We start from the raw sequence: 54,813 nt of genomic DNA, 5'->3' as shown, positions 1-54,813 counted from the left end.
CTACCTTCCTCGAAGGGCAGGGCGTGTTCTGGGCGCTGGCCGCGCTGGCGGGGATCGTGGTCGGATCGGTCTGGAACTACGCGTTGTCGAGCCGGTTCGTGTGGGGCCGGTTCTAGGGCGGGGCCCTATTTCCAGCTGCTCAGCCACATCCATTCGAGATAGGCGTCGGGCCCCAACAGGGGGAGCGCGGCGATGATCGGGAAGAACACTGCGAACACGGCCACCGCGCCGGCAAGCACGCCGCCCGCCAGCCAATCGCCCTTGGGCAGACGGCGCAGATCGCTGCACGTCAGCGCGAGGGCTGCGAGCAGGAAGAAGCTCGGCACGAGATAGTGGTAATAGAACTGCACGGGCTTGGGCGCGATCACCCACAGGCCGAGGCTGACCGCATAGCCCAGCGCTGCTGCCAGCCGCACCCCGCTGCGCTGGAACAGTCCTGCGACAAGGCACCACACCAGCGCGGGCAGCCCCAGCCACATCGACAGCGGATTGCCGATCAGCAGCACCCCGCGCTGCGCGCCGTCGACCTCCTGATAAAGATACCAGATCCCGCGCGTGTCGAGCACCCATTGCGGCCACTGGCTCATGTAGCGGTGCGGCACCTTCAATTGGCTTTGCAGCTCGTAGATATGCTGGTGCAGCCCGATCAGCCCGCGCTCTGCCAGCGGCGAGGGGTGGAGGGGCTCGGACAGCCAGTATCCGGGGATAAAGGTCGCGGCATAGACCGCAAGCGGCAGCAGCCCGAGCCACACGAAGGCTTCGATCAGCGTGACACCCGGCACCGGCGCGCCGCGGCGGCTCAGCAGCAACCGGCGGCGCCCCGCAAAAGCGCGCGCGGCAAGGAAGATAAGCCCCGGCATCACCGCCAGCGGAATCGCGTTCCACTTCGCCGCCAGCGCGCAGCCGATCGCGATCCCCGTCAGCGCAAGGCGCAGCCGCCCCTGTTCGGGCCGCGCGATGGCGACGGCAAACTGCCATGCCGCCACCGCCAGCGCGCTTGCCATGACGATGTCGAGCATCGCGATCCGCGCATGGATGAACAGATGAAACCCCGTCGCCAGCAGCACCGCGAAGGCGAGCGTCGCATAGCGGTCATGGCTCGCATGCCACATCGCGCGCAGCATTGCGCCGTAGGCGATGACGCCCGCCAGCCAAGGCATGATGCGCCAGCCCAGTGGATTGTCGCCAAACAGCGCCATGCCAACTGCAATCAGTTCTTTCGCCAGCAGCGGATGTTCGCGGTTGAGATAGGTGCCTTGCCCCGTGCGCAGCAGCTCGAGCAGTTCGCGCGCGGCGGGGAGATAATGAATCTCGTCGAAATAGGGCTGCGAGGGGATCGCCAGCCGCCAGCCGGTGAGCAGCGCGAACAGCCCTGTCAGCAGCAGGCACCAGCCCAGCGGATCGCGCGGGCGCAGGGCAGGGACGGCGGCGGGAGCAGCGGGCGCTTCGATGTGGGCCATAGGGCCGCGCGCTTAGGCAGCCCCATGGCCAAGGGCAAGGGACGATTAGGCCGCGCGCGCGGCAGCGCGATTTTCGAGCCAGAACAACCTTGCGCACATCATCAGCAAACCGATGCTGGCAGTGGCAAGCACGAACAGCATCCAGGCAGGCAGGTTCATCCCCTGCGCCCGCGCGCGCGGCGCGATCAGGAAGAACGCGACGCCGAGCGAAAACAGCAGATCCCACCACACCTGAACGCCCCACAGATTGGCGGTGTGGTTGGCGACCACGGGCATCACCCCCTCGCGCGCGATGGTGATCGCGGTGAAAGCGGCGAAGCCCGCCGAAAGCGCCGCGGCAAGCACCACGCTGCCGCGCGCCTTGGGGCGGAGCCAGACCGAAATTATCGCGGCAACGGCGAACACAAGGCCAACTAGAACCAGCGGGAGGTGGGGATAGGCGGCATCGGGCATGGCAATTTCTCCGAGCAATGTAGCGACTGCTACACCGGCTTGTAGCGGGATGTAGCGCACGCTACAACAGCCCATGCGCCCACCACGCCCACAATTCCCGTCGAAGCCGCCGATGACGCGCGAAATCCTGTTGCCGCCGCTCGCCGCGCATGTGCTCGCCCACGGGCTGGGGCAGGCAAGCCTGCGCCCGCTGGCGAAGGCTGCGGGCACCAGCGACCGGATGCTGCTCTACCATTTCGGCAGCAAGGAGACGCTGCTCGCCGACCTGCTCGCCTATCTTGCGCGCACCTATGCCGAAACGCTCGATGCGGCGCTGGCGGGGGAGCGCGCGGCGACGCGGGGACAGGCGCTGGCACGCATCCTCAAACACGCCCGCGCGCCCGAAATGGCGCCCTTCATGCAATTGTGGTGGGAAATCGTCGCGGGCGCAGCGCGCGGGGCGCAAGGCTTTCAGCCGGCCGCGCATGCCATGATGGGCGAACTGCTCGCATGGCTCGAAGGCCAGATGCCCGAAGGCGATCCCGATCCGAAAGGCGGCGCGCGCTATCTGCTGACGCTGATCGAAGGCACGCTGATGCTCGCCGCGATCGGTCACGCCGCTGCGGCGCGTGACGGGCTGCTTGCGGGCGGGCTTTTGCCGTCCTAAGCGGAGGCCCATGAAAAAGACCACCGGCATGGACCGCGCCGCTACCGCCAACTGGCGCCCCGCAACCAAGGCACTGCGCGGCGGCACCTGGCGTTCCGAACACGGCGAGACGAGCGAGGCGCTGTTCCTCACCTCGGGCTATACTTACGACGATGCGCAGACCGTCGCCGACAGGTTTGCCGGTAGCGCGCAAGGGATGACCTATTCGCGGCTCCAGAACCCCACCGTCGCGATGCTCGAAGAACGCATCGCATTGATGGAAGGGGCGGAGGCCTGCCGCACGCAGGCATCGGGGATGGCGGCGATGACCGCGGCTCTGCTCTGCCAGCTTTCCGCAGGCGATCACGTGGTCGCCGCGCGCGCCGCTTTCGGCAGCTGCCGCTGGCTGTGCGACAATCTGCTGCCCAAGTTCGGGATCGACGTGTCGATCATCGACAGCGCGGACAACGCCGCATGGGAAGCCGCGATCCGGCCCAACACCAAGGTGTTCTTCTTCGAAAGCCCGGCGAACCCCACGCTCGACATCGTCGATCTGGCGCATGTCTGCAGCCTTGCCCGCGCGCACGGGATCACCACCGTGGTCGACAACGCCTTTGCCTCGCCCGTGTTGCAGCGTCCGATGGAGTTCGGCGCGGATGTGGTGGCCTATTCCGCCACCAAGCTGATGGACGGGCAGGGCCGCGTGCTGGCGGGCGCGATCTGCGCGTCCAAGCAATGGATCGACGAGGTGCTGATGCCGTTCCAGCGCAACACCGGCCCGACGCTGTCGGCCTTCAACGCCTGGGTGGTGCTGAAGGGGCTGGAGACGCTGCCGATGCGCGCCTTTGCGCAAAGCCGCAGCGCGGTCGAGCTGGGCGAATTTCTCGAACCGCGCGTGCTCGCTGCGGGCGGGCACCTGCGCCACCCCGGCCTGCCCAGCCACGCGCGCCACGATCTTGCGCGGGCGCAGATGGATGCGACCGGGCCGATCTTCGCCTTCGATGTCGGCACCCGCGCGCGCGCCTTTGCGGTGCTCGATGCGCTGAAGCTGATCGATATCTCGAACAATATCGGCGATGCGCGCAGCCTGATGTGCCACCCTGCCTCGACCACGCATGCCAACATGACCGAAGAGGCGCGCGCCGCGATGGGCGTGTCCGAAGGCCTGTTGCGGATCAATGTCGGGCTTGAGGATATCGCCGATCTCACCGAAGACATGGACCAGGCGCTCGCTGCGGCGGGCATGTAAGGAAGCAGCCCGATGGCCAAACGCGTTGAACTCGTCTTCGATTTTGTCAGCCCCAACGCCTATCTCATCTGGTGGCCGCTGCGCGAACTCGTCAACCGTTACGAGGCCGAGCTTGACGTGGTGCCCGTATTTCTGGGCGGGATGCACAAGCTGACCGGCAACGCCCCGCCGATGCTGCGCGATGCCGAGGTCAAGGGCAAGAACGAATATGCGATGCTCGAAATGCAGCGTTTCATCACGCGCCACGGCTTGGGCAATTTCGCGATGCACCCGCAATTCCCGTTCAATTCGATCACCTTGCAACGCATGCTTTACGCCGCCGATCAGGACGGTCGCGGGGTGCAGTTCGTCGAGGCGCTGCTGCGTCCGATCTGGGAGGACGGGCTCGACATTTCCTCGCCCGAAGCCATCGGCGCTGCGCTGGAAAAGGCGCGGTTCGACGCGGGCGATCTGCTCGCCCGCGCGCAGACCGACGCGGTCAAGCAGGGGTTGGCTGCAAACACCGACGCGGTCGTCGCGCGCGGCGCCTTCGGCATCCCGACGATGTTCGTGGGCCCGCGCGGGCAGGGCGAGATGTTCTTCGGCAAGGAGCGCCTGCCCCAGATCGAGGAACTGCTCGCCAAGGGCTGACCTTTCCCCTGCCTGATGCGCGGCGGCGTTTGCTTTCGCGCTGGCGGACCATAATCTCGCCGAATCAGAACCATACGGGGGCGCGCGGGGTTATGAGACGAATTTTCCGGCATCTGGCCGGGGCGGCGATGGTTGCCGCTCTGCCGCTGGCATCGGGCAGCGTCGTTGCTCAGAACACAGCGCCTGCCGCCGAAGCGCCGCCGGCACCGATCGCGGCGGGCAATTTTGCCAAGCGTCTCGCCTTCTGGGATACCCGGCTTTCGCCCGACGCAAAGAAGTTCTCCTATATGCGGGACGGGGGCGGCGCGACCCATCTGATCGTCCTCGATACCGCAACCGGCAAGGTTGCGCGTGCCTTTGCCGCGAGCCCGAATGACGATTTCCAGTGGTATCGCTGGGTCAGCAAGGACAAGCTCCTGTTGTCGGCCGCGACCTCGGCGAAATTTTTCGGCGAGGATGTGCGCTTTACGCGTCTGGTGCTGCTCGATGTCGCCACCGGGGCGATGACCCGGCTGTTTCCCAAAAGCGCGGTGGTGGACGGCGACGATGTGATCCACGTTGCCAAGGACGGCTCGCATGTTCTCGTCTCGATCCAGCCGTCGATCACCGAATATCCGGCGGTGATGCGCCACGAACTTGCGCCCGACGGGAAGATCACCACCATCGAGCGCCCGCGCGAGGTTCCCTACGACTGGATGGCGGACGATAGCGGCGTCGTGCGGCTGGGCATCGCCTACGTCGGCGACAAGGAGAAGGTCTATTACCGGGCCGCCGGATCGAAGGAGCTCAAGCCCATGCCCAAGGCCGCCGATGGCGAGCCGGGCTGGGAGGCCATCCACATCCCCGGCGACAGCGATATCGGCTATGTCCTGTCCGACGGCGAAAAGGGCCGCGTCGCGCTGCGCCGCTTCGACTTTGCCAAGCGGCAGATGCTCGACACGGTGTTCGAACATCCCGATTGGGACATCGAAAGCGTCAGCTTCCGCGATGGCAAGCCCTATGCCGCGTACTACACCGCCGAGCGCGACGAGGTGCACTGGTTCGACGAGGCTGCCGCCGCGCAATACAAGGCGCTGCGCAAGGCGCTTGGCAACGGCGATATCTGGATCACCAGCCGCGCCGAACAGGACAAGATGATGCTCGTCTATGCCGGCGACGAGGCCGATCCGGGCGTGCTTTACATGTTCGATCCTGCGGCCAGATATATGCGGGAACTCTCGCAATACCGGCCCGAACTCGATTTTCAGGCGCTCGCCCGGCCAAAACCGATCCGCTACACCGCGCGCGACGGGATGGCGATCACGGGCTACCTCACGCTGCCGCGCGGGCGCGCGCCCCGCAACCTGCCGCTGATCGTGATGCCGCACGGCGGCCCCTACGGCATTCGCGACAAGCTCGAATACAACGACGAGGTGCAGTTGCTCGCCAACCGCGGCTATGCGGTGCTGCAACCCAATTACCGCGGCTCGGGCGGCTATGGCGAGGCCTTGTTCGAAGCCGGCGTCGGCGAGATCGGCCGCAAGATGCAGGACGACATCGACGATGCGATGGACTGGGCGGTCAAGGAAGGCATCGCCGATCCGGCCCGCGTGTGCGTGGTGGGCGGCTCCTACGGCGGCTATGCGGCGCTGTGGTCGGTGCTGCGCAATCCCGAACGCTACCGCTGTGCGGCCAGCTGGGCGGGGGTGACCGACTGGGGCAAGCTGCTCACCTATGACCGGCGCTATCTGTCTCCGAAGGTCAACAAGTGGTGGTCGGCGCGCGTGCGCGGCAAGGGCAAGACGCAGGAACTGGGCGAAGTGTCGCCCTATCGCGCGGCCGGCCAGCTCTCGCGCCCGGTGCTGCTGGCGCACGGCACCAAGGACCAGCGCGTGCCTCTGTCGCAATACACCATCTTCGAACGCGCCGCGCGCGGCGCGCCGGTTCCGCCGCAAACGCTCGTGATCGAGGGCGAGGGGCACAGCTTCTCCAAGCCCGAAAGCGCGCAGGCCTGGTACGAGGCGCTCGACGCGTTTCTGGCCAGGCACAACCCGCCCGATCCGCTCCCCGCCGCGCCGGCCGCGACACCGTGACCCCCGCGCGGCCGCACCCAAACCGGCGCGCGGCGGGATACAGCTGGGATTAAGCGCGTTGAGCCTCTTGTGAGACAGCGATCAATCGCTAACTTCGGAGGCGACATGAAAGAGTTTTTCCAGCACGCCGCCACCACCCACGGGGTCACCGTCCGGGTCGCTGTCAATTACCTGCCCGAACAGTCGCACCCCGAGGCGGGCAAGTGGTTCTGGGTCTATCACATCCGGATCGAGAACGCCTCGCACGAGCCGTTGACCTTTCGCACCCGGCACTGGCGCATCACCGACGGGCGCGGGATGGTGAACCATGTCGACGGCGAGGGCGTGGTCGGCGAACAGCCCACGCTGCTGCCCGGGCAAAGCCACGACTATGTCTCGGGCTGCCCGCTGACCACCCCGCGCGGGTCGATGGAGGGGTTCTACACCTTCGTGCGCAGCGACGGTTCGCCCGCCGAGATCCGCATCCCCTTTTTCCCGCTCGCCGCGCCCGAGATCGCGGTGGGCCGCACCCCGCGCTGATCACAAGCCCAGGCACGCGGATGCTTGCGATGCGCGGCGAGGCCGCCTAATCGCAGGCGGGTGAAGCGCACCCATCTGCCCCTCAACGCCCTGCGCGTGTTCGATGCCGCCGCGCGGCACCTGTCCTTCACGCGCGCCGCGGACGAACTTGCCGTCACGCCCGCCGCGGTCGGCCAGCAGATCCGCGCGCTCGAGGATGTGCTCGGCGTCGTGCTGTTCCGCCGCACCTCCAAGGGCCTCGAACTCACGCCCGAGGGCGAGGCCGGTCTCGACCCCTTACGCGAAGGGTTCCTGCGCTTCGAGGAAAGCGTCGCCGCGATGCAGGCGGGCCAGGCATCGGACCGCTACACCATCGCCGCCCCGCGCGAATTCTACGCCGCATGGCTGGCCCCGCGCCTCGCCGCGTTCCAGGCCCAAACGCCCGGCGTGCAATATATCTTCGCCCCCGACGAACATGCCGACTTCACCGAGGCGAACCTCGACCTTGCGATCCGGCTGGTCGACGGGCCGAGCGATCTGCAAGGCGTCCAGCTTGCCCCCGCGATGCGCGTCACGATCGCCGCGCCCAGCCACCGCGATGCGTGGATCGAATGGCCGGGAATGCCGCTGCCCGATGGCGTGAACCCCTGCATCCGCGCCGGATCGCCGGGACAGGCGCTGGCCTCGGCGTTTGCGGGGATGGGACGCACCGTGGTCCCGCTCGCACTGGCCGAGGCGGGGATCGCACAAGGCCAGCTGATCGCGCTCGGCGACCCCGAACCCGGCACCCGCGCCTACTGGCTGCTCGCACCCGCACCGCAATGGCGCAGCAAGAAGGTGCGAAGTCTGGTCGCGTTTCTCAGTTCCTGAGAAACCCTTGTTCCGCAGCGCGTGCGCGCTGCGAAATCCTCGCTCACACGGCCTGAAGGCCGCGTCGCTGCGGGCGGCCGGTCGGCCTTGCGGCGCTATGCGCCGAACCAGCGCGTTCAGCTCGGGTCGCTGGGTGAACCATCCTCATCCTCGTCGCCCCATGCGCCGGTGATGTCGTGGCGGATGCGTTCGTAAAGCCAGTGGCCGGGATGCACCTTGCGCGCGTCGACCATGTGCTGCGAACGGTGCTGGATCACCCAGCAGATCATCGAATTGGCGCGCGGGTTGTGCGCGCCCTGATGGATCGCGCGCTCCATTGCGCAATCCTCCAGCCGCAATCGCCCCCATTCGAGCGCCGCATCCCACGCCCGCGCAAAATCCTCCGCCCCCGGCTTCTCGCGCAGTTTGTAGAGCGCCTCGATGCTCTTGCCGACGCGGATCGCCGCCTGCTTGACGATCCCGGTGGAGGCCAGCTGATAGATGAAAGCGCGCTGCACCGCGGGCAGGATCGCGTTCGAGCGCGGCTGCTTGTGGCAATAGGGGATGAACTCGAGCAGCGGGTCGTCGTCAGGGATCGCCATCTCGGCAAAAGCGACGCGCGAAGTCGCCTGACGCGGATGCTTGCGGTTGTTGAAGAGCAGCGGCTCGCGCGGGGGGGCGGGGGAGGGAGTGTGCTTGGGCATGGGGGGAGGCTGGCACACCCTTGGCGAGTAGGAAACGGGGAAGCCTCCAGCGTAGCGCGTGGCGATGCACCGGCGCGCAGCGCCGCAAGCACGACCGCGCGCCCGAGCTTATGCGAGGAAAGCCAAAGCGGACGGGGGTCCGCCACCCGGCGTCTGAGGGCGCCCACAAAAACTCCCGGAGCCTCCAAGGGTGCGCATGGCACCCCCGCTCATCCCGATCCAGACGCAAACCCCCACGTCCGACCCCGCCCAGCCGGTGGCAAAAGCGAGCGCCCGCAGAGCGTCCTCGATCGCGTGGAGCAAAGGCCAGCCCCGACGCGCCGGTCCTCGGCAGGGCCACAGAAGGTGAATCGGGGAGTTAACTCATTGGTCTTGATCCGAACCCCGGGCGAGTTGTTCACAACATGACGTCGACTAAGCTGATCTACGCCTTGATCGATATGAGGCGAATTCTTAGGTCTATGGCCGATTTCTCATTTATATGTGGGGGCGTGGTTGGACGCTACAGAATTTAGACGAATTGAGAGTGCCATTGAGCTGGCGGTTACCCGGATTCTCGAAAAGGGGGCCGACGATCTCTTTCGTCCTCCTGTTTTCTCATACCCCATCGAGACTCAGGTACTACGCGCTCACCCCGACGACTTTCGTCGCGCCGTTAAGGCGGAGACTATCAAGTTTCTCAAGCGTGCTGACCTAGAGCAAGAGCGGATCGGGCCGACCAGAAAAACACTAGTAGCGAAGGACGAGAACACCTTCCGGCAAGTTGCATGGCTTGATCCTTTCGATGCGGTGAAATATCTTTCGTTAGCAGTTCTAGCATTTGAGAAGATTGAGGCGCTTCGTCCTGCAAGAGAGAGAAAAATAATTCATTCCCACCGTCGATCGGATAGTCCTGACCAGCTGTTCGATGAAGATTTTGGATATGACAGCTTTCGAGCTGAATCGTCCAGGCTTTCCAAAGAGAAAATTGGTCATTGGAAAGTAATAACGGATATATCGAATTTTTTTGACAGGATTGGAAATCATACTCTCGAAAACCATTTGCTCGATTGCGGACTAGAGAGAAAATATTGTAAATTGATTTGCGAGATACTGTTTTTCTGGGCCGGTGATCGACGTAGTTTCGGAATTCCCGTGGGATCTGATGCGAGTAGGATACTCTCAGAGGCGGTTCTCATCGATGTTGATAGGAAGTTGATCGAAGAAGGCGTCACATTCATTAGATATGTCGATGATTACCGTATTTTTGCGGAAACTAAGGAAAAAGCCTTAAAGTGCGTCGAGAGACTGACGGCTCTATTGGCTGATGAGGGGCTTTCGTTGAACAGTCGAAAGACTGATATCGTTCAGATTGTTGATGCTGATGAAGCGGCATCGATGGCAAACAGGTTTGATTCTGGCGAGCATCAAAAACTCGACTTAGAGGAGCAAATAGAAGTCAGGAAGAGGATTAGAATTAGCGGAACGACCTCAATTTCCAAATTTTATCGTAGGCCGGGACAGGAATTTCTTAAGAAATTACAGCTCCTCGATAAGGCTGAGATTTTGGCCTTGATCGCGAGTTGTGAAGATTATCAATTCGAAGATAATTTAAAAACCGCTGTTAAATTTTTCGTGCATGTTGATCAGGACACAAAGATATTGAAGACATGCATAGAAAGAAGAATAACATCAATAATATATATCGCTGATGCACTTATTAAAGAGAAGGAAAATTTACCCGAAGGATTATCTTCTGAATTATGTGAATTGATATTCAATGGATTCGATTGGCTTTCTGGACCTTATCCGCTTCTGGTTCCAATCTTGCGACTGTCATCCCAGTCAACGTTTGCGGACTCAAGGTACGTCGACGATATCGTGGCCCATCATTCACAGCTCGACTCGCTTATTTTTTTTCGGGAGGCCATTTCGATTGGCTATCCATGCCTTGATCGTTCGAGGATAAGGGCGCTTGCGATTGACGTATCAAACAATGTGCCTGATTTTGTGCGGCGCTCAATTTATTTTGCGGTCGCTAGCCACTCCGGATTGTCTCCAGATGAGAAGCGTCCGCTGCTGAAGACAATGAAGCAGCATTCTCCTGATTGGTTTATCGAGAGGATCGATGCGATTATAGGTGTGTGAACGGGACCCGACGTCTAGGTTCTTGACCCCCCGCCCAATCCCGCCTAAGGGCCCCCATCCTCCGTGGGCATGCCCTGCGGAAGCGAGCTGAACATTGGCGGTGCGCTCTCTCCAACGGGGGTAGCCGTCAAAGTAACCCGGTGGCCCAACGGCCGGCATGTGGGTGGAGCGTTTCGGCTTGTGCGACTGGCAGGTGTGTCCGCGGATGCGGGCATTCCGGCTTCCCGCCTATCCGGGTTTCGACCGGGGCGGGGCGATCGCGCAAGGCTTGGCCAACTCCTTTTCCAACATCGTCGGTTTTCGGTGTCACCCTCATCTGGTGAAGTGAGAACTTAATGCCGACGATCAACCAGCTGGTCCGCAAGGGCCGCGTTCCGCAGAAGGCCAAGTCCAAGGTCCCTGCGATGGAACAGAACCCGCAGAAGCGCGGTGTCTGCACCCGCGTTTACACGACGACCCCGAAGAAGCCGAACTCGGCACTGCGCAAGGTGGCCAAGGTTCGCCTGACCAACCAGCGCGAAGTCATCAGCTACATTCCGGGCGAAGGCCACAACCTGCAGGAACACAGCGTCGTGCTGATCCGCGGCGGCCGTGTGCGCGACCTTCCCGGCGTGCGTTACCACGTCCTTCGCGGCGTGCTCGACACGCAGGGCGTCAAGGATCGCAAGCAGAGCCGTTCGAAGTACGGCGCCAAGCGTCCGAAGTGACCCGGTAGCCTTCGGCACCGGGTCATCCTGAACTCGTTTCAGGTTTCATGGAGCCGCCGGCACAGGTCTATCCGATTACAGGGCTGAGCCCGCCTCCCGATGGATGCTGAAACAAGTTCAGCATGACGGAAGGGGGGTGGGGCCCGCACTCCGAAGGAGTTAAAAAACATGTCACGTCGTCGTCGTCCCGAAAAGCGGGTCATCCTGCCCGATCCCCAGTACGGGGATCAGATCCTGTCGAAGTTCATGAACAACCTCATGTACGACGGGAAGAAGGCCGTTGCCGAAGGTATCGTCTATTCTGCGCTGCAGACGGTCGAAGCCAAGTCGAAGGCCGATCCCATCCAGCTGTTCCACGATGCGCTGAACAACGTGAAGCCGCAGGTCGAAGTGCGCAGCCGCCGTGTTGGCGGTGCGACCTACCAGGTGCCGGTCGAGGTTCGCCCCGAGCGTGCCCAGGCGCTCGCGATCCGCTGGCTGATCAGCGCCGCGCGCGGTCGTCCCGAAACCACCATGGCAGCGCGTCTGTCGGGTGAGCTTCTGGATGCGGCGAACAACCGCGGCAACGCGGTCAAGAAGCGCGAAGACACGCACCGCATGGCGGATGCGAACCGCGCCTTCTCGCACTACCGCTGGTAAGGTTCCGGCTTGGGGTAAGCGGCCGTCCGGGCCTGTTCCGGACGGCCGGTCTTACCACTGCCACAAAAGCAACTATATGGAACACGGCTCCGGCATGCCGGACGGCCCAGCTCCACCAAACCTAGGAAATTGACCATGGCACGCAGCCATCCCATCGACCGCTACCGCAATATCGGGATCATGGCGCACATCGACGCCGGCAAGACCACCACGACCGAGCGGATTCTCTACTACACCGGCAAGTCCTACAAGATCGGCGAAGTGCACGATGGCGCAGCGACGATGGATTGGATGGAGCAGGAGCAGGAGCGCGGGATCACGATCACCTCGGCCGCCACGACCTGCTTCTGGTCGGTCGCCGGCGGTCCGGAGCACCGGATCAACATCATCGACACCCCCGGACACGTGGACTTCACCATCGAAGTCGAACGTTCCTTGCGCGTCCTCGACGGCGCGGTCGCCTGCTTCGACGGCGTGGCGGGTGTTGAACCCCAGTCCGAAACCGTATGGCGCCAAGCCGACAAGTACGGCGTCCCCCGCATGTGCTTCATCAATAAGTTGGACCGCACCGGTGCCAACTTCAAATATTGCGTCCAGTCGATCATCGATCGTCTGGGTGCGAAGCCTGCCGTGCTTTACATTCCCATCGGTCTCGAAGCCGATCTGAAGGGTCTGGTCGATCTGGTGCACAACCGCGCGATCATTTGGAAGGACGAATCGCTCGGTGCAGAATTCGTCTATGAAGAGATCCCCGCTGACCTGGCCGACGAAGCCGCGCAGTACCGCAGCGATCTGATCGAGCTCGCCGTCGAACAGGACGACGAGGCGATGGAAGCCTATCTCGAAGGCACCGAGCCCGATGTCGACACGCTGAAGGCGCTGATCCGCAAGGGCACGCTCAACCAGTCGTTCGTGCCCGTGTGCTGCGGTTCGGCGTTCAAGAACAAGGGCGTCCAGCCTCTGCTCGACGCCGTCGTCGACTATCTGCCTTCGCCGCTCGACATCGACGACGTCCAGGGCGTCAAGATGGACAGCGACGAAACCGACAGCCGTCCGGCAACCGACGATGCGCCCTTCAGCGCGCTGGCGTTCAAGGTCATGAACGATCCCTTCGTCGGCTCGCTCACCTTCATCCGCATCTACTCGGGCGTGCTCAACAAGGGCACCTACCTGAACTCGGTGAAGGACAAAAAGGAGAAGGTCGGTCGCATGCTCGAAATGCATGCGAACGAGCGCAAGGACGTCGATGAAGCCTTCGCAGGCGACATCATCGCGCTGGCCGGGATGAAGGAAACCACCACGGGCGACACGCTCTGCGCAGCCAACGCTCCGATCGTGCTCGAACGGATGGAATTCCCTGAGCCCGTGATCGAACTGTCGGTGGAGCCCAAGACCAAGGCCGACCAGGAAAAGATGGGCATCGCGCTCAACCGCCTGTCGGCTGAAGATCCCTCGTTCCGCGTTTCGACCGATCACGAATCGGGCCAGACGATCATCAAGGGCATGGGCGAACTGCACCTCGACATCATCGTCGATCGTATGCGCCGCGAATTCAAGGTCGAAGCCAACGTGGGCGCGCCGCAGGTGGCCTACCGCGAATATCTCGGCCGCGAAGTCGAAGTCGATTACACCCACAAGAAACAGTCGGGTGGTTCGGGCCAGTTCGGCCGCGTCAAGGTCACCGTCACCCCGGGTGAACGCGGCCAGGGCGTGACGTTCGAGGATGCGATCAAGGGCGGCAATATTCCGCGCGAATACATCCCGGCGATCGAAAAGGGCTTCCGCGAGCAGGCCGCCAGCGGCCACCTCGTCGGCTTCCCGATCATCGACTTCTCGATCAAGCTGACCGATGGTGCCTACCACGACGTCGACTCGAGCGCGATCGCGTTCGAAATCGCCGCCCGCGGTGCCATGCGCGAAGTGGCGCAGAAGGCCGGCATCAAGCTGCTCGAACCGATCATGAAGGTTGAAGTCATCACTCCGGATGAATATCTGGGCGACGTGATCGGCGATCTCAACTCGCGGCGCGGTCAGATTCAGGGCACCGACACCCGGGGCAACGCCCAGGCGGTCGAGGCCAACGTGCCGCTCGCCAACATGTTCGGTTACGTCAACGAACTCCGCTCGTTCACCCAAGGGCGTGCGAACTACTCGATGCAGTTCTCGCACTACGACGAAGTTCCCGCCAACGTCGCAGCCGAGGTCAAGGAGAAACTTGCCTAAGCTGCTTAGGCAGTCTAGGGGCGGCGCCTGATTCTGCGGGTGCCGCCACTCTCCCGCGAACACACGTTTTCATTCAAGAAGGTACAGAGAAATGGCCAAGGAAAAGTTCCAGCGGAATAAGCCGCACTGCAACATCGGCACCATCGGTCACGTTGACCATGGCAAGACCACGCTGACCGCTGCAATCACCAAGGTGATGTCGGAAACCTACGGCGGTGCCGCCGTGGACTTCGCCAACATCGACAAGGCTCCCGAAGAGCGCGAGCGCGGCATCACCATCTCGACCGCACACGTCGAGTACGAATCGGCTGAGCGTCACTACGCGCACGTCGACTGCCCGGGCCACGCCGACTACGTGAAGAACATGATCACCGGTGCTGCCCAGATGGACGGCGCGATCCTCGTGGTGAACGCTGCTGACGGCCCGATGCCCCAGACCCGTGAGCACATCCTGCTCGCCCGTCAGGTCGGCGTGCCGGCTCTGGTCGTTTACATGAACAAGGTCGACCAGGTTGACGACGAGGAAATCCTCGAGCTCGTCGAACTCGAAGTTCGCGAACTGCTGTCGTCGTACGACTTCGACGGTGACAATATTCCGATCGTCAAGGGTTCGGCTCTGGCCGCTCTCGAAGGCCGCGACGACAACATCGGCAAGGACTCGGTCATTGCTCTGATTCAAGCCGTCGATAGCTACATCCCGCAGCCCGACCGTCCGGTCGACAAGCCCTTCCTGATGCCGATCGAAGACGTGTTCTCGATCTCGGGTCGCGGCACCGTGGTGACCGGCCGTATCGAAACCGGCATCGTGAACGTTGGCGACGAAGTTGAAATCGTCGGCATCAAGGACACCCGCAAGACCACCGTCACCGGCGTGGAAATGTTCCGCAAGCTGCTCGATCGCGGTGAAGCTGGCGACAACGTCGGCGCTCTGATCCGCGGCGTGGCTCGTGAAGAAGTCGAGCGTGGCCAGGTTCTCTGCAAGCCCGGCACCGTGAAGCCGCACACCGAGTTCGAAGCCGAAGTCTACGTGCTGTCGAAGGACGAAGGTGGCCGTCACACGCCGTTCTTCGCCAACTACCGCCCGCAGTTCTACTTCCGCACCACCGACGTGACCGGCGAAGTGATCCTTCCCGAAGGCACCGAAATGGTGATGCCGGGCGACAACGTTTCGATCGGCGTGAAGCTGATCGCACCGATCGCCATGGACGAAGGTCTGCGCTTCGCAATCCGTGAAGGCGGCCGCACCGTGGGTTCGGGCGTCGTTGCCAAGATCACCAAGTAAGGTTCTGCTCCCCTAGGGAGCGTTACTGAACGCAAACAGGCCCGGCCGCTCTTGATGAGCTGCCGGGCCTTTTTGTGTGAGGTCTTGTGATGGCCAGGCGGAGAAGCGTTTCGTTCATCATCACTCGGCCACACGGGGCAGGGCAGGGCGCCTTTCGGATGCAGGATATTGGTCGTTTCACGGTCATGTAATTTCCTGTCGGTCAGGCCTTGCCAGAATCCAACGCGCCCCGTATAGGCGCGCTTCCCCGAGCGAGATTCGTCTCGTGAAGGCAGCAAGTTTTGAGGGAAGCCGCCCTCTCCGGGAAACCGAGCATAGCCGGGCGGTCTTTGTTTTTGGGAAATGCCGGCCCCGTCGGCAAATCCTTGGCTCTTTCGCATCGGTAGTAGGACATGGAAGCTCAGAATATCCGCATTCGCCTCAAGGCGTTTGACCACCGCGTGCTCGACCAGGCAACTGGCGAGATCGCTGACACGGCCCGCCGCACCGGCGCGCTTATTCGTGGCCCCATTCCGCTGCCCACGCGCATCGAGAAGTTCACCGTGAACCGCGGTCCGCACGTCGACAAGAAGTCGCGCGAGCAATTCGAAGTGCGTACCTACAAGCGGCTGCTCGACATCGTGCAGCCCAACGCCCAGACCGTCGATGCTCTGATGAAGCTCGATCTGGCTGCCGGCGTGAACGTCGAGATCAAGCTGGCCTGAGGCTAGCCGAAATGCCCCCTGCTTCGGCAAGGGGCCTCTATCGTGGGAGCGCAAGTCGCTCCGCCTGACGATAGGGTGGATACCGCCGGAGAGTCTCTCCGGGCTGCGTCCCCCGTCTCGCTTCCAGCGGCCACCCGGCCTTGGCAAGCACTCAGCCCGGACGGGGCGATGCATCAAAATATGGGCTGAACGGGGCCGCGATGCCATTTTGGTGTCGCGGTCTCACACGCACCTTGTGGATGGTCTGCAGGGTGCCTCTGTTGAGGAGTGAGCTTACGATGCGCACAGGCGTTATCGCAAAGAAAGTCGGGATGACCCGCCTCTTCCAAGAGGACGGACGGCACGTTCCCGTGACCGTTCTCTCGCTGGAAGATTGCCAGGTGGTCTCGCACCGTACTGCCGATCGCGATGGTTATTTCGCGGTCCAGCTCGGTGCGGGCGAAGCCAAGCAGAAGAACGTTGCCAAGCCGCAGCGTGAACATTTCGCCAAGGCCGACGTCGGCCTCAAGAAGCGCGTCGCTGAATTCCGCGTCGAAAACGAAGACGGCCTCGTGCCCGTCGGTTCGACCATCAGCGCCGAGCATTTCATTGCTGGTCAGATGGTCGACATCACCGGCCACACCCAGGGTAAGGGCTTTGCCGGCGCCATGAAGCGTTGGGGCTTCGGTGGTATGCGCGCCACCCACGGTGTGTCGATCTCGCACCGTGCCCACGGTTCGACGGGTAACCGTCAGGATCCGGGCCGCGTGTTCAAGGGCAAGAAGATGGCCGGCCACATGGGCGACCGTCAGCGCACCCAGCAGAACCTCGAAATCGTCCGCACCGACGCCGAGCGCGGTCTTCTCTTCGTCAAGGGTTCGGTCCCGGGCGCGAAGAATGGCTGGCTGCTCGTTCGCGACTCGGTGAAGCTGTCGGCCCCTGAAGGCCTGCCGTTCCCGGGCGCTGTCCTCGACAAGAAGGCTCCCAAGGCTGACACGACCCCTTCGGTGGCCGATGCTGCAGCTGACGAAGCCGTTGTGACCGAAGGCGCCGAAAACGACGCCGTGGCCACTGAAGAAAACAAGGAAGGCTGAGCCATGAAGATCAAGGTTCAGAACATCGACGGCACCGCGGTCAAGGGCGGCGACATCGAGCTTTCGGACGACGTGTTCGGCATCGAGCCGCGCGCTGACATCCTGCACCGCGTGGTGACCTGGCAGCTCGAAAACCGCCGCGGCACTGCCCGCCCGACGCGTGAGCGTTCGGACGTTGCTCGCACCGGCAAGAAGTTCGGCAAGCAGAAGGGTGGTGGTACCGCCCGTCACGGTGACCGTGCTGCCCCGATCTTCATCGGTGGTGGTAAGGCTCACGGTGCGCGCAAGCGTGACTTCGAGCAGTCGCTCAACAAGAAGGTCCGTGCCCTCGGCCTGAAGATGGCGCTTTCGACCAAGGCCAAGAACGGTCTCGTGATCGTCGACAGCCTCGAACTGGCGGATGCCAAGACCAAGGCGCTCAAGGGTCAGCTCACCAAGGCCGGTCTGACCGGCAAGGTGCTGGTGATCGACGGCGAGCAGGTCGATGCAGGCTTCAAGAAGGCTGCCGGCAACCTGCGCGGGATCAACGTGCTCCCCGCAATCGGTGCCAATGTCTACGACATCCTCAACCACGACACGCTGGTGCTGACCAAGGCCGCTGTCGAAAAGCTGGAGGCGCGCTTCAATGGCTAAGAAGCAGACTGTCGATGCGCGTCACTACGACGTGATCATCGCGCCGCACATCACGGAAAAGTCGACGCTCGCGTCGGAATTCAATGCCGTGGTCTTCAAGGTCGCGGGTTCCGCGACAAAGCCCCAGATCAAGGAAGCGATCGAGGCGATCTACGACAAGAAGGTCCTCGCCGTGAACACCCTGGTCCAGAAGGGCAAGACCAAGCGCTGGAAGGGCAAGGCCTATCAGCGCTCCGACGTGAAGAAGGCCATTGTCACCCTCGCCGAGGGTGAAATGATCGACATCACCAGCGGTATCTGAGGCCAGGGACGGAGAAACGAACAATGGCACTCAAGAACTACAAGCCGACCAGTCCCGCGCGCCGCGGTCTGATCCTGGTCGACAAGTCGGCCCTCTACAAGGGCAAGCCGGTCAAGGCGCTTACCGAAGGCAAGCACAAGACCGGTGGCCGCAACAACAAGGGTCACGTCACCTCGCGCGGGATCGCCGGTGGTCACAAGCAGAAGTACCGCTACATCGACTTCAAGCGTCGCAAGTGGGACACCCCGGCCACGGTCGAGCGTCTGGAATACGACCCCAACCGCACCGCCTTCATCGCGCTGGTGAAGTACGAAGACGGTGAGCAAACCTACATCATCGCTCCGCAGCGTCTTGCTGTCGGCGACGTGGTGGTGGCTGGCGAAAAGACCGACACCAAGCCGGGCAATGCGATGTTGCTGGGTCAGATGCCGGTCGGCACGATCTGCCACAACGTCGAGATGAAGCCGGGCAAGGGCGGTCAGATCGCCCGTTCGGCAGGCACCTATGTGCAGGTCGTCGGTCGTGACCGCGCCATGGTCATCGTGCGTCTGAACTCGGGCGAACAGCGTTACCTGCGTGCCGATTGCATGGGCACGGTGGGCGCGGTGTCGAACCCCGACAACGCCAACCAGAATTTCGCCAAGGCTGGCCGCAAGCGTTGGATGGGCGTCCGCCCGCTGACCCGCGGTGTTGCGAAGAACCCGGTCGACCACCCGCACGGTGGTGGTGAAGGCCGGACCTCCGGTGGTCGCCATCCGGTGACGCCGTGGGGCAAGCCGACCAAGGGTGCTCGCACTCGCCACAACAAGCAGACGGACAAGATGATCATCCGTTCGCGTCACGCGAAGAAGAAGAGGTAAAAGACGATGGCACGTTCCGTCTGGAAAGGTCCGTTTGTCGAGCTGAGCCTGCTCAAGAAGGCAGAGGGCGCGCAGGAAGCGAGCAACACCAAGCCGATCAAGACCTGGTCGCGTCGCTCCACGATTCTGCCGCAGTTCGTCGGGTTGACCTTCAATGTCTACAATGGACACAAGTTCATTCCCGTTTCGGTTTCGGAAGAAATGGTCGGTCACAAGCTTGGTGAATTTGCGCCCACGCGCACCTTCCCGGGCCACGCTGCCGACAAGAAGGGCAAGCGCTAATGGGCAAGGCAAAAGCACCCCGCCGCGTTGGCGATAACGAGGCGCTGGCCGTCGGCACCACGATCCGTGGTTCGGCGCAGAAGCTCAACCTCGTCGCCGCTCTGATCCGTGGCAAGAAGGCCGAAGATGCGCTGAACATCCTCGCCTTCTCGAAGCGGGCCATGGCACGTGACGCCAGCAAGGTTCTCGCTTCGGCGATCGCCAATGCTGAAAACAACCACAACCTCGACGTCGATGCGCTCATCGTGGCGGAAGCCTCGGTCGGCAAGTCGGTGACGATGAAGCGGTTCCACACCCGTGGTCGCGGCAAGTCGACCCGGATCCTCAAGCCGTTTTCGCGGCTGCGGATTGTGGTTCGCGAAGCAGAAGAGGCGTAAGATGGGCCAGAAGAGCAATCCGATCGGTCTGCGCCTGCAGATCAACCGCACCTGGGACAGCCGGTGGTACGCCGAAGGGCGCGACTATGCACAGCTGCTCAAGGAAGATGTCGCGATCCGCAAGTACATCATGAAGAACCTGCCGCAGGCGGCAGTTTCCAAGGTGGTGATCGAGCGTCCGGCCAAGCTGTGCCGCGTGTCGATCTATGCGGCGCGTCCCGGTGTCATCATCGGCAAGAAGGGCGCAGACATCGAAAAGCTGCGTTCGAAGCTCGCCACGATGACCAAGAGCGACGTGAAGCTGAACATCGTCGAGATCCGCAAGCCGGAAATCGATTCCAAGCTTGTCGCTCAGGGCATCGCCGACCAGCTGGTTCGCCGCGTGGCATTCCGCCGGGCGATGAAGCGCGCCGTGCAGTCGGCTCTGCGTCTTGGCGCCGAAGGCATTAAGATCGTTTGCGGCGGCCGTTTGGGCGGGGCGGAAATCGCCCGCGTCGAATGGTACCGTGAAGGCCGCGTGCCGCTTCACACCCTGCGTGCGAACATCGATTACGCCGAAACCGAGGCGCTGACCGCCTACGGGATCATCGGGATCAAGGTGTGGATCTTCAAGGGCGAGATCCTTGCCCATGATCCGACCGCGCAAGACCGCCTGATGCTGGAAGCGCAGACTTCCGGCGTCCGCCCGGCTCGTTGAGGTAACAGACCATGTTGCAACCGAAAAAGACCAAGTTCCGCAAGCAGTTCAAGGGCCGGATCAAGGGCGAAGCCAAGGGCGGCACCGCGCTCAACTTCGGTTCCTACGGCCTCAAGGCTCTGGAACCCGAGCGGGTCACCGCGCGCCAGATCGAAGCTGCGCGTCGTGCGATCACCCGCCACATCAAGCGTCAGGGCCGTCTCTGGATCCGCGTCTTCCCCGATGTGCCCGTGTCCAAGAAGCCTGCCGAAGTCCGTCAGGGTAAGGGCAAGGGTTCGGTCGAATACTGGGCAGCCAAGGTGAAGCCGGGCCGCATCCTGTTCGAACTCGACGGCGTCGCCGGCCCGCTGGCTGCCGAAGCATTCGAGCGCGCGGCGATGAAGCTGCCGATCAAGACCAAGGTCGTTGCCCGTCTGGGCGACACCAGCCACCTGGGAGGCGAATAATGGCCGATATCACGGACCTTCGCACCAAGAGCGATGATCAGCTGACCGCCGAGCTCACCGAGCTCAAGCGCGAAGCCTACAATCTGCGCTTCCAGGCTGCGACCAACCAGCTCGAGGCTCCCTCGCGCATCCGCCAGGTGCGCCGGACCATCGCGCAGATCAAGACGCTGCAAAGCGAGCGTGCGGCGAAGGCCGCCGCTGCCAAGGCGTAAGGAGTTACACGATGCCCAAGCGTATCCTCGTCGGGACTGTGAGCTCCGACAAGACCGACAAGACCGTGACCGTGCTGGTCGAACGCAAGGTGAAGCACCCGCTTTACGGGAAGATCATCCGTCGTTCGAAGAAGTATCACGCTCACGACGAGCAGAACGAATACACCGTGGGTGACGTGGTGCGGATCGAAGAGACCCGCCCCATTTCCAAGACCAAGACCTGGATCGTCAAGGACCGGGTCGTGGCAGGTGGCGTGCAGGCGGTGGAAGCCGACCTTGACGTCGCAGCCGCGGGTAACTGAATTAGGCGTAATCGGAACTGTCAGGCCCCGGTCGGATCGGGCGTCCTGGTAAGCCATTGAGAAGGAAGACGGATCAATGATCCAGATGCAATCCAATCTCGACGTCGCGGACAACAGCGGCGCCAAGCGCGTCCAGTGCATCAAGGTGCTGGGCGGGTCGAAGCGTCGTACCGCGGGCGTCGGCGATGTGATCGTCGTCTCCATCAAGGAGGCGCAGCCGCGCACCAAGGTCAAGAAGGGCGACGTTCACCGTGCGGTGATCGTGCGTACCCGCAAGGACGTTCGTCGTCCGGATGGCACTGTCATCCGCTTCGACAGCAACGCGGCCGTGCTCGTGAACAAGAACGAGGAGCCGATCGGCACCCGTATTTTTGGCCCCGTGGTGCGCGAACTGCGCGGCAAGGGCTTCATGAAGATCATCTCGCTCGCTCCGGAGGTGCTGTAATGGCCGCCGCTAAGATCAAGAAGGGTGACAACGTCGTCGTCCTGTCGGGCAAGGACAAGGGCCGCACCGGTACGGTCGCCCAGGTCATGCCCAAGGACAGCAAGGTCGTTGTCGAAGGCGTGAACGTCGTCGCCCGTCACCGCAAGCCCAGCCAGACCAACCCCCAGGGTGGCATCGACCGTTTCGCGGCTCCGATGGCAATCTCGAAGGTTGCTCTTGCTGATCCCAAGACCGGCAAGCCCACCCGCGTCCGCTTCGAAACGAAGGACGGCAAGAAGGTGCGCGTTGCTGTCAAGAGTGGGGAAACGATCGATGGCTGATTACACCGCACGTCTGAAGGCCAAGTATGACGACGAGATCGTCAAGGCCATGACCGAGAAGTTCGGTTACAAGAACCGGATGGAAGTCCCCAAGCTCGACAAGATCACGCTCAACATGGGCGTGGGCGAGGCGAGCCAGGACAAGAAGAAGGTTCAGACCGCCGCCGAGGAAATGGCACTGATCGCTGGCCAGAAGCCGGTTATCACGATCGCCAAGAAGTCGATCGCGCAGTTCAAGCTGCGTGAAGGCATGCCGATTGGTTGCAAGGTCACCTTGCGCCGTGAGCGGATGTACGAATTCCTTGACCGTCTCGTCACCGTGGCAATGCCGCGCATCCGAGATTTCCGCGGGCTGAACGCCAAGTCGTTCGATGGCCGTGGCAATTACGCGATGGGGCTGAAGGAACAGATCGTGTTCCCTGAAATCAGCTACGACAAGATCGACAAGGTGCGTGGGATGGACATCATTGTCACGACCACGGCAAAGACCGACGAAGAGGCGCGCGAGTTGCTGCGCCTGTTCGGTTTCCCCTTCCAGGGCGAAGCCGGAAAGACCGACCAGAAGGAGGCGGCGTGAGCCGCTTCCCCGTAGAGACACGAAAGCAGAGAGCTTAAGTCCATGGCGAAACTGAGTTCCATCAACAAGAATGAGCGTCGCAAGAAGCTCGTGAAGCAGTACGCTGCGAAGTACGAGAAGCTGAAGGCGATTGCGGACGACGAAAGCCTCGACGAGACCGAGCGCCTGATGGCCCGGCTCAAGATGGCCGAGCTTCCGCGCAACGCGAACCCGACCCGGGTGCGCAACCGTTGCGCCACCACCGGCCGCCCGCGCGGCTATTACCGCAAGTTCGGCATCAACCGTATCGAACTGCGTCAACTCGGCAACAGCGGGATGATTCCCGGCCTGACCAAGTCGAGCTGGTGAGGACTGAACAATGGCAATGACCGATCCTCTGGGTGACATGCTCACCCGTATCCGCAACGGCCAGCGCGCCAAGAAGGACTCTGTCCTGACCCCGGCGAGCAACCTGCGCGCAAGCGTTCTCGAAGTGCTTCAGCGCGAAGGCTACATCCGTGGCTTTTCCGAAGACAATTCGGGCAAGCACAAGGCGCTGCGGATTGAACTGAAGTATTTCGAAGGCGAGCCTGCGATCAAGCATGTCGCCCGCGTTTCGAAGCCTGGCCGCCGCGTCTACTCGGGTTCCAAGGAACTGCCGACGATCCGCAACGGTCTTGGCATCACCATCGTCTCGACGCCGCGTGGCGTGCTTTCGGATGCCGAAGCACGCAACCACAACGTCGGTGGCGAAGTCCTGGCGGAGGTGTTCTGATGAGCCGCATCGGCAAAAAGCCGGTGGCGATCCCCGGAGGGGTGACGGCCACCATCGACAACGGCACGCTCAGCGTGAAGGGCCCCAAGGGCACCCTGTCGCTCGGTCTGTCGGATCTGATCGACTACAAGGTCGAAGACGGCGCCATTTCGGTGAAGCCGGCGAACGACACGCGCCAGGCGCGCGCCTTCTGGGGCATGCAGCGCACGCTGGTCTCGAACCTGGTCGAAGGCGTCACCGACGGCTTCACCAAGGTGCTCGTGATCAAGGGTGTCGGTTACCGTGCCAACGCCCAGGGCCGCAACCTGAAGCTGCAGCTCGGCTACAGCCACGATGTCGATCTGCCGGTTCCCGAAGGTCTTGAAGTCAAGACCCCGGACCAGACCACGATCGAGATTTCCGGTATCGACAAGCAGGCCGTGGGTCAGTTTGCCGCCGAAATCCGCCGCTGGCGCAAGCCCGAGCCTTACAAGGGCAAGGGTATCGCTTATCGCGGCGAATATATCTTCCGCAAGGAAGGGAAGAAGAGATAAGATGGCAAAGCTTTCCCTTTTCGAACGTCGCCGTCGCCGGGTTCGCACTGCGCTTCGCGCGCGTGCCGGTGGCAAGCCCCGTCTGTCGGTGCACCGCACCGGCCGCCACATCTACGCCCAGATCATCGATGACGCAGCCGGCAAGACCGTCGCTGCTGCCTCGACCCTGGGTGGTTCGGTCAGCGGCGCGAATGTCGATGCTGCTGCCGAAGTCGGCAAGCAGATCGCCGAGGCCGCCAAGAAGGCGGGCGTGACGACTGTCGTGTTCGATCGCGGCGGTTTCCTGTTCCATGGCCGCGTCAAGGCGCTGGCCGATGCCGCCCGTGAAGGCGGGCTGGAGTTCTGACAATGGCTGACGAAAACACCATCGAAACGCCCGAAGTGGCGGTCGAAGCTGGCGATGCCGGTGAGAACCAGAACCGTCGCGGCCGTGGTCGCGGCGGGAACCGCGAAGGCGGCGACCGCGGTCGTGGCCGCGGTGGCCGTGACAACAATCGCGGTGGCAAGCAGGAAGAAGATGATGGCATCATCGAAAAGCTGGTGCACATCAACCGCGTCTCGAAGACCGTAAAGGGCGGCAAGCGCTTCGGTTTCGCTGCGCTGGTCGTGGTCGGTGACGGCCAGGGCCGCGTCGGCTTCGGTCACGGCAAGGCCCGCGAAGTGCCTGAAGCGATCACCAAGGCGACCGCTTCGGCCCGCAAGAAGATGATCCGCGTTCCGCTCAAGGAAGGCCGCACGCTGCACCATGACGGCAACGGCCGCTTTGGCGCCGGCAAGGTGACGGTCCGCACCGCACCGGCAGGGACCGGCATCATCGCCGGTGGTCCGATGCGCGCCGTGTTCGAGAGCCTCGGCGTTGCCGACGTGGTGACCAAGTCGGTCGGCACCTCGAACCCCTACAACATGATCCGCGCCACTTTCGACGCGCTGACTGAGCAGACTTCGCCGAAGTCAGTGGCTCAGCGTCGCGGCAAGAAGGTTGCCGACCTCCTGGGTCGCGGCGGGGCGAGTGCAGCTGAAGCGGAAGCCGATGCTGCCGCGATTGCGGAGTAATCCCAGATGGCTACCATCAAGATCAAGCAGATCGGTTCGCCGATCCGTCGTCCGGAAAGCCAGCGCAAGATCCTTATCGGTCTTGGGTTGAACAAGATGCACAAAGTTGTAGAGCGCCAGGACACCCCCGAGGTGCGCGGTGCAATTGCAAAATTGCCGCACCTTGTTCAGGTGATCGACTAAATCCAGGCAGGCCCCGCGAAAGTGGGGCCTTCCTTTCTCTCAGCGCGACAAAAGCGAAAGCGAGTGCACGACTATGAAACTGAATGACATCCGCGACAATGCCGGCGCCCGCAAGGGTCGCATCCGTGTCGGCCGTGGTATCGGCTCGGGCAAGGGCAAGACCTCGGCACGCGGTCAGAAGGGCCAGAAGGCCCGTTCGGGCGTTGCCATCAAGGGCTTCGAAGGCGGTCAGATGCCGCTGCACATGCGTCTTCCGAAGCGCGGGTTCAACAACCCCTTTGGCAAGGACTATGCCGAAGTGAACATCGGCATGATCCAGAGGTTCATCGACGCCGGCAAACTCGATGCCAAGGGCACGATCACCGAGGAAGCCCTGCGTGAAGCCGGCCTTGTGCGCGGCGGCAAGCATGGCGTGCGTCTGCTCGGCAAGGGCGAGATCACCGCGAAGGTTGCCTTCGCTGTGACCGGCGCGACCAAGGGTGCGATCGCGGCGGTCGAAAAGGCCGGCGGCAGCGTCGAAGTGGCAGCACCTGCCACCCCCGAACACGAAAAGAAGCTTGCTCGCCGCGACGCCAACAAGGCGGCAAAGGCGAAGTAATCGACAAAAGGTGCGGCGCGGGGGTTCGACAAGAGCTCCCGCGCTCCCTATTTACGCTCTCGCGCGCCGGCCCGGCTCTCCCGATCGAGAGTCAAGGTGAGGTCATCGGTGCGTTGACGAGGTGGGCGAGGGCAGCCATTGGCGGTCGCCTTCGCACTGCGAGCTAGGATCGACATAACGACATGGCATCACGCGCCGACAATATCGCGAGCAACCTGAACCTCGGCAATTTTGCCAAGGCGACAGAGCTCAAGCAGCGGATCTGGTTCACGATCGGAGCGCTGATTGTCTTCCGGTTCCTGAGCTTCGTGCCGCTGCCCGGGATCGACCCGGTCGCGCTGGCCGCGTTCAACAGCCGTGCCTCGGGCACGATCCTCGATCTCTTCAACACATTCTCGGGCGGCGCGCTCGAGCGCATGAGCCTGATCGCGGTAGGCATCATGCCCTATATTACCGCATCGATCGTGGTGCAGATGGCTTCGGCACTGCACCCGACACTCGCCGCGCTCAAGAAGGACGGCGCAAGCGGGCGGCAGAAGCTCAACCAGTACACGCGTTACGGCGCGGTGCTGCTGTGCATCGTGCAGGGTTATGCGGTTGCGCACAATGCGGTGGCGCAGGGCTTTGCCGTCGACACCAGCTGGCTGTTCTATGCCTCGACGATCATCAACGTGACCGGCGGAACCATGTTCCTGCTGTGGCTGGGTGAGCAGATCACGAGCCGCGGGATCGGCAACGGCGTTTCGCTGATCATCATGGCGGGTATCGTCGCGCAGTTCCCGAACTTCATCGTGGCGCTGTTCGAAGGCGGGCGCACCGGCGCGATCTCGTCGATCGTCATCATTGGCTTCATCGTCATGGTGATCGCGCTGATCCTGCTGATCGCCTTCATGGAGCGTGCGCAGCGCCGCCTGACGATCCAGTATCCCAAGCGCGCAACGCAGCGCGGCATGATGCAGGCCGAGCGTTCGTATCTTCCGCTCAAGATCAACACCGCGGGCGTGATCCCGCCGATTTTCGCAAGCTCGCTGCTGCTGTTGCCGCTGACGATCACCAACCTTGTCGGCAGTTCGATCGATTCCGGTAGCAGTGCCTATTCGGTGCTCCAGACGATGAACCAGTATCTGCAGCACGGACAGCCGCTCTACATGACGCTGTATGCGATCGGGATCATCTTCTTCTGCTTCTTCTACACCGCTGTCGTGTTCAACCCTGAAGAGACTGCGGACAATCTCAAGAAGAACGGCGGATCGATCCCCGGCATCCGTCCGGGCAAGCGCACTGCGGATTACCTCGAATATGTGCTGACGCGCATCACGGTGATCGGTGCTGCCTATCTCACGCTGGTATGTGTGCTGCCCGAATACGTGATCGCGCAGACCGGAGTGCCCTTGTTCCTCGGCGGAACATCGCTGCTGATCGTCGTCAACGTTACCGTGGACACCATCAGCCAGATTCAGTCGCACCTTTTGGCGCTGCAATACGGCGATCTCATCAAGAAGGCCAAGCTCAAGGGTCGGATGCGCTGATATCCGACATGAGTCGGGTTGACGCAGCGCGAGGCTTGGTCGAACCCACTTGCAAGAACACGCGCTCCGGGCAGATCGTCCCGGACGCTATGGGGGACGGTTCGTGAACATCATTCTTCTTGGCCCTCCCGGCGCGGGCAAGGGAACGCAAAGTGCAGGTCTGGTCGAACGGCACGGCATGCGCCAGCTTTCGACCGGCGACATGCTGCGTGCCGCAGTCAAGGCGGGAACGCCGGTGGGCCTGCGCGCCAAGGAAGTCATGGAGCGCGGCGAACTTGTTTCGGACGAGATCGTCTCGGACCTGATCGATGCCGAGCTGGCCGCAATGACGCCGGAAACCGGCGCAATCTTCGACGGTTATCCGCGCACCGCGGCGCAGGCCGAAGCGCTTGACGATATTCTCGCCCGCAATGGTCGCAGCCTCGCGCATGTGATCGAGCTGGAAGTCGACGAAGATGCGCTGGTCGAGCGGATCACGGGTCGCTTTTCCTGCGGCAATTGCGGCGCGCTTTATCACGATACCGCCAATCCGCCCAGGAACCCGGGTGTGTGCGATACCTGCGGGAGCACTGAGTTCAAGCGCCGCCCTGACGATAACGAGGAGACGGTGCGCACCCGCATGGCCGAATATCGCGCCAAGACCGCGCCGATCCTGCCGGGATACGAAGCGCGCGGGATCGTGACGCGGATCGACGGGATGGGCCCGATCGACACCGTGGCGAGGCAGATCGACGCAATCCTCGCGAGCTGAGCGCCTGCTTGCGCCGGGCCGGGATTGTGCGATAGCGTCACCCGGTCGAACACAGGCAAGGATATCTGGATGAAGCGCGTATCTCCTGCTTGGCCTGCCGCGCTTATTGCCGCAGCCACGTGCATTGCCGCGCCGCTCGCAGCAGAAGTCACCCGCACCACCGAAAACAGCTTCGTTTCGCGCAACGAGGTCGTGGTCGATGCCAGCACCAAGGAGGTGTGGCTCGCGCTCATCAGCCCCGCGACGTGGTGGCAATCAGCGCACACGTGGTCTGGGGATGCCAAGAACCTGACCCTGACGCCGCAGGCGGGTGGCTGCTTTTGCGAAACGATCCCCGAGGTCGATGAGCCGGGGCGCATCACCCTTCAGGGAAGCGTTGAACATATGCGGGTCGTGCAGGCCTATCCCGAATCCGCATTGCGGATGCTCGGCAGCCTCGGTCCGCTCCAGAGCGAACCGGTCAACGGCGTGCTGACGATTGCCATCAGCAAGGTCGCGGCGGGCACGCGGATCGTCTTCGAATACAATGTCGGCGGGGCGATGCGCTACGAAGTCCCGGTGATCGCCAAGGCTGTCGATGGCGTGATGGCCGCACAGATTGCGGCTCTGGCAAAGCCGCTGGGGGTCGTCGCCGCTTCGGCCGCGGAGCCAGTTGCAGCATCTCCGTCCGGTGATGCGGCGAAGAGCGATGCTGTCCCGCCCGCGTCGCCGCGCAGCGCGGTTCCACCGCCCAAAGTGCCGGCTGCGACCCCGGCGCCCAAGCCAACAGCCAAGCCGTCGCCCAAACCCACAGCGGTTGACGATGCCTTTGGCGATCTCGGGAACACGCCCCGCGATTGAGCCGGGCAGGGACAGGGGCAGGGCGAGGGGTGTCCATGGGCTTCGCTCGCCCCTGCCATCCCACGTGCGAAGCAATGCGGCCTTGCGGTTGACGGCTCGGGCGAATCATCCTATGCGCGCCCCTCATTCGACATGTTCGAAGGGAGTTCGGCAGGCAACGCCAAAGCGCGTGCCGACCGGACTTTTGCCGTTTGTGGCAGGTGGCACGCCTTTCTGCTTCCGGCGGGCGGACATGAAGATGAATGAGCGTTGAGATAGGGGTGGCCAAAACCGGTCGTTGGCCCCTGTGGAGCATGGAGAAATAAGTGGCTCGTATTGCCGGGGTCAATATCCCCACCAACAAGCGCGTTATCATCGCGCTGACCTACATTCACGGTATCGGTCGTACCACCGCCGTCCAGATCGCTGACAAGCTCGGCATCGCGCACAGCGCGCGCATCCAAGACCTCTCGGACGAAGAGATCCTGCGCGTTCGTGAAGCCATCGACGCCGATTTCACCGTGGAAGGCGATCTTCGTCGCCAGACCGCGATGAACATCAAGCGTCTGATGGATCTGCGCGCCTATCGTGGCCTGCGTCACCGCAGCGGCCTGCCCGTTCGTGGTCAGCGCACCCACACCAACGCCCGTACCCGCAAGGGCAAGGCCAAGCCCATCGCGGGCAAGAAGAAGTAAGCATCAAGCTTCACGCTTGAACGCTTTTTCCTTCTGACGAGCTTAAAGGATTATCACAAATGGCACGCGAACCAGGCCGTATTCGGCGCCGTGACAAGAAGAATATCAGCAGCGGTGTTGCGCACATCAACGCCAGCTTCAATAACACCATGATCACCATCACCGACGCGCAGGGCAACGCCATCTCGTGGTCGTCCGCCGGCATGATGGGCTTCAAGGGCAGCCGCAAGTCGACCCCCTATGCTGCGCAGGTCGCAGCCGACGATGCGGGCAAGAAGGCCGCCGAGCACGGCGTCCGCACCCTCGAAGTCGAAGTCAAGGGCCCGGGTTCGGGCCGCGAAAGCGCGCTGCGGGGTCTTGCAGCTGTCGGTTTCAACATTACCTCGATCCGCGATGTTACGCCGATCCCGCACAACGGCGTGCGCCCTTCCAAGCGTCGCCGCGTCTGATCCGCCGGGACGGCGGGGGCGCAGCACCGCTCCCGCCGCCCGATCGGGTCTGATGCCGCGCGCTTGCCGCCCCTGCATCAGGCCTGCCCAAGTTTGAACCGCCCGCAAGGCGAATTAGGGGAAATCCATGTCCGTCAACACCAAGAACTGGCAGGAACTCAAGAAACCCAACTCCCTGGAAATCAAGGATGGCGGCGATCGTCAGCGCAAGACGACTTTCGTGGCCGAACCGCTCGAGCGTGGCTTCGGTCTGACGCTCGGCAATGCGCTGCGCCGTGTGCTGCTCTCCAGCCTTCAGGGCGCCGCGATCACTTCGATCAAGATCGAAAACGTGCTCCACGAATTCTCCAGCCTTGCTGGCGTGCGGGAAGATGTCACCGACATCGTGCTCAACGTGAAGCAGATCGCGCTCAAGATGGAAGGCGAAGGCCCCAAGCGTCTGCAGCTTTCGGCGACCGGCCCGGGCGAAGTCCGTGCCGGCGATATTGCCGTGACCGGCGACATCGAAGTGATGAACAAGGATCTTGTCATCTGCCACCTCGATGACGGCGCGACGCTGAACATGGAACTGACCGCGGACACCGGCAAGGGCTACAGCCCCGCCGTGCAGAACCGTCCGGTCGATGCGCCGATCGGGCTGATCCCGGTTGACTCGCTCTATTCGCCCGTCCGTCAGGTGAGCTACAAGGTCGAGAATGCCCGCGTCGGGCAGGAACTCGACTACGACAAGCTCTCGCTGACTGTCGAAACCGATGGCACCGTCACCCCTGAAGATGCCGTGGCCTATGCCGCGCGCATTCTGCAGGACCAGCTGACGCTGTTCGTCCACTTCGAAGACGGTATCCCGCAGCCGGTCGGCCAGATGATCGGCCATGCGGTGCAGCCGGAGGAAAGCGACGCCAACCAGCTCAACCGTTACCTCCTCAAGAAGGTCGACGAGCTGGAACTGTCGGTGCGTTCGGCCAACTGCCTCAAGAACGACAACATCATCTATATCGGCGATCTGGTCCAGAAGACCGAAGCCGAGATGCTGCGCACGCCGAACTTCGGCCGCAAGTCCTTGAACGAGATCAAGGAAGTGCTCTCGTCCATGGGTCTGCGCCTCGGCATGGACATCCCGGGCTGGCCGCCCGAGAACATCGAAGAGATGGCCAAGAAGCTCGAGCAGGAACTGCTGGGCTGATGAATTCGGAAGCCCTCGCGAGAGCGGGGGCTTCTTCCAAGGGCGAAGGTGGCGGCCCTGATGGCCACCGGGATGGAGTTACCTTGCACGGGCTCCCTACGAACGAAGGAATGATACAATGCGTCATGGTATTTCGGGCCGCAAGCTTGGCCGCAAGACCGGCCACCGCCATGCGCTGCTGCGCAACATGGCAGCCGCGCTGATCAAGCACGAGCAGATCAAGACCACGCTGCCCAAGGCCAAGGAACTGCGCCCCTACGTCGAAAAGCTGATCTCGCTGGCCAAGCGCGGCGGCCTTTCGAACCGTCGTCTCGCGATGAGCCGTCTGGGTGACGAAGCGCAGCTCAAGAAGCTGTTCGAAGTGCTGGCCGATCGTTATTCGGATCGCGAAGGCGGCTACACCCGCGTTCTGCGCGCCGGCGTGCGCGCGGGTGACGCGGTGCAGATGGCGATCATCGAGCTGGTCGACCGCGACGAAAGCGAACGCGGCAAGGACAGCGGTCCGGTGCTGACCGAAGAAGAAAACGAAGACGCATAAGGCTTCGCTTTTCGAACAGGATCAAGGGCCGTGCGGAGCAATCCGGCGGCCCTTTTCTTTTGCGCCGCGCGGGGTAGGCTGCGCGCCATGATCCGCACCCCCTTTGCTGCCGCCCCGATCATTGTTTGTGTGGCTCTGGCAACCGCTGGACTTCCTGTTGCAGCGCAAAGCGAGCAGGAGGTGTTCGGCGCCCGATACGACCGCGCGCTCGCCGCAGGATACAAGGCGCTGATGCTGTGCGGCGCGATCGCAAGCGCCGAGCGCAGCGGCGCGGGTGAACGCAGCGAAGCCAGCGTGCTCGCATATGAACTGCAAGGCATCCAGAAGCCGCTCGATGCGATTGCCGAAACGCTGCCCTATGCCATCACGCGCTGGCCCGGCGGCACGCGGCCCATCCGCCATGTTGCGGTCGAATGGGCACCGGACATGCCGCCGCGTATCGCATTCCAACGCGCACGCGGCGGATGCTCGCTTGGCCCGATCGGCATGACCGAGGATGCGATCGAAGAACCCGCGCCATCTGCACCGCGCGAGAAGATCGTCCACTGGCACACACCTCGCCCCGGCAAGGTCACAGCGGTTCTGGAAGCAGCGATGAGCGGCGCCTATGGCAAGGGCACGCGCACGACGGCGGTTTCGGTCAATTGGGGCAAGGATGGCTGGGACTGGCGCTTTGCGGATGGTTTCAGCCCCTTTACGCCGCAGCGAACCTGGTCGGTGGCCAAAAGCATTGCGGCAACACTGGTCGGCGTCACCGAACATCGCGGAGCCAACGCAATCGTGACCCGAACGCATGGTGCAATCACTGCTCCGCCGCTGCCGATCTTGGGGTGGGACCGCGGCGAGGGTGACCCGCGCCGCGCGATCGCGATGGATCACCTGTTGCGGATGGCATCGGGGCGCTACTCCGATACGCCGGGCAACCGCACCGATGCATTGTATTTCGGCGGCGCATCGGTGGAGGAGAGCGCGCTTCACTGGCCGCTGGTTCATGAACCGGGTTCGGTGTTCCGCTATGCCAACAATGACACGCTGACGGCGGTGAAAGCGATTGCCTATAGCTTCGACGAGCATCCGCCGGAGGAGTTTTTCGCCAAGGCCGGAATGAGCGACACCGTCGCCGAAACCGATTTTCATGGCGATTATGTTCTTTCGAGCCAGGTCTGGGCCAGCACGATGGATCTGATCCGCTTCGGCCAGCTTTACCTGAACGATGGTGTGCTATCCTCAGGCGAGCGCGTGCTCCCCGAAGGCTGGGTCACTTACGTCACGACCCCCAGCGGTCCGCAGCCGGGCACGGGCACTTTCGGATACGGGGCAGGGTTCTGGCTGCTCACCAAGGAGGCAGGCGTTCCGGCCGATACCTTTGCGGCGATCGGCAACCGCGGGCAATATGTGGTGATCGTGCCGAGCCGGGAGGTGGTGATCGTCCGCCGCGGCGAAGACCCCGCCGGTTCCGGTTTCGACATCGCCGCCTTCACCCGGGATGTGCTCGCACATTTGCCGAAGTGACCGCGTTGCGCGCGGACATTCACAAAAGGGTGTTATAAACTTAACGAAGCCTGTCACCGCAATTCAGCTTCGCCACAGTACGAATCGCGCAAAAGCATCCCAGACGCCGCAGACAATTTCGCCCGCGGTGCCAGACGAGGAATGCTTCGATGACCACCATGACCAACCGGCTGGCCTCCGGCAAATTGGCCCGGCTTTCGCTTGGCGCGGTCGCTGCTGTGGCGATGACTGCTGCTGCCGCCACCCCTGCACAGGCGCAATATCGCGACCGTGACGGGATCGACGCAGGCGAGATCATCGCCGGCGCCGTGGTGATCGGCGGGATTGCCGCGCTGGCAGGCGCGTTCGACAATGACCGTGGACGCGGCTGGGACGATCGCAATTATCGCGGCGACCGCTATGATCGAGGCGGCTGGGGTGTCAGCCCGCGCACCGCTGTCGATCGCTGCGTCCGCGCGGCCGAGAACCAGGCACGCCGGTTCGGCGGCTATCGTTACGCCGACGTAATCGATGTGCGCGATGTGGACCGCACCCGGAATGGCTATCGTGTGAAGGGCCGGATCGACGTTGGCGGTGGTTACAACCGCAATGATCGCGGCAATTTCACCTGCCGTCTCGATGGCCGGGGTCAGCCGCTGATCGATTACAGCGGGATCCGCGGCCTGCGCTGATAGCGCGCAATGAAATCATGCCTGCGGGCCGGTTTGCCTTTTTTGCCGGTCCGCACCCTTATCCGCCCCGCGCTCCCTTTCGAGGGGGTGGCGGGGCGGTCTTGTATGCGCCGCCGATCCGGTTCAGCCCAGCGCAAGCCTTGCACGCTTAGCCATGGCGTCATTGCGGCGTTGGTGGGCGCGGCACCCGTTTGTCTCTAGGAGATTGCAAACATGGCCTTGATTGTTCGTTCTGGCCTCTTGGCAGGCGCCTTGGCGGGAGGCGCGCTGTTCGCGGTGCCCGCTTCGGCGGCTTCATCCACCATCGCTTTTCCCGATCGGCTCGGCGCGCCTTCCGCGGCGTTCGATCTGCCGGCAGGGATGCCCGACAACGGCGTGACCAATTGGGGTTGCCGCTGGAATTGCGGCTGGGGCGGGCGCCGGGGATGGCGGCGCGACCGCGTGGATGCGGGCGATGTGTTGCTGGGTGCCGCGATCATCGGCGGGATCGCCGCGATCGCCAACGCCAACAACCGCCGTGAACGCGACCGCGAGGTTGTCGTCATCGAGCGCGACCGCAACATCCGTTATCCCGATTACCGCGGTGCGCCTTATCCCGCCGATACCACGCGATATGATCGCCGCGCCCCTGCGCGCGCGGTCGGCACCACGGGCCTCGACAATGCGGTCGGGATGTGTGTCGACCGGATCGAACGCGATGTCCGCGTCGACCAGGTTGACGATGCCCGCCGCACCGCGAGCGGTTGGGAAGTTGGTGGCACCCTTTATGACGGCACACCGTTCTCCTGCCGGATCGGCAATAATGGGCAGATCGAGACGATAGATTATGGCAATGGCTTTGCTGCCAGCGCGGTGCGGGGCGGGGATGATGCGCAGTGGGATGCGCAGGACTATGCCGATGCACGCGCGCAGGTCGGTGGATCGGTGCGACCGGATCTTGCGGTAAACGAAGCCTATCTGCGCGCCGATCAGGCCGCCGTCACTTCTTCGAGTGCTCCGGATGCGTCCGCACTCCCGGCCTATCCCGGTGGGCCTGTTCCGGGCGAGGAACTTCCCGAATACGCCGGAGACGACAATCGCGGGTGAAAGGGTGTGCGCGCGAAGGGGCCTTACGCCTCTTCGCGCGCGCGACCGTAGCTGGGCAGGCCCCATTCCCAGCGAATGGCCGCGCTGCGCAGTGCAAAACCGCTGGCAAAGGCGAGGCCCCATGCCGCCTGTTCGGGAAGACCGAGATGCGGCGCAGCAAGGATTCCGGCAACGCTTAGCGCGGCGGTCAACGCGGCGGGCGTCACATACAATTCGGGGCTCATGATGATCGAAGGGCGGCCCGCGACGACATCGCGGATGATGCCGCCGACGCAGCCCGTGATTACTCCCATCAGCGCGGCCGGGACCGGGGGAATGCCATAGGCGAGCGCCTTGGCGCTGCCGAGCAGGGCGTAGGCAGCAAGGCCTGCGCCATCGGCATAATCGAAGCCTTTGCCCTGCCACCAGCCGACCGGCGTGAACCACGCGATCAGCGCGGTGCCGAGGCACACGGCGGCAACCCAGGCATCGTTGATCCAGAACACCGGCGCCCCGATCAAAAGATCGCGCACGGTCCCGCCGCCCACACCCGTGACCAGCGCGAAAAACGCCATCGTCACGAACGTCTGCCGAAGCCGCGCGGCCAATACCGCGCCGGACAGCGCGAACAGCGCAATGCCCGCAAGGTCGAGCAGATCAAGGATCGGGGTGAGGACGGTCGGGGTCATCGCACCGGCCGAGCCTTGCGCCGGCGGAACATCAGCACGCTCCCTATCAGAGCCCCCGTCAGCGAAAGCGCGGCGAACAGGATCAGAAGCGGGTGGCTGGTATCCTCACGCTCGGACAGATCCATGATGTGAAGGCCCCATGCAAAGTCGAATGCACGCCACCAGCGCGTGCGCACGGCTTCGATTTCGCCCGTGTCACGCCCGACATAGACATTGGTGCCGTCGGCCAGGGCGACCTGCCATACCGCCAGCGGGCGGCGGAAATCGAACGGGGTGCGATCGGCAGGGAACAGCGTGACCCGCTCGGGCCGGTCGCCGCCGACGATCCGCTCTGCAACGATCGCGCGGGCGGCCGCAGCATCCAGCGGCGCGATGGCGGCGCCGGTGGCGAAGTCGACCCGCCGGGTGCTGTCGTCCAGCCGCGTCAGAATGGCAACCGGGCGACCATCCTGCATCACGACACGCATTTCCTTGAGATCGGCATCGGCGCTGGCGATTGCGCTGCCGGGGATCGCCAGCGGGGCAGCAGGCAAATCACGGCGAAGATGATTGCCGCGCACCTCCTCGATCGGGCGCGCCACCATGAACAGCCCGGTCGCGAGCCACATCACGATCGGCACCCCGACCAACCAGCCGAGCCAGATATGCCATTTGGCCAACGTGCGCATGGAGACGATTTTCATGGGGCGCGCCATGACGGCTGGCGGTCAGGAGTGCAATATCTGGCCGATTGCCTCGGCAGCGGCGATGCAATCGAGATCGCGCCAGCGCGGGCCGATCACCTGCATCCCGCACGGCAGGGCCGCTCCCAGATAGTCGCCGCTGCCGATCGGCAGCACGGTTGCGGGGAGGCCGGGGAAGGTGGCCAGTCCCGACCAGATCAATCCGCTGCTGCCCGGCTCGTCCTGCCCGTTGATTGCCAGCGTGCCGCGAAACACCGGCTTGTCCGAATGCGGCACCGCGAGCACCGGGGCCGGCGGGGCGAGCACGAAGTCGTAATCGTCGAACAGGGCATCCCACTGCGCCATGCAGGTCGCCTGCGCATTCATCAGCGCAAACCAATCCGCCGCGCTTGCCTGCCGGCCATCGGGCAGGGGGGCGCCGTTCGACATGGCGATATTCATCATCTTGAGATAGCTGCGATAATGCCCCGCCGGGTCGGGCAGCGCGGCAACATTTCTGTCGATCCGCACGCCTGCACGCGCAAGTGTTTCAAGCGCCGCCTCGGTCGGACCGGCAACGCTGCCATCCAACGCCGCTCCTGGCAGCTGCGTGACAGCCAGCATCCGGCACTCGCGGATTGGTTTGGGGCGGCGGCGCAGCGGGACATCCGCGCCCACTTCGACCAGCACCGCAAGATCGGGCGCGTTGCGCGCGAGTGGGCCGGCGATCGACAACGGGCCATCGGCGGCGGCGAGGAAGTCTGGCCTGCGCGACTGGGCAGGGTGATCGTGTCCATGCTTGGGCACCAGTCCCCACGTCGTCTTGTGGCCCCAGACCCCGCAGAAATGCGCCGGCAACCGCACTGATCCGCCGATATCTGTGCCATAGTCGCAGGGCACGATCCCGCTTGCCACTGCGGCCGCGCTGCCGCCCGACGATCCGCCGGGCGAGCGGTCGTGGTTGTGCGGGTTGAGCGTGCGGCCATAGACGGGGTTCACGCTTTGCCAGTCGGTCAGATCGACCGGCACATTGGTCTTGCCGATGATAATCGCGCCTGCCGCCTTCAGCCGCCGCACAAGCAAGGCATCGCGCGGCGCGATTTCGTTGCGATAGGCGCTGTGCCCCCAAGTTGTCGGAAGCCCCGCCACATCGAAGCTTTCCTTGATCGTCATCGGCACGCCGAACAGCGGCTGGTCGAGCCTGCGCGGCGCGGCATCCATCGCCTTGGCGGTTTCGCATGCGCGGGCAAAATCGGGCACGGCAATCGCATCGATTTCGGCATCGTGCTGGCCCGCGCGGGTGATCGCGGCATCGACCGCTTCGACCACGCTGAGCTTGCGCGTCCTGATCGCCAGCGCGGTGGCGAGCGCGCCGGCTTTGGCGGTCAATTGCGGATAGGCCATGCTGCTCCCCTCGGTCTCTCGGGCCGAGGGTGTAACGGCAGCGCTTGGCAAGCAACAGCGTGAAATTTGCGGGTTAGGCGGTCATTTTATGCGCCGCAGCCGCGCGTCGATGCGTCCGGTGATGTCGACCGGCATGTAGAGGCCAGCGCCGTACGCGGTGATCGTGCCGGTCTCCACGCTGTCGATCCTGATCGAATAGTCCGCCCCGCCGTCGCGCCGCGCGGCCAGCGCACGGTCTATCTTCGCTTTCAGCTTGTTGAAGTCGTTTTCGAAATTCTGCTCAAGCGCATCGGTGATGACCTCCTGAAAACCCGGCGCGCTGGCAAGCGCAAACAGCAGCGATTGGCCGGTGAGATCGGTATCGCCCGTCACCTCGACATCGACAAAGCGAACCTTGCGCGAACCCGGATCGTTCTGTGGCTGCGCGGTCAGCCAGATCTGTCCCTTGGCCGCGCCGATCGCGGCCAGATCGGATTTCGCATCGAACTGCGCGCCGACCGCGATCCGGCCCTTGCCCGTGCCATAGACCTTGATCTTGTCGAACCGCGCCGTCACCGACCCGTAATCCTGAATGACGAAGGGGCGCGCCGAACGTTTCGCGAGCGCTTTGGCAAGCACGGGCTCCAGCACCGCATAATCGGCCAGCACGGGGACATGCATCACCGACTTGGGTTCGGTCTTGGCGCGCGGCGCGAGATCGGGCAGATTGCCGGCCTTCCTGGGCTTGGGCTTCATGCCGATAAAGGTTTCGAACATCGCATCCATGCCGAGCCGCAGGACCAGATTGCGCCCCTCGACCGCATAGCCGCCATAGCGGAACTGCTGCGGTGTCAGACGGCCCCAGACCGCAGGATTGCGCTCGTTTAGCTCGAAGACCGCGTGTGCCTCGCGCCAGCCTTCGCGGGCGCTGACCTTGACCGGCAGCCGTGCCAATTCGCGCGCGACGATGCGTTCGACATCGCGCTTGACCGTGGCGAGCTCCTTGTCGGCCTGGCTGGTGAAGGTGATGCGCTGACCCATGAAGTCGATCCCCGGCTCGCGCGTCCAGCGGTAATCGAGTTTGGTCGAGGAACCCAGCCGCCAGTCAGGGCGCAGATCGAGCCTGAGCGCAAGCGTGACTTCGGCCGCGCCGGTCGCGGTTTCGCCCTTGAAGATGCCCGCCACATCGCGCGCCATGATCGTGCCGTTGACCGGCAGACGCACGAACAACTGCTCGCCCCGGCCACTGATCCGGATGCGCCCGCGCGTGACCTTGCCGATGATATGGCATTTGATCTTGGGCGATTTGACCTTGGCGATCCCGATGTCGATTTTCGAGGAGGAGATGCATTCGCTGCCCGGTCGATTGATCTGCCACAACTGGCGCGGGACTTCGCTTTCGAGCGCGCGTTCGAGCTGGGCAAGGTCCACGTCCAGATCGACCGCGATCCGCGAAGGCTCCTTGGGAAAGACGATCGGATCATCGCCGCGGGGCGGGGCCGAGCCGCTTGTCCGCGCCGCTTCGTTGCATGCCGCCAGCCCGAATGCCAACAGGCCGACAGCCGCGGCCAATACCTTGCGCTGTTGCCCCACGCGCATTTCCCCTGTCTCGTCGCCCTGTGACAGATGTTGCCGGGCGGTGCGGACAAAAGCGGGGAAGGGCCGGATTGTTCCCGTTCCGGCAAAGCGCATGACCCCGAACGCAAAAGCGCGCGCAAACCAAGTGGCTGCGCGCACTCTTGCTGTTCCTGCTGCGCGGAAGCGCGGCAGGGGGATCACATGTGGATCGGCTTGCCCGTTACCGCCATTGCCGCTTCCTTGAAGGCTTCGGCGTGGGTGGGGTGCGCGTGGCAGGTATAGGCGATGTCTTCCGAGGTCGCGCCGAATTCCATCGCCTGTGCGGCCTGTGCGATCATCGTTCCGGCGAGGGAGTTGATCATCCAGACGCCTACCACACGGTCGGTTTCGGCGTCCGCGATCACCTTGACGAAACCGTCCGTGTCACGGTTGGCCTTCGCGCGGCTGTTGGCCATCATCGGGAACTTGCCGACCTTGACGGCGAGGCCCTTGTCCTTGGCCTGCTCCTCGGTGATACCGACGCCGGCGATTTCGGGCGCGGTGTAGACGACGCTGGGGATCACATCGTGGTTTACGATGCCGGTGAGCCCGGCGATGTTCTCGGCCACCGCGATGCCTTCATCCTCGGCCTTGTGGGCGAGCATCGGGCCGGGGACGACATCGCCGATCGCCCAGATGTTGGGGACCGCAGTGGTGAAATCGTGGTCGATCTCGATCTGGCCGCGGTTGTTGAGCGACAAGCCAGCCTTTTCGAGGCCGAGCCCTTCGGTGTTCGGACGGCGGCCGATCGCGACAAGCACGTGGCTTGCGGTGAGCGTCTTGGCTTCGCCGCCGGCAGCCGGTTCGAGCGTCAGCGTAACGGTGCTGCCATCGACATTCGCGCCCGTAACCTTGTGGCCGAGCATCATTTCCATGCCCTGCTTCTTGAAGATCTTGGCGGCTTCCTTGCGGACTTCGCCGTCCATGCCGGGCAGCAGCTGGTCGAGATATTCGACCACGGTGACCTTCGCGCCCAGACGGCGCCAGACCGAACCGAGCTCGAGCCCGATCACGCCGCCGCCGATCACCACGAGGTGTGCGGGCACTTCCTCAAGATCGAGCGCGCCGGTTGAATCGACGATGCGCTTGCCTGCGTTGTCGACCGTGACGCCGGGGAGCGGAGTTACGCTCGATCCTGTCGCGATCACGATATCGCGCGCGGTGACCTTTTCGCCTGCAACGGTGACGGTGTGCGCGTCCTCGAAAGCGGCATGGCCCTTGAGCCACGTCACCTTGTTCTTCTTGAACAGGAATTCGACCCCGCCGGTCAGCTCGCCCACGGCCTTGGTCTTTTCGGCCATCATCTTGCCCAGATCGAGCGTCGGCGTGGCGGTGATGCCCCAGGTGGCGAAGTGGCCGCCTGCGGCTTCCTCGAACAGTTCCGAGCCGTGCAGCAGCGCCTTGGAAGGAATGCACCCGACATTGAGGCAGGTGCCTCCAAGGGTCGCGCGGCTTTCGACGCAGGCGGTTTTCAGCCCCAGCTGCGCGGCGCGGATCGCCGCGACATAGCCGCCGGGACCGGCACCGATGACAAGGACGTCGTAGTCGTAATTCTCAGCCATCAAAAACTCCGCTCATCTGCGAGCATGTCGAAGGAATGTCCTTCACTTGGGGGCCGTTGCTCTCAAAGGAAGAGCGCAGCTTCGCCTGGCGAAGCTCTAACGGCAAAAAAATCACAGGTCGATCAGCATCCGGGTGGGATCTTCGATCGCATCCTTGATGATCTTGAGCGCGGTCACTGCTTCCCGCCCGTCGATCAGGCGGTGGTCGTAGCTCAATGCGATATACATCATCGGGCGGATAACGATCTGGCCGCCCCGCACAACCGGCCGGTCTTCGATGCGGTGGAGGCCCAGCACCGCGCTCTGCGGGGGGTTGATGATCGGGGTCGACATGAGGCTGCCGAACACCCCGCCGTTCGAGATCGTGAAGGTGCCGCCGGCCATGTCTTCCATCTTGAGCGTGCCGTCCTTGGCGCGCTTGCCGAAGTCGGCGATGTCACGCTCGATCCGGGCAAAGCCCTTCTTGTCGGCATCGCGGATCACGGGGACCACAAGGCCGTTGGGCGCGCTGACCGCGACTGAGATGTCGACATAGTCGTGATAAACGATCTCGTCGCCTTCGATATAGGCGTTGGCCGCCGGCACGTCCTTCAGCGCAAGGCAGGCCGCCTTGGCGAAGAAGCCCATGAAGCCCAGCCGGATGTCGTGCTTCTTGGCGAACAGGTCCTTGTACTTGTCGCGCGCTTCCATGACTGCGGTCATGTCGACATCGTTGAAGGTGGTGAGCAGGGCTGCATTGTCCTGCGCAGCCTTCAGACGCTTGGCGATGGTCTGGCGCATGCGGGTCATCTTGACGCGTTCTTCACCGCGTGCGCCGCCGGTCTGCGCCGGGGCCGCGGTTGCGGTCTGAGCCGGCGCGGCAGCCGGAGCAGCGCCGCCCTTGGCTTTCGCCTGCGCTGCGGCGAGCACGTCTTCCTTGGTCAGGCGGCCGTCCTTGCCGGTGCCCTTGATGGTCGAGGGATCGACCCCGTGTTCGAGCACCGCACGGCGCACCGCGGGCGACATGGTCTGGGCTGCACCGGGAACATCCTCGCTCACCGCAGGCGCGGGCGCGTCGACCTTTGCCGCAGCGGGTGCAGGGGCAGGGGCAGGGGTGGGGGCAGGAGCGGGTGCCGAAGCGGGAGCCGCGCCGGCTCCAGCGGTAGCACCCTCTTCGATGATCGCGATCACCGCGCCCACTTCGACCGTGTCGCCGACGGCAACGGTGTGCTGCGACATGACGCCTGCAACCGGCGAGGGCACGTCGACCGCGACCTTGTCGGTTTCGAGACTGCAGATCGGCTCGTCCGCGGCGACCGCTTCGCCGGGCTGCTTGAACCATTCGGCAATCGTGCCTTCAGTGACGGATTCGCCGAGGACGGGGACTTTGATTTCGGTGGCCATGGGAACGGGTTCCTGAAACTTGCTGGTATCTGATGTGATGAAGGGCGCGGGCGCTTACAATCCCAGTGCGGCAGCGACGAGCGCTTCCTGCTGGGCCTTGTGGCGGCTGGCGAGCCCCGTCGCGGGCGACGCCGATGCATCGCGCCCGGCATAGGTCGGGCGCATGCCCTTATGCCCGGCAGCGGTCAGCGATTCCTCGATGCGTTCGCCCGCGAAGAACCATGCGCCGTTGTTGCGCGGTTCTTCCTGGCACCACACGACCTCCTGAAGGTTCGTCATGCGCGACATGCGCAGCGCCAGCGGATCGCCGGGGAAGGGGAAGAGCTGTTCGATCCGCACGATCGAGACATCGTCCTTGCCCGCCGCATCGCGCGCTTCCATCAGGTCATAGGCGACCTTGCCCGAACACAGCACCAGACGGCGCACCTTCTCGTCCGCGATGTCCTTCGTATCCGAAAGGATGCGGCGGAACTGCTTTTCGCCCATGAAGTCCGCCTTCGCGCTCTTGGCCAGCGGGTGGCGCAGCAGCGACTTGGGGCTCATGATGACGAGCGGCTTGCGGAAGCTGCGCAGCATCTGGCGGCGCAGCACGTGGAAGTAGTTGGCGGGCGTGGTGATGTTGCACACGCACATGTTGTCGTCCGCGCACAGCTGGAGGAAGCGCTCCAGACGGGCCGAGGAGTGCTCCGGTCCCTGACCTTCATAGCCGTGCGGCAGCAGCATCACGAGGCCATTGGCCCGCAGCCACTTCGATTCGCCGCTGGCGATGTACTGGTCGATCATGATCTGCGCGCCATTGGCGAAATCGCCGAACTGCGCTTCCCACAGCACGAGGCTCTTGGGATCGGCCATCGCAAAGCCGTATTCGAAACCGAGCACGCCATATTCCGACAGCGTGGAATCATGCACCTCGAACTTGCCGTGGGGCAGGGTGGAGAGCGGCACGTATTTGCGCTCGCTCTTCTGGTCGACCCACACCGCATGGCGCTGCGAGAAGGTGCCGCGGCCCGAATCCTGCCCTGACAGGCGCACCCCGTAACCTTCCATCACCAGGCTGCCGAAGGCGAGCGCTTCGGCGGTGGCCCAGTCGAAGCCTTCGCCGCTCGCGAACATCTCGCGCTTGGCGGTCAGCACGCGGTCGAGCGTCTTGTGGACTTCAAGATCCGCAGGCACATCGGTCAGCACGCGGCCGAGTGCATCGAAGGTCTTGGGTTCGATCGCGGTCTCGACCGAGCGGCGCGCGGTTTCGGGATCGGCCGGCTTGTTCAATCCGCTCCAGCGGCCACCGAACCAGTCGGCCTCGTTGGGCTTGTAGCTCTTGCCCGCTTCGAATTCCTCTTCGAGCAGTGCGGTGAACTCGGCGGCGATCTGTTCGCGCGTGCCGGGTTCGATCACGCCTTCCTTCACCAGCCGCGCTTCGTAAGCGACGCTGACCTTGGGGTGCGCGCGGATGCGATCATACATGACCGGCTGGGTGAACTTGGGCTCGTCGCCTTCGTTGTGGCCGAAGCGGCGGTAGCACCACATGTCGATCACGACATCGCGGTGGAAGGTCTGGCGGTATTCGACCGCGAGCTTGCACGCGAAGGTCACGGCCTCGGGATCGTCGCCGTTGACGTGCAGGATCGGCGCCATCACCCCCTTGGCGACGTCGCTGGGGTAGGGCGAAGACCGCGCAAACTTGGGCGAGGTGGTGAAACCGATCTGGTTGTTGATGATGAAGTGCACACAGCCGCCGGTGTCGTAACCCGGCACGCCCGACAGCGAGAGGCTCTCCCACACCACGCCCTGACCCGCAAAGGCGGCATCGCCGTGGATCAGCACGGGGAGCACCTGTTCCTTCTTCTTCAAGTCGTCGCGGATCGCCTGCTGCGCGCGGGTCTTGCCCAGCACCACAGGGTTCACCGTTTCGAGGTGCGAGGGGTTGGGCACAAGGCTCATGTGCACCGAAATCCCGTCGAACTCGCGGTCGGTCGAGGTGCCGAGGTGATACTTCACGTCGCCGCTGCCGCCGACATCATCAGGGTTGGCCGAGCCGCCCGAGAATTCGTGGAAGATCACGCGGTAGGGTTTCGCCATCACGTTGGCGAGCACGTTCAAGCGGCCGCGGTGGGCCATGCCGTAGATGATCTCGCGCACGCCCGCGCTGCCGCCGTGCTTGATGACGGCTTCCAGCGCCGGAATCATCGCTTCGCCGCCATCGAGGCCGAAGCGCTTGGTGCCGACATATTTCTTGGCGAGGAATTCCTCGTAGCCTTCGCCGCGCAGCACTGCGGCAAGGATCGCCTTCTTGCCTTCGGGGGTGAACTGGATGGTTTCGCCCGGCTTTTCGAACTTTTCCTGCAGGAAACGGCGTTCCTCGGTGTCGGCGATGTGCATGTATTCGAGGCCGACCTTGCCGCAATAGACTTCGCGCAGCCGCTGGTGGAGCTTGCCCACCGTGGTCCATTCCATGCCGAGCACGCCGCCGACATAGACTTCCTCGTTCTCCTTGCCCGCAAGCCCGTGCCATTCGAGCGTGAGGTCAGCCGGGCCTTCGCGGTTGCTGAGGCCCAAAGGATCGAGATCCGCCGCCATGTGCCCGCGCACACGGTAGAGACGCACCAGCGTCATTGCCGCGATCGACAGCTTGGCGGCCTTTTCGATGGCTGCCGGATCGGCCGCCTTGCCCGCATCCTTTGCCGCCTTGGCGACCGCGAGCGTCATCTCGGTCGGGTCCATGGCGGACACGAGGTCGGACGTGCTGTCGGCCAGCGTGTCGAGCCAGCCGCGCTTGGCCCAGGACGGGCCGGGTTGCGGGCCTTCCTGATCGGTGAAGGCGGGGAGAAAATTCTGCGGTTCGTTGCCCATGGCGGGGACTCCCGGGGAGGAGGAAGGATGGCCCCCCGCCCGTGGCGGGCGAGGGGCCGTTATTCGGTTACTCAGGCGTTTTCTTTCAGCATCGCGGCAAGGGTTTCCCCGAGCAGGCTGGGCGAGGGGCTGACGCGGATGCCCGCATCTTCCATCGCCGCGATCTTGTCCTCGGCGCCGCCTTGGCCGCCCGAGACGATCGCGCCCGCGTGGCCCATGCGGCGGCCCGGAGGGGCGGTGCGCCCGGCGATGAAGCCGACCATCGGCTTGCTCCGGCCCTTGGCAGCTTCGGCCTTGATGAAGGCAGCGGCTTCTTCTTCGGCCGAACCGCCGATTTCGCCGATCATGATGATGCTCTCGGTTTCCGGATCGTCGAGGAACAGGTCGAGCACGTCGATGAAGTTGGTGCCGTTGACCGGATCGCCGCCGATGCCGACCGCGGTGGTCTGGCCGAGGCCCGCCATCGTGGTCTGGTGCACGGCTTCATAGGTGAGCGTGCCCGAGCGCGAGACGATGCCGACGCTGCCCTTCTTGAAGATGTTGGCGGGCATGATGCCGATCTTGCATTCATTCGGGGTCAGCACGCCGGGGCAGTTGGGGCCGATGAGACGCGACTTGGAGCCTGCCAGCGCCCGCTTGGCGCGGACCATGTCGAGCACCGGAATGCCTTCGGTGATGCAGATGATCAGCTCGATCTCGGCATCGATCGCCTCGCAGATCGCGTCGGCGGCAAACGGCGGCGGGACGTAGATGCAGCTCGCGGTCGCGCCGGTCGCTTCCTTGGCCTCGCGCACGGTGTCGAACTGCGGCAGGCCGATATGGGTGGTGCCGCCCTTGCCCGGCGTCACGCCCGCGACCATCTGCGTCCCGTAATCGAGCGCGGCCTGGGTGTGGAAGGTGCCGGTGTTGCCGGTCATACCTTGCGTGATGACCTTGGTGTCTTTGTTTACGAGGATGCTCATTCAGTTGCTCCTAGAAGGCGGCGCCTATGAGGCGGATTTTGGGTTGATCGGACATCTTGTCCGTGAAGAATTGAAGGCCGCGGGCATTGCTGCCGCCGCCGAACATCCAGACCAGACTGTCCTTCTGTTCGATCGGCTTTTTCTTGAGCAGCGCCTCGAAGGCGGTGCGCATCTGCTTCTGCTGATTCTGCGACGGCAGTGTGGCTTCGACCACGCAAATGCGCGAGATGCCATCAGGATCAGCCGGGAAGGTGACCTTCACAGGAAGGCCTTTAGCGGCAAGATAGCTGCCATCGTCCTGCTTTTCCCATTCGGCGCTGCCGTCGAATTTCGAACGGTCCGCGCCCTTTTTGCCTGCCGCGAGGACGCAGGTGGTTGCGCCCTCCATCGCCCGCACCAACGCTGAGGGGTCTTCCTGCGCATTAGCAGAAGACCCCAGCACTGCGGCGGCGATCACGGCAGGCAGGAACAGCTTAGGCAAGGCTACTATCCAGCGCCTTGCACGCGTCGAGCAGTTCCTTGACCGCGTCGACGCTGACCTGGAGGTTGGCCTTTTCCTCGTCGGTGAGGTTGATCTCGATCACCTCTTCCGCGCCGTTCGCGCCAATCACGACGGGCACGCCGACATAGAGCCCGTCGACGCCATACTTGCCGTCAACCTGCACTGCGCAGGGGAGGATGCGCTTTTGGTCGTAGAGGTAGGCTTCGGCCATCGAAATGGCGCTGGTGGCGGGCGCATAGAAGGCCGAGCCGGTCTTGAGCAGGCCGACGATCTCGCCGCCGCCCGAGCGGGTGCGCTGGACGATTTCGCCCAAGCGGTCTTCGGAAATGCCCTTGATCTTGGCCATGTCCTTCACGGGGATGCCGTTGATCGTCGAGTAGCTCAGCACCGGCACCATCGTGTCGCCGTGGCCGCCGAGCACGAAAGCGTTCACGTCCTTGACGCTGACGCCGAATTCCCACGCGAGGAAGGTGGCGAAACGCGCCGAGTCCAAGACGCCCGCCATGCCGACGACCTTGTTGGCGGGGAGGCCCGAGAACTCGCGCAGCGCCCAGACCATCGCGTCCAATGGGTTGGTGATGCAGATCACGAAAGCGTCGGGGCAATTGTCGCGGATGCCTTCGCCGACCGCCTTCATCACCTTGAGGTTGATGCCGAGCAGGTCGTCGCGGCTCATGCCGGGCTTGCGCGCAACGCCTGCGGTAACGATCACCACGTCAGCGCCGGCAATGTCCGCATAGTCGTTCGAACCAGTGATGCTGGCGTCAAAGCCCTCGACCGGGCCGCACTGGCTGAGATCGAGTGCCTTGCCCTGCGGAATGCCTTCGGCCACGTCGAACAGGACGACATCGCCCAGGCCCTTCAAGGCTGCGAGGTGCGCGAGCGTGCCGCCGATATTGCCGGCGCCGACGAGGGCGATCTTCTTGCGGGCCATTGTTCGAAACTTCCTTCCCTGATCCAGCGGGACGAAGTTGTGGAGGTGCGCGCCAGACAGACATGGCCAAGGCGCTGGTGCCTGCCCTCGTCCCAAGCGGCTGGGCACCCGTTACAAGGTGCGCGGTAGGCCGCTCAAAATGGGAATGCAACCGCCAAAAAGGCAGCACAGCCAACTATCTTTGCAAATAGTTCGCAGTTGCATTAATCCCCGCAACTCGTCCCATCAGGGAAACAACGTATCCCGCCTTCCGCTAGGGCAGCCGCGCATTCATGCCGGTGCAAGCTCGCGGCGCGCGCGGTTTGCGAGGCGCGGATCGAACATCCGTGTGATTGCGAGCCAGTGATCCTTATCACCGCAGTCGCCGCGGCGCACCGCATCGCGCGCGCCATCGCTGGCGGCATGGGCCGCGGCAAGGCCATGCACCGCAAAGTGACGCAGCGCCTCGATCAGCAGCGGGTCGAACCGGTGGAGCGGCGCGGCGTTGTCGGCCATCGGCAGCAAGTTGTCGTTGGCGGCACGCGCGAGCGCCGGGGCGATCAGCCCGCGTCCTGCGGCGCGCCAGCCGAGCCGGCGGACGGGGTGGTTGGCGGAAGCGAAACGGACGGACATGGCGTGGGGGCGATCCTGCTTTTGGGCCAACGCCAAGGGCGCGCGGCGGGTTGGCAGGCTTGTTACCGCACCCGCTTGAAGGCTTGGTGTGACAACAAGGTTTGCAACGGGTTAACCCTGTGTGCGCGCTGTCAGTCGGCAGGCGTGGATGCTGCAGGCTGGGCCTTCCACTGGCCTGCGCGCGCATATTCGGGACGCACTGCGCCGGTTCCGGTCACCGCCTCGCTCGGCGGCGCGGCAGGCGCTGCGGCGGGCTGGCTGTCGTTGCCCCGCGGCCCCGATTTCGGCAAAGCGGCAAACGCCGGATCGTAAGCGATCACCGGACGGCCCGGCAATGTCGCAGGCACTGCGCCCGCGCCGCTCGCCGACAGATCGGCGGGCGGCGGGGTGGTGCGTCCGAAGACGACGGGTTCGAACCCGGCATAGCTGCCCGTGAAGGCGCCCGGCTGTCCGCTGGCCCCGCGCGGACGGTAGAACCGGTGCGCGCCGATCGTGCCGATATGGTCGAGCGTCGGGGCCCAGTAGGGATTGACCCAGAGCGTATGATAATGCGTGGCGAGCCCGACGGGGGCATAGACGCTGCCGGACAGCGCTTCGGCCGCGACCCGCTGCGCGCGCGCCCAGCTCAGCCCGCTTGGGCGGCGCGCCAGACTGCCATCGCAGGTGAAGGTGAACTGGCAGCCGGTCGACCGCTGCGAGCCCTGATAGACCACGCCGCACACGCTCGATGGCCAGGCGGGGTGTGCCACGCGGTTGAGGACGACCTGCGCAACCGCGCGCTGACCCGCCTCGCTTTCGCTTGCGGCCTCGTACCACACGGCCTGCGCCAGACATTCCGCAGCGCGCAGATGCGTGATCCCCGAGCCGGGCGCATAGAACGGCCGCGCCGCGGCGCCGACATCGATCAGCGCGCCAAGCTCGCGCCCGCTTTCCGCGCCCGCGGCGAGCGGGTTGTCGGTCGGTAGCGCGACCAGTGCGGTGCCCGCCGGATCAGCCATGTAGTAATAGGCCGAACCCGGAAAGCTCATCCCCGGCCGCTCGAACGGCAACGCAGCGGCCGCCGCCTGACGCGTCGCGAGCGCCGCGGTGCTTTCGATCGCGGGGCCGGGCAGCGAGCCGACGCCGCCGCTGGCTGCCATCGCGGGCACGGTAATCGCCGCGAGCAGCACGCCCAGCCGCTTGCCCCAGGGCCGCGCGAAAAATTCCGCCAAGGCGGCACGCGTCGTCCGGCGCCGCCCGGCGCGTGGCGAGGCAGTGCCGGTGGAATCGACAAAAAGGGTTGGGCGGGCGCGCATGACTGCCTGCCCGCTTACGCGCGCGCACCACCGGCTGCGAGCGCGCGGAACCCGGGCGTCCCGTTTATGGACAGCCTGCGCGCCACGCTTATCCCGTTGCGATCATTGCGCCGCCGCCCTAACGCCGTGGCGGACGGGACATGACACGCAATTGCATCACCAAAGGGCTGCGGCAGGGGGGCCGCGTTGGCGCGTTCATCCTGCTCGCGCTTGGGCTCGCCTCCTGCGCCCAAGGAGTTTCCGCGCCGCCGCCGCGCGATCCGGCGCATCCCACAATTGTCAGCCTCAATCCCTGCCTCGATGCGATCCTCACCGAAATCGCGCCGCCAGCGCAGGTGCTGGCGCTGTCGCATTACAGCCGCGATACCGGATCAAGCTCGATCCCGGCGGGCGTCGCTGCGCGCTACGGCGTGACCGGTGGCACGGCCGAGGAAATCATCGCCTTGCGGCCCGATCTGGTGCTTGCTTCGATCTACCTGCCGCAGCCGACCCGCACCGCGCTCGAACGCGCAGGATTGAAGGTCGAGACATTCGGCAGCCCGACTTCGGTTGCCGAAAGCATCGCGCAGGTGCGCGCCGTCGCTGCGGTTGCAGGCCGCAGGCGCGCGGGCGAGATGCTGGTGCGCGACATGACCGCGGCGGCCGAACCCGATCGTGGCGGGCGCCCGATCCCGGCGCTGCTGTGGCAACCGGGCGAGATCGTGCCGGGCGATGCCACGCTGGTGGCCGACATGCTGCGGCGCAAGGGTTTTGCCAATCATGCCGCGGCGATGGGGCTGGGTCAGGCCGATTTTGCCGCGCTCGAAACGATCCTTGCCTACCCGCCCGAAGTGCTGCTTGTCGCGGGCGACAGCGCAGGCCAGCGCCATCCCTTGCTCGCCGACCTCACCGATACGGCGGTCGCCCCGCTTGCCCCCGGCCTGCTCTATTGCGGCGGGCGGACGATCGTGAACCTTGGCGCGAGGCTCAATGCGATCCGTGCAGGGCTGACACCATGAACCGTGCGAGCCTTGTATTCGCCGCTCTTCTCGCGGTTATGGTGCCAATGTCGCTGCTTGCCGGGCGGGTATGGATTGCGCCGCTCGATCTTGGCGAGCCAGGCAACACATGGCTGATCCTTGCCGAGCTGCGCGCGCCGCGTGCGGTGCTGGCGGTGATGATCGGCGCAGGGCTGGGCGCGGCGGGGGCGGCGATGCAGGGCTATCTACGCAATCCCCTCGCGGACCCCGGCCTGTTCGGGATCGCTCCGCTCAGCGCGCTGGGCGCGGTGGCGAGCTTCTGGGCCGCACCGCTGCTTAGTCCGGCATGGGCGGCATGGTCGCTGCCGGTTTTCGCGCTACTTGGCGCAGGGCTGGGCATGGCGGCGCTGGCGCTGATCGCCGGGCGCACCGTGGCCGATGGCAGCGGCGGCGCGGGAGGCGGGATCGCGCTGTTCACGCTCGCCGGGTTGATGCTGGCGAGCCTTGCGGGCGCATTGACCGCGCTCGCGATCACGCTGGCGCCAAATCCTTTTGCGCTGTCCGAAATCGTGATGTGGCTCAACGGCGCGCTGACCGACCGGTCGTGGCGCGAAGTGATGATCGCTGCGCCGCTGACGATTGCAGGGATCGGCGTGCTGGCCTTCGCCGCGCGCAGTCTCGATGCGCTGACGCTGGGCGAGGAGGCGGCGCGCTCGCTCGGCGTCGATCCGCGGCGGTTGCTGTTGCTGCTGGTTGTCGGTGTCGGCCTGACGGTGGGGGCAGGGGTGGCGGTGGCCGGCATCATCGGCTTTGTCGGGCTGATCGTGCCCCATCTGGTGCGCCCGCTGACCGACCGCCTGCCATCGAGCCTGATCGTGCCGAGCGGGCTCGCGGGCGGATGCCTCGTGCTCGCTGCCGACAGCATCGTGCGGATCCTGCCGATGGTCACCGAACTGCGGCTGGGGATCGCGCTTTCGCTGGTCGGCGCGCCGTTCTTCGGCTGGTTGCTGATCGGCATGCGGCGGGGGAGGGTGTGATGCTGGCAGCGCACAACCTCACCGTGCAGCGCGGCGGGCGTGCGGTGGTGCGTGAGCTTTCCGCCGATCTGCCGCCCGCGCGGATCACCGCGATTGTCGGGCCCAATGGCGCGGGCAAATCCTCGCTGCTGCTCGCGCTCGCCGGCTTGATCGCGCCGGCCGCGGGCGCGGTGACGCTCGACGGGGAGCCGCTTTCCAGCCTGCCGCCGCGCCGCCGGGCGCAGCAGCTCGGCTATCTGCCGCAAGGCGCCGAGATTGCCTGGGATGTCGCGGCCGCAAACCTCGTTGCGCTGGGCCGGTTGCCGTGGGGCGATGCGGGCACCGCCGCGATCGAAGGTGCGATTGCCGCTCTCGATCTTCAGGCGCTGCGCGATCGCCCTGTCAGCCGGCTGTCGGGGGGCGAGCGCGCACGCGTCCTGCTTGCCCGCGTGCTTGCCGGTGAGCCGCGCTGGATCCTCGCCGACGAACCGCTCGCTGCGCTCGATCTGGCGCATCAACTCGCGCTTGTTGCGCATCTCAGGGCCTGCGCCCAGGCGGGGCAGGGGGTGGTGCTGGTGCTGCACGATCTGGCGCTGGCGATGAACCACGCCGATCACGTGCTGGTTTTGAAGGACGGCGCGCTTGTCGCGGCTGGGCCGCCCGGGCATGCCCTCACGCCCGAAATCATCGCGCAGGTGTGGGGCGTTCGCGCAAGATGGGTGCGCGATGGGGGCGTAGCTGCGCTGGTGACCGGGGTGTGAATCAAAACCGGCGGGGAAGCTTCCCCAATAAGCTCCGCCCGCCGTGCACGACCCCCCACGTACTCTTCCGCAGGGGCCAGGTTGCGACCCTCGAAGGGACCCGGCCGTTGCCTCGAAGTGGTGAAGCCAAACTGGCCCGAAATACCCCTTTTGGCGACTTCAGAATTTCTGTAGTCTTACGTAGTGCGCTGTAAACCAGCGCGAAAAAATCTGCCCTACAGGTTTGCGTCAGATACGTGGCAGGCAGCGGGCAATCGCCGGACATGGCTGCAGCGCCGCTGCAAACCGCAGGAACGGAACCCCGCACCCGCTTCGCGTGTTGCAGGCAGGCCACCGCATCCCCATCTGCCACTTTCTGCACGGCCAGCGATTGCGCGCCGCCCTTGACCCACGCGAACATTTCCGGAACAGATCATCCCCATGAGCCTTACGACCATCAGCGTGCGCGGCGCGCGCGAACACAACCTCAAGGGTATCGATATCGATCTGCCGCGCGATGCGCTGATCGTCGTCACCGGCCTGTCCGGATCGGGCAAGTCGAGCCTCGCCTTCGACACGATCTATGCCGAAGGCCAGCGCCGCTATGTCGAGAGCTTGAGCGCCTATGCGCGCCAGTTCCTCGAAATGATGCAGAAGCCCGATGTCGAGCATATCGACGGGCTTTCGCCGGCGATCTCGATCGAACAGAAGACGACGAGCCGCAATCCGCGTTCGACCGTGGCGACCGTCACCGAAATCTACGATTACATGCGCCTGCTCTGGGCGCGCGTGGGCGTGCCCTATTCGCCTGCGACCGGCCTGCCGATCAGCGCGCAGACCGTCAGCCAGATGGTCGACCGGGTGATGGAATTGCCCGAAGGCACGCGCGGCTATCTGCTCGCCCCCGTGGTGCGTGGCCGCAAGGGCGAATACCGCAAGGAAATCGCCGAATGGCAGCGCCAGGGTTTCACCCGCGTGCGGATCGACGGCGAAATCTACCCGATCGAGGACGCACCCGCGCTTGACAAGAAGTTCAAGCACGACATCGAAGTCGTGGTTGACCGCATCGCGGTGAAGGATGGTGTCCAGACCCGGCTCGCGGAAAGCTTCGAGCAGGCGCTCAAGCTGTCCGAAGGGCTGACCTATTTCGATCTCGCCGATGGCGTGGTGCCGGGGCGCGAGAATGAGGGCGCAGGCGGCGGCGCGATGAAGGGCGCAGGCCTGCCGGCCAACCGCATCGTCTTCTCCGAAAAATTCGCCTGTCCGGTCAGCGGCTTCACGATCGAAGAGATCGAACCCCGCCTGTTCTCCTTCAACGCACCGCAGGGCGCATGCCCCGCATGTGACGGGATCGGCGAGAAGATGCTGTTCGACCCGCAGTTGGTCGTCCCCAACGAAGCACTGACGCTAAAACAGGGCGCGGTCGTGCCCTGGGCCAAGTCGAACCCGCCGTCGCCCTATTACATGCAGGTTTTGGCAAGTCTCGCCAAGGCCTTCGGCTTCGATCTTACCACGCCGTGGAAGGATCTGTCGGGCGAACAGAAGCTCATCATCCTCTACGGCACGGGCGGCAAGCCCGTCCCGCTGACGTTCAAGGATGGCCGCCGCGAATACACCGTCCACAAGGCGTTCGAGGGCGTGATCGGCAACCTCAACCGCCGCCTGCTCCAGACCGAAAGCGCGTGGATGCAGGAGGAACTGGGCAAATATCAGACCGCGCAAGCCTGCGAGACCTGCGGCGGCAAGCGGCTCAATGAAAAGGCGCTGAGCGTCAAGATCGTCGGCACTGATATCGCCACCCCGGTGGCGATGAGCGTGTCGGATGCCAAGGCGTGGTTCCTTGCGCTCGACGACCAACTGACCGCGCAGCAAAGCCAGATCGCCAAGGCAATCCTCAAGGAAATCAACGAGCGGCTGGGCTTTCTTGACAATGTGGGTCTCGATTACCTCAATCTCGACCGCACCAGCGGGACGCTTTCGGGCGGGGAGAGCCAGCGCATCAGGCTCGCCTCGCAGATCGGCTCGGGCCTCTCGGGCGTGCTCTACGTGCTCGACGAGCCGAGCATCGGTCTCCACCAGCGCGACAACGACCGGCTGCTCGAAACGCTGAAGCGGCTGCGCGATCTCGGCAACACAGTGATCGTGGTCGAACATGACGAGGATGCGATCCGCACCGCCGATTATATCGTCGACCTGGGCCCCGGCGCAGGCGTCCACGGCGGGCAGATCGTCGCGCAAGGTTCACTGAAACAGATCCTCAAGGCCAAGGGCAGCCTCACCGCCGATTACCTCACCGGCAAGCGCAAGATTGACGTTCCGGCCAAGCGCCGCAAGGGCAATGGCAAGCACATCGTGGTCAAGAACGCGCGCGCCAACAACCTGAAGGGCGTCACCGCCAAGATCCCGCTCGGCACCTTCTGCTGCATCACCGGCGTATCGGGTAGCGGCAAATCCTCGCTCACGATCGACACCTTGCAGGCGGGCGCGTCGCGCGTGCTCAACGGCGCGCGGGTGATCGCGGGCGCGCATGACGAGATTACGGGTCTCCAGCACTGCGACAAGGTGAT

Annotated in this window: 62 protein-coding genes (2 of these 62 only partly in view); 47 read left to right on the top strand and 15 right to left on the bottom strand. The window is 64.0% G+C overall.

The window, feature by feature from the left end:
- Positions 1-116: the final stretch of a glycosyltransferase family 2 protein gene (locus A9D12_RS13965; RefSeq protein WP_068352974.1), read on the top strand. Its footprint begins 979 nt before the window's first position; the window shows 116 of its 1,095 coding nt (coding positions 980-1,095); its start codon lies off the left edge, out of view; the stop codon is at positions 114-116.
- Between the two features lie 9 nt (positions 117-125).
- Here the strand turns inward: A9D12_RS13965 and A9D12_RS13960 are convergent, their stop codons facing one another.
- Positions 126-1,460 carry a phospholipid carrier-dependent glycosyltransferase gene (locus A9D12_RS13960; protein ID WP_068352971.1) on the bottom strand — a complete coding sequence of 445 codons (1,335 nt, stop codon included), beginning with the start codon at positions 1,458-1,460 and terminating at the stop codon, positions 126-128.
- A 45-nt stretch (positions 1,461-1,505) separates the two neighbouring features.
- Positions 1,506-1,913, bottom strand: coding sequence for a hypothetical protein (locus tag A9D12_RS13955; protein ID WP_068352968.1), 408 nt, complete (start codon positions 1,911-1,913; stop codon positions 1,506-1,508).
- 112 nt (positions 1,914-2,025) lie between these two features.
- Between A9D12_RS13955 and A9D12_RS13950 the strand changes: the two genes are divergently transcribed.
- The 6 genes from A9D12_RS13950 (at position 2,026) to A9D12_RS13925 (ending at position 7,857) form a co-directional block, all read left to right on the top strand.
- Entirely contained in the window at positions 2,026-2,559 is a 534-nt protein-coding gene (locus A9D12_RS13950; RefSeq protein ID WP_068352965.1) for a TetR/AcrR family transcriptional regulator, read from the top strand.
- Positions 2,560-2,569: 10 nt separating this feature from the next.
- A complete protein-coding gene (locus tag A9D12_RS13945) occupies positions 2,570-3,787 on the top strand; it encodes a trans-sulfuration enzyme family protein (protein ID WP_068352962.1) in 1,218 nt (405 codons plus the stop codon).
- A gap of 12 nt (positions 3,788-3,799) precedes the next feature.
- The gene (locus A9D12_RS13940) at positions 3,800-4,417 is read left to right on the top strand and encodes a 2-hydroxychromene-2-carboxylate isomerase (RefSeq protein ID WP_068352960.1); all 618 of its coding nucleotides are present in this window, start codon (positions 3,800-3,802) and stop codon (positions 4,415-4,417) included.
- A gap of 92 nt (positions 4,418-4,509) precedes the next feature.
- Positions 4,510-6,489: an alpha/beta hydrolase family protein gene (locus A9D12_RS13935; protein WP_082925574.1), complete on the top strand. Its 1,980-nt coding sequence runs from the start codon at positions 4,510-4,512 to the stop codon at positions 6,487-6,489.
- Positions 6,490-6,594: 105 nt separating this feature from the next.
- Positions 6,595-7,008: a Co2+/Mg2+ efflux protein ApaG gene (gene apaG, locus A9D12_RS13930; protein WP_068352954.1), complete on the top strand. Its 414-nt coding sequence runs from the start codon at positions 6,595-6,597 to the stop codon at positions 7,006-7,008.
- A 60-nt stretch (positions 7,009-7,068) separates the two neighbouring features.
- Entirely contained in the window at positions 7,069-7,857 is a 789-nt protein-coding gene (locus tag A9D12_RS13925) for a LysR family transcriptional regulator (RefSeq protein WP_068352951.1), read from the top strand.
- Between the two features lie 116 nt (positions 7,858-7,973).
- Here A9D12_RS13925 and A9D12_RS13920 read toward each other — a convergent pair whose 3' ends face one another.
- Entirely contained in the window at positions 7,974-8,540 is a 567-nt protein-coding gene (locus A9D12_RS13920) for a hypothetical protein (RefSeq protein ID WP_068352948.1), read from the bottom strand.
- 495 nt (positions 8,541-9,035) lie between these two features.
- On the opposite strand from A9D12_RS13920, the gene A9D12_RS14565 reads away from it, so the two are divergent.
- From A9D12_RS14565 to A9D12_RS13745, 36 genes are all read left to right on the top strand, one after another.
- On the top strand, positions 9,036-10,667 hold the full coding sequence (locus tag A9D12_RS14565) for an RNA-directed DNA polymerase (RefSeq protein WP_197489831.1): 1,632 nt from the start codon (positions 9,036-9,038) through the stop codon (positions 10,665-10,667).
- A 335-nt stretch (positions 10,668-11,002) separates the two neighbouring features.
- Positions 11,003-11,374: a 30S ribosomal protein S12 gene (rpsL, locus tag A9D12_RS13915; protein ID WP_006831873.1), complete on the top strand. Its 372-nt coding sequence runs from the start codon at positions 11,003-11,005 to the stop codon at positions 11,372-11,374.
- A gap of 168 nt (positions 11,375-11,542) precedes the next feature.
- On the top strand, positions 11,543-12,013 hold the full coding sequence (rpsG, locus tag A9D12_RS13910) for a 30S ribosomal protein S7 (protein ID WP_068352945.1): 471 nt from the start codon (positions 11,543-11,545) through the stop codon (positions 12,011-12,013).
- 135 nt (positions 12,014-12,148) lie between these two features.
- Positions 12,149-14,236 carry an elongation factor G gene (gene fusA, locus A9D12_RS13905; RefSeq protein WP_068352942.1) on the top strand — a complete coding sequence of 696 codons (2,088 nt, stop codon included), beginning with the start codon at positions 12,149-12,151 and terminating at the stop codon, positions 14,234-14,236.
- Positions 14,237-14,327: 91 nt separating this feature from the next.
- Positions 14,328-15,518, top strand: coding sequence for an elongation factor Tu (tuf, locus tag A9D12_RS13900; protein ID WP_068352939.1), 1,191 nt, complete (start codon positions 14,328-14,330; stop codon positions 15,516-15,518).
- Between the two features lie 392 nt (positions 15,519-15,910).
- Positions 15,911-16,222: a 30S ribosomal protein S10 gene (rpsJ, locus tag A9D12_RS13895; RefSeq protein WP_017665146.1), complete on the top strand. Its 312-nt coding sequence runs from the start codon at positions 15,911-15,913 to the stop codon at positions 16,220-16,222.
- 278 nt (positions 16,223-16,500) lie between these two features.
- Positions 16,501-17,295, top strand: coding sequence for a 50S ribosomal protein L3 (gene rplC / locus A9D12_RS13890; RefSeq protein WP_068352936.1), 795 nt, complete (start codon positions 16,501-16,503; stop codon positions 17,293-17,295).
- Between the two features lie 3 nt (positions 17,296-17,298).
- Positions 17,299-17,928 carry a 50S ribosomal protein L4 gene (gene rplD / locus A9D12_RS13885; RefSeq protein WP_068352933.1) on the top strand — a complete coding sequence of 210 codons (630 nt, stop codon included), beginning with the start codon at positions 17,299-17,301 and terminating at the stop codon, positions 17,926-17,928.
- Positions 17,921-18,229, top strand: a complete 309-nt coding sequence (locus tag A9D12_RS13880; RefSeq protein ID WP_068352929.1) for a 50S ribosomal protein L23 — start codon at positions 17,921-17,923, stop codon at positions 18,227-18,229. The genes rplD and A9D12_RS13880 overlap by 8 nt, the downstream gene beginning before the upstream one ends.
- Before the next feature lie 23 nt (positions 18,230-18,252).
- Positions 18,253-19,089: a 50S ribosomal protein L2 gene (gene rplB, locus A9D12_RS13875; protein WP_068352926.1), complete on the top strand. Its 837-nt coding sequence runs from the start codon at positions 18,253-18,255 to the stop codon at positions 19,087-19,089.
- Between the two features lie 6 nt (positions 19,090-19,095).
- Positions 19,096-19,371 (top strand): 30S ribosomal protein S19, encoded by a 276-nt coding sequence (gene rpsS, locus A9D12_RS13870; RefSeq protein WP_068352923.1) that lies wholly within the window; start codon positions 19,096-19,098, stop codon positions 19,369-19,371.
- The gene (gene rplV / locus A9D12_RS13865) at positions 19,371-19,748 is read left to right on the top strand and encodes a 50S ribosomal protein L22 (protein ID WP_068352919.1); all 378 of its coding nucleotides are present in this window, start codon (positions 19,371-19,373) and stop codon (positions 19,746-19,748) included. The genes rpsS and rplV overlap by 1 nt, the downstream gene beginning before the upstream one ends.
- A gap of 1 nt (position 19,749) precedes the next feature.
- Positions 19,750-20,445, top strand: coding sequence for a 30S ribosomal protein S3 (gene rpsC, locus A9D12_RS13860; protein WP_068352916.1), 696 nt, complete (start codon positions 19,750-19,752; stop codon positions 20,443-20,445).
- Between the two features lie 11 nt (positions 20,446-20,456).
- Positions 20,457-20,891 (top strand): 50S ribosomal protein L16, encoded by a 435-nt coding sequence (gene rplP, locus A9D12_RS13855; protein WP_068352913.1) that lies wholly within the window; start codon positions 20,457-20,459, stop codon positions 20,889-20,891.
- A complete protein-coding gene (gene rpmC / locus A9D12_RS13850) occupies positions 20,891-21,103 on the top strand; it encodes a 50S ribosomal protein L29 (RefSeq protein WP_068352910.1) in 213 nt (70 codons plus the stop codon). The genes rplP and rpmC overlap by 1 nt, the downstream gene beginning before the upstream one ends.
- Before the next feature lie 11 nt (positions 21,104-21,114).
- Complete coding sequence (gene rpsQ / locus A9D12_RS13845; protein WP_068352907.1) at positions 21,115-21,405, top strand: 30S ribosomal protein S17; 291 nt, start codon at positions 21,115-21,117, stop codon at positions 21,403-21,405.
- A 76-nt stretch (positions 21,406-21,481) separates the two neighbouring features.
- Positions 21,482-21,850, top strand: a complete 369-nt coding sequence (gene rplN / locus A9D12_RS13840) for a 50S ribosomal protein L14 (RefSeq protein WP_068352902.1) — start codon at positions 21,482-21,484, stop codon at positions 21,848-21,850.
- On the top strand, positions 21,850-22,170 hold the full coding sequence (rplX, locus tag A9D12_RS13835) for a 50S ribosomal protein L24 (RefSeq protein ID WP_068352899.1): 321 nt from the start codon (positions 21,850-21,852) through the stop codon (positions 22,168-22,170). The genes rplN and rplX overlap by 1 nt, the downstream gene beginning before the upstream one ends.
- Positions 22,163-22,747 carry a 50S ribosomal protein L5 gene (gene rplE / locus A9D12_RS13830; protein ID WP_068352896.1) on the top strand — a complete coding sequence of 195 codons (585 nt, stop codon included), beginning with the start codon at positions 22,163-22,165 and terminating at the stop codon, positions 22,745-22,747. Before rplX ends, rplE begins: the two co-directional genes overlap by 8 nt.
- Before the next feature lie 42 nt (positions 22,748-22,789).
- The gene (rpsN, locus tag A9D12_RS13825) at positions 22,790-23,095 is read left to right on the top strand and encodes a 30S ribosomal protein S14 (protein WP_068352892.1); all 306 of its coding nucleotides are present in this window, start codon (positions 22,790-22,792) and stop codon (positions 23,093-23,095) included.
- Positions 23,096-23,105: 10 nt separating this feature from the next.
- A complete protein-coding gene (gene rpsH / locus A9D12_RS13820) occupies positions 23,106-23,501 on the top strand; it encodes a 30S ribosomal protein S8 (protein WP_068352889.1) in 396 nt (131 codons plus the stop codon).
- Positions 23,501-24,034: a 50S ribosomal protein L6 gene (gene rplF / locus A9D12_RS13815; protein WP_068352885.1), complete on the top strand. Its 534-nt coding sequence runs from the start codon at positions 23,501-23,503 to the stop codon at positions 24,032-24,034. The genes rpsH and rplF overlap by 1 nt, the downstream gene beginning before the upstream one ends.
- Before the next feature lies 1 nt (position 24,035).
- Positions 24,036-24,380, top strand: coding sequence for a 50S ribosomal protein L18 (gene rplR / locus A9D12_RS13810; RefSeq protein ID WP_068352882.1), 345 nt, complete (start codon positions 24,036-24,038; stop codon positions 24,378-24,380).
- A 2-nt stretch (positions 24,381-24,382) separates the two neighbouring features.
- The gene (rpsE, locus tag A9D12_RS13805; protein ID WP_082925572.1) at positions 24,383-25,087 is read left to right on the top strand and encodes a 30S ribosomal protein S5; all 705 of its coding nucleotides are present in this window, start codon (positions 24,383-24,385) and stop codon (positions 25,085-25,087) included.
- A 6-nt stretch (positions 25,088-25,093) separates the two neighbouring features.
- A complete protein-coding gene (gene rpmD, locus A9D12_RS13800) occupies positions 25,094-25,270 on the top strand; it encodes a 50S ribosomal protein L30 (protein ID WP_068352879.1) in 177 nt (58 codons plus the stop codon).
- A gap of 73 nt (positions 25,271-25,343) precedes the next feature.
- Positions 25,344-25,868: a 50S ribosomal protein L15 gene (gene rplO / locus A9D12_RS13795; protein WP_068352876.1), complete on the top strand. Its 525-nt coding sequence runs from the start codon at positions 25,344-25,346 to the stop codon at positions 25,866-25,868.
- Between the two features lie 182 nt (positions 25,869-26,050).
- A complete protein-coding gene (gene secY / locus A9D12_RS13790) occupies positions 26,051-27,397 on the top strand; it encodes a preprotein translocase subunit SecY (protein WP_068352874.1) in 1,347 nt (448 codons plus the stop codon).
- Positions 27,398-27,500: 103 nt separating this feature from the next.
- The gene (locus A9D12_RS13785) at positions 27,501-28,148 is read left to right on the top strand and encodes an adenylate kinase (RefSeq protein ID WP_068352871.1); all 648 of its coding nucleotides are present in this window, start codon (positions 27,501-27,503) and stop codon (positions 28,146-28,148) included.
- 69 nt (positions 28,149-28,217) lie between these two features.
- Positions 28,218-28,988 (top strand): hypothetical protein, encoded by a 771-nt coding sequence (locus A9D12_RS13780; protein ID WP_068352869.1) that lies wholly within the window; start codon positions 28,218-28,220, stop codon positions 28,986-28,988.
- Between the two features lie 305 nt (positions 28,989-29,293).
- Positions 29,294-29,662: a 30S ribosomal protein S13 gene (rpsM, locus tag A9D12_RS13775; protein ID WP_068352866.1), complete on the top strand. Its 369-nt coding sequence runs from the start codon at positions 29,294-29,296 to the stop codon at positions 29,660-29,662.
- 59 nt (positions 29,663-29,721) lie between these two features.
- The gene (rpsK, locus tag A9D12_RS13770; RefSeq protein ID WP_068352863.1) at positions 29,722-30,111 is read left to right on the top strand and encodes a 30S ribosomal protein S11; all 390 of its coding nucleotides are present in this window, start codon (positions 29,722-29,724) and stop codon (positions 30,109-30,111) included.
- Positions 30,112-30,238: 127 nt separating this feature from the next.
- Positions 30,239-31,294, top strand: coding sequence for a DNA-directed RNA polymerase subunit alpha (locus tag A9D12_RS13765; RefSeq protein ID WP_068352860.1), 1,056 nt, complete (start codon positions 30,239-30,241; stop codon positions 31,292-31,294).
- A 118-nt stretch (positions 31,295-31,412) separates the two neighbouring features.
- Positions 31,413-31,832 (top strand): 50S ribosomal protein L17, encoded by a 420-nt coding sequence (gene rplQ, locus A9D12_RS13760; protein WP_068352857.1) that lies wholly within the window; start codon positions 31,413-31,415, stop codon positions 31,830-31,832.
- An 87-nt stretch (positions 31,833-31,919) separates the two neighbouring features.
- Positions 31,920-33,344, top strand: a complete 1,425-nt coding sequence (locus A9D12_RS13755; RefSeq protein WP_068352854.1) for a serine hydrolase domain-containing protein — start codon at positions 31,920-31,922, stop codon at positions 33,342-33,344.
- A gap of 149 nt (positions 33,345-33,493) precedes the next feature.
- The gene (locus tag A9D12_RS13750) at positions 33,494-34,015 is read left to right on the top strand and encodes a hypothetical protein (RefSeq protein WP_068352851.1); all 522 of its coding nucleotides are present in this window, start codon (positions 33,494-33,496) and stop codon (positions 34,013-34,015) included.
- 213 nt (positions 34,016-34,228) lie between these two features.
- A complete protein-coding gene (locus A9D12_RS13745; RefSeq protein ID WP_156522894.1) occupies positions 34,229-35,101 on the top strand; it encodes a hypothetical protein in 873 nt (290 codons plus the stop codon).
- 23 nt (positions 35,102-35,124) lie between these two features.
- On the opposite strand, the gene A9D12_RS13740 is transcribed toward A9D12_RS13745, so the two are convergent.
- The 12 genes from A9D12_RS13740 to A9D12_RS13685 all read right to left on the bottom strand — a co-directional run bounded on the left by A9D12_RS13740 (position 35,125) and on the right by A9D12_RS13685 (position 49,447).
- Positions 35,125-35,769 carry a trimeric intracellular cation channel family protein gene (locus A9D12_RS13740; RefSeq protein WP_068352846.1) on the bottom strand — a complete coding sequence of 215 codons (645 nt, stop codon included), beginning with the start codon at positions 35,767-35,769 and terminating at the stop codon, positions 35,125-35,127.
- On the bottom strand, positions 35,766-36,452 hold the full coding sequence (locus A9D12_RS13735; protein WP_082925571.1) for a PepSY domain-containing protein: 687 nt from the start codon (positions 36,450-36,452) through the stop codon (positions 35,766-35,768). The genes A9D12_RS13740 and A9D12_RS13735 overlap by 4 nt, the downstream gene beginning before the upstream one ends.
- Before the next feature lie 24 nt (positions 36,453-36,476).
- A complete protein-coding gene (locus tag A9D12_RS13730) occupies positions 36,477-37,835 on the bottom strand; it encodes an amidase family protein (RefSeq protein WP_068352840.1) in 1,359 nt (452 codons plus the stop codon).
- A gap of 81 nt (positions 37,836-37,916) precedes the next feature.
- Complete coding sequence (locus tag A9D12_RS13725) at positions 37,917-39,551, bottom strand: DUF4403 family protein (protein WP_156522893.1); 1,635 nt, start codon at positions 39,549-39,551, stop codon at positions 37,917-37,919.
- A gap of 38 nt (positions 39,552-39,589) precedes the next feature.
- Entirely contained in the window at positions 39,590-40,993 is a 1,404-nt protein-coding gene (gene lpdA, locus A9D12_RS13720) for a dihydrolipoyl dehydrogenase (protein WP_068352837.1), read from the bottom strand.
- A 111-nt stretch (positions 40,994-41,104) separates the two neighbouring features.
- Positions 41,105-42,376, bottom strand: a complete 1,272-nt coding sequence (odhB, locus tag A9D12_RS13715) for a 2-oxoglutarate dehydrogenase complex dihydrolipoyllysine-residue succinyltransferase (protein ID WP_068352834.1) — start codon at positions 42,374-42,376, stop codon at positions 41,105-41,107.
- 54 nt (positions 42,377-42,430) lie between these two features.
- The gene (locus A9D12_RS13710; protein WP_068352831.1) at positions 42,431-45,226 is read right to left on the bottom strand and encodes a 2-oxoglutarate dehydrogenase E1 component; all 2,796 of its coding nucleotides are present in this window, start codon (positions 45,224-45,226) and stop codon (positions 42,431-42,433) included.
- A 71-nt stretch (positions 45,227-45,297) separates the two neighbouring features.
- Positions 45,298-46,188, bottom strand: a complete 891-nt coding sequence (gene sucD / locus A9D12_RS13705; protein WP_068352827.1) for a succinate--CoA ligase subunit alpha — start codon at positions 46,186-46,188, stop codon at positions 45,298-45,300.
- A 10-nt stretch (positions 46,189-46,198) separates the two neighbouring features.
- A complete protein-coding gene (locus tag A9D12_RS13700) occupies positions 46,199-46,645 on the bottom strand; it encodes a hypothetical protein (RefSeq protein ID WP_156522892.1) in 447 nt (148 codons plus the stop codon).
- Between the two features lie 16 nt (positions 46,646-46,661).
- A complete protein-coding gene (gene mdh, locus A9D12_RS13695) occupies positions 46,662-47,624 on the bottom strand; it encodes a malate dehydrogenase (RefSeq protein WP_068352821.1) in 963 nt (320 codons plus the stop codon).
- A 270-nt stretch (positions 47,625-47,894) separates the two neighbouring features.
- Positions 47,895-48,236 (bottom strand): hypothetical protein, encoded by a 342-nt coding sequence (locus A9D12_RS13690; RefSeq protein WP_068352818.1) that lies wholly within the window; start codon positions 48,234-48,236, stop codon positions 47,895-47,897.
- A 131-nt stretch (positions 48,237-48,367) separates the two neighbouring features.
- Positions 48,368-49,447, bottom strand: a complete 1,080-nt coding sequence (locus A9D12_RS13685; protein WP_231889640.1) for a cell wall hydrolase — start codon at positions 49,445-49,447, stop codon at positions 48,368-48,370.
- A 224-nt stretch (positions 49,448-49,671) separates the two neighbouring features.
- Here A9D12_RS13685 and A9D12_RS13680 point away from each other — a divergent pair, with 224 nt between their 5' ends.
- The 4 genes from A9D12_RS13680 to uvrA form a co-directional block, all read left to right on the top strand.
- Positions 49,672-50,529, top strand: a complete 858-nt coding sequence (locus A9D12_RS13680) for an ABC transporter substrate-binding protein (RefSeq protein WP_068352815.1) — start codon at positions 49,672-49,674, stop codon at positions 50,527-50,529.
- A complete protein-coding gene (locus A9D12_RS13675) occupies positions 50,526-51,527 on the top strand; it encodes a FecCD family ABC transporter permease (RefSeq protein ID WP_068352812.1) in 1,002 nt (333 codons plus the stop codon). Before A9D12_RS13680 ends, A9D12_RS13675 begins: the two co-directional genes overlap by 4 nt.
- Entirely contained in the window at positions 51,527-52,267 is a 741-nt protein-coding gene (locus A9D12_RS13670) for an ABC transporter ATP-binding protein (protein ID WP_068352808.1), read from the top strand. Before A9D12_RS13675 ends, A9D12_RS13670 begins: the two co-directional genes overlap by 1 nt.
- 420 nt (positions 52,268-52,687) lie before the next feature.
- On the top strand, positions 52,688-54,813 hold the 5' portion of the coding sequence (gene uvrA / locus A9D12_RS13665) for an excinuclease ABC subunit UvrA (RefSeq protein WP_068352805.1). Its footprint extends 772 nt past the window's final position; the window shows 2,126 of its 2,898 coding nt (coding positions 1-2,126); it begins with the start codon at positions 52,688-52,690; its stop codon lies off the right edge, out of view.

Origin of the sequence: Erythrobacter neustonensis (genome assembly GCF_001663175.1) — a bacterium.
GTDB lineage: Bacteria > Pseudomonadota > Alphaproteobacteria > Sphingomonadales > Sphingomonadaceae > Erythrobacter > Erythrobacter neustonensis.
The sequence above is the reverse complement of the archived record's forward strand: the minus strand, read 5'-3'. Positions and strand labels throughout refer to the sequence as shown.

What these genes read in the sequence shown, in the direction of transcription:
- rplV (WP_068352919.1), top strand. Translation starts at nt 19,371, where the DNA reads ATGGGCAAGGCAAAAGCACCCCGCCGCGTTGGCGATAACGAGGCGCTG.
- A9D12_RS13960 (WP_068352971.1), bottom strand. Translation starts at nt 1,460, where the DNA reads ATGGCCCACATCGAAGCGCCCGCTGCTCCCGCCGCCGTCCCTGCCCTG.
- A9D12_RS13950 (WP_068352965.1), top strand. Translation starts at nt 2,026, where the DNA reads ATGACGCGCGAAATCCTGTTGCCGCCGCTCGCCGCGCATGTGCTCGCC.
- rplD (WP_068352933.1), top strand. Translation starts at nt 17,299, where the DNA reads ATGAAGATCAAGGTTCAGAACATCGACGGCACCGCGGTCAAGGGCGGC.
- rpsQ (WP_068352907.1), top strand. Translation starts at nt 21,115, where the DNA reads ATGCCCAAGCGTATCCTCGTCGGGACTGTGAGCTCCGACAAGACCGAC.
- rpsL (WP_006831873.1), top strand. Translation starts at nt 11,003, where the DNA reads ATGCCGACGATCAACCAGCTGGTCCGCAAGGGCCGCGTTCCGCAGAAG.
- rplO (WP_068352876.1), top strand. Translation starts at nt 25,344, where the DNA reads ATGAAACTGAATGACATCCGCGACAATGCCGGCGCCCGCAAGGGTCGC.
- rpmD (WP_068352879.1), top strand. Translation starts at nt 25,094, where the DNA reads ATGGCTACCATCAAGATCAAGCAGATCGGTTCGCCGATCCGTCGTCCG.
- lpdA (WP_068352837.1), bottom strand. Translation starts at nt 40,993, where the DNA reads ATGGCTGAGAATTACGACTACGACGTCCTTGTCATCGGTGCCGGTCCC.
- A9D12_RS13735 (WP_082925571.1), bottom strand. Translation starts at nt 36,452, where the DNA reads ATGAAAATCGTCTCCATGCGCACGTTGGCCAAATGGCATATCTGGCTC.
- apaG (WP_068352954.1), top strand. Translation starts at nt 6,595, where the DNA reads ATGAAAGAGTTTTTCCAGCACGCCGCCACCACCCACGGGGTCACCGTC.
- A9D12_RS13745 (WP_156522894.1), top strand. Translation starts at nt 34,229, where the DNA reads ATGGCCTTGATTGTTCGTTCTGGCCTCTTGGCAGGCGCCTTGGCGGGA.
- A9D12_RS13750 (WP_068352851.1), top strand. Translation starts at nt 33,494, where the DNA reads ATGACCACCATGACCAACCGGCTGGCCTCCGGCAAATTGGCCCGGCTT.
- rpsC (WP_068352916.1), top strand. Translation starts at nt 19,750, where the DNA reads ATGGGCCAGAAGAGCAATCCGATCGGTCTGCGCCTGCAGATCAACCGC.
- tuf (WP_068352939.1), top strand. Translation starts at nt 14,328, where the DNA reads ATGGCCAAGGAAAAGTTCCAGCGGAATAAGCCGCACTGCAACATCGGC.
- A9D12_RS13945 (WP_068352962.1), top strand. Translation starts at nt 2,570, where the DNA reads ATGAAAAAGACCACCGGCATGGACCGCGCCGCTACCGCCAACTGGCGC.
- rpsK (WP_068352863.1), top strand. Translation starts at nt 29,722, where the DNA reads ATGGCACGCGAACCAGGCCGTATTCGGCGCCGTGACAAGAAGAATATC.
- secY (WP_068352874.1), top strand. Translation starts at nt 26,051, where the DNA reads ATGGCATCACGCGCCGACAATATCGCGAGCAACCTGAACCTCGGCAAT.
- rpmC (WP_068352910.1), top strand. Translation starts at nt 20,891, where the DNA reads ATGGCCGATATCACGGACCTTCGCACCAAGAGCGATGATCAGCTGACC.
- rpsN (WP_068352892.1), top strand. Translation starts at nt 22,790, where the DNA reads ATGGCGAAACTGAGTTCCATCAACAAGAATGAGCGTCGCAAGAAGCTC.
- A9D12_RS13780 (WP_068352869.1), top strand. Translation starts at nt 28,218, where the DNA reads ATGAAGCGCGTATCTCCTGCTTGGCCTGCCGCGCTTATTGCCGCAGCC.
- rplP (WP_068352913.1), top strand. Translation starts at nt 20,457, where the DNA reads ATGTTGCAACCGAAAAAGACCAAGTTCCGCAAGCAGTTCAAGGGCCGG.
- rplX (WP_068352899.1), top strand. Translation starts at nt 21,850, where the DNA reads ATGGCCGCCGCTAAGATCAAGAAGGGTGACAACGTCGTCGTCCTGTCG.
- A9D12_RS13710 (WP_068352831.1), bottom strand. Translation starts at nt 45,226, where the DNA reads ATGGGCAACGAACCGCAGAATTTTCTCCCCGCCTTCACCGATCAGGAA.
- A9D12_RS13690 (WP_068352818.1), bottom strand. Translation starts at nt 48,236, where the DNA reads ATGTCCGTCCGTTTCGCTTCCGCCAACCACCCCGTCCGCCGGCTCGGC.
- rplC (WP_068352936.1), top strand. Translation starts at nt 16,501, where the DNA reads ATGCGCACAGGCGTTATCGCAAAGAAAGTCGGGATGACCCGCCTCTTC.
- A9D12_RS13675 (WP_068352812.1), top strand. Translation starts at nt 50,526, where the DNA reads ATGAACCGTGCGAGCCTTGTATTCGCCGCTCTTCTCGCGGTTATGGTG.
- rplB (WP_068352926.1), top strand. Translation starts at nt 18,253, where the DNA reads ATGGCACTCAAGAACTACAAGCCGACCAGTCCCGCGCGCCGCGGTCTG.
- rpsG (WP_068352945.1), top strand. Translation starts at nt 11,543, where the DNA reads ATGTCACGTCGTCGTCGTCCCGAAAAGCGGGTCATCCTGCCCGATCCC.
- A9D12_RS13730 (WP_068352840.1), bottom strand. Translation starts at nt 37,835, where the DNA reads ATGGCCTATCCGCAATTGACCGCCAAAGCCGGCGCGCTCGCCACCGCG.
- rplF (WP_068352885.1), top strand. Translation starts at nt 23,501, where the DNA reads ATGAGCCGCATCGGCAAAAAGCCGGTGGCGATCCCCGGAGGGGTGACG.
- A9D12_RS13920 (WP_068352948.1), bottom strand. Translation starts at nt 8,540, where the DNA reads ATGCCCAAGCACACTCCCTCCCCCGCCCCCCCGCGCGAGCCGCTGCTC.
- odhB (WP_068352834.1), bottom strand. Translation starts at nt 42,376, where the DNA reads ATGGCCACCGAAATCAAAGTCCCCGTCCTCGGCGAATCCGTCACTGAA.
- rplQ (WP_068352857.1), top strand. Translation starts at nt 31,413, where the DNA reads ATGCGTCATGGTATTTCGGGCCGCAAGCTTGGCCGCAAGACCGGCCAC.
- A9D12_RS13935 (WP_082925574.1), top strand. Translation starts at nt 4,510, where the DNA reads ATGAGACGAATTTTCCGGCATCTGGCCGGGGCGGCGATGGTTGCCGCT.
- rplE (WP_068352896.1), top strand. Translation starts at nt 22,163, where the DNA reads ATGGCTGATTACACCGCACGTCTGAAGGCCAAGTATGACGACGAGATC.
- A9D12_RS13740 (WP_068352846.1), bottom strand. Translation starts at nt 35,769, where the DNA reads ATGACCCCGACCGTCCTCACCCCGATCCTTGATCTGCTCGACCTTGCG.
- rplN (WP_068352902.1), top strand. Translation starts at nt 21,482, where the DNA reads ATGATCCAGATGCAATCCAATCTCGACGTCGCGGACAACAGCGGCGCC.
- rpsJ (WP_017665146.1), top strand. Translation starts at nt 15,911, where the DNA reads ATGGAAGCTCAGAATATCCGCATTCGCCTCAAGGCGTTTGACCACCGC.
- A9D12_RS13955 (WP_068352968.1), bottom strand. Translation starts at nt 1,913, where the DNA reads ATGCCCGATGCCGCCTATCCCCACCTCCCGCTGGTTCTAGTTGGCCTT.
- A9D12_RS13940 (WP_068352960.1), top strand. Translation starts at nt 3,800, where the DNA reads ATGGCCAAACGCGTTGAACTCGTCTTCGATTTTGTCAGCCCCAACGCC.
- A9D12_RS13765 (WP_068352860.1), top strand. Translation starts at nt 30,239, where the DNA reads ATGTCCGTCAACACCAAGAACTGGCAGGAACTCAAGAAACCCAACTCC.
- A9D12_RS13880 (WP_068352929.1), top strand. Translation starts at nt 17,921, where the DNA reads ATGGCTAAGAAGCAGACTGTCGATGCGCGTCACTACGACGTGATCATC.
- A9D12_RS13670 (WP_068352808.1), top strand. Translation starts at nt 51,527, where the DNA reads ATGCTGGCAGCGCACAACCTCACCGTGCAGCGCGGCGGGCGTGCGGTG.
- rpsS (WP_068352923.1), top strand. Translation starts at nt 19,096, where the DNA reads ATGGCACGTTCCGTCTGGAAAGGTCCGTTTGTCGAGCTGAGCCTGCTC.
- rpsE (WP_082925572.1), top strand. Translation starts at nt 24,383, where the DNA reads ATGGCTGACGAAAACACCATCGAAACGCCCGAAGTGGCGGTCGAAGCT.
- A9D12_RS13755 (WP_068352854.1), top strand. Translation starts at nt 31,920, where the DNA reads ATGATCCGCACCCCCTTTGCTGCCGCCCCGATCATTGTTTGTGTGGCT.
- rpsH (WP_068352889.1), top strand. Translation starts at nt 23,106, where the DNA reads ATGGCAATGACCGATCCTCTGGGTGACATGCTCACCCGTATCCGCAAC.
- mdh (WP_068352821.1), bottom strand. Translation starts at nt 47,624, where the DNA reads ATGGCCCGCAAGAAGATCGCCCTCGTCGGCGCCGGCAATATCGGCGGC.
- rplR (WP_068352882.1), top strand. Translation starts at nt 24,036, where the DNA reads ATGGCAAAGCTTTCCCTTTTCGAACGTCGCCGTCGCCGGGTTCGCACT.
- sucD (WP_068352827.1), bottom strand. Translation starts at nt 46,188, where the DNA reads ATGAGCATCCTCGTAAACAAAGACACCAAGGTCATCACGCAAGGTATG.
- A9D12_RS13680 (WP_068352815.1), top strand. Translation starts at nt 49,672, where the DNA reads ATGACACGCAATTGCATCACCAAAGGGCTGCGGCAGGGGGGCCGCGTT.
- fusA (WP_068352942.1), top strand. Translation starts at nt 12,149, where the DNA reads ATGGCACGCAGCCATCCCATCGACCGCTACCGCAATATCGGGATCATG.